Source organism: Parendozoicomonas sp. 209JJ7-1 (assembly GCF_058147085.1).
This window is the reverse complement of the sequence record NZ_JBYVJU010000021.1, coordinates 1-57671: the sequence shown is the minus strand read 5'-3', so window position 1 is coordinate 57671 and position 57671 is coordinate 1. Positions and strand designations below refer to the sequence as shown.

Below are 57671 nucleotides of genomic sequence, written 5' to 3'. Positions count from 1 at the left end.
GGGCGGGTTCTGCATTCATTGATATGTACTTCCCGCCTATCGGCATCATCAGTATCACTGATTCTCGGATCCAATAACGTTTTATGACTCTGTATCTGTATTGAGGAAATCACTTTACCGGCTCATTATGATGCATGTTTCAACCAATTATACTTTCAACCGGGCTTTATCGAACTAACCGGCTTGTTAGAGCCATTAGTTCATGACTTTTCGTGAAAAGCGAAAAGGTTAAAATTGTGAACAACCCTAACCCGGATATTTCATAAATTGCCCCGAAGATCCCGTCGAACCTTGTTGCTCTAAGGAACCGGGAAAGCTGTCAGGAATGCTGACAATCTTGTCAGGGCTTTGTTCTCCTCTTTTTGCCAGGTTCAATGTCTATAAAGAAACCTGTCAAAAAAGGGAGATAGAGAGGATGAACCAGGCCAGCCAGCCCCCTCATCCATACGCGAAAGACAGTGATCTTGCGTCGCTGGCGGCCTCCTACACCCCCAGGATTATTGAAGACGTTCTGACCACCAGCACCGCTTTTGGCCGAAGATTAACTTCCCGCCTTGCTACAGAAATGAAAGCTTTACCCCGTACAGGTCTCCGTGCGTTTCACAGAATCGGTTGCCTTTCTCAACGCTGTATCAAAGGAACAGGTTGGGGAATATCCCTGCTGAAATGGACAAACCCTCTCTACCTGGGCATGCGTTATGGACCTCCGGTTATCAGCACGCCCTGTGGCTATATATTTGATGAGTTGAAATACCTCGGGCATTTTATCCTGCATCCGGTGCAGTCACTGAGCGGGGTTATTGACTTCTGCGCCCAAAGCCCCTCCCGTTCAGTCCGCCTTCTACAAGGCTGTGGTTTCTCTATAGACCCAGCGACGATGTTCATTCTTGCCCTGGAAAGGGATTTGGACACATTCAATGAAGACTTTGGGCTGCTGATGGAAAAAGGGGCATGCCCGGTTTATTCCTGTACCTTTACCATGAAACTGATCCGGGGAAAGATGCTGGCCAGTCTGTTAAAAGGATTCTTCTGCGACTACAACACTCTTTTGCCAGATCTGGCAAAAGAGTGTACGCAATTATTTATCAGCTCATGCCAGCGGGTAGTTTCCAGGGTTGCTGTTGATTCTCTTAATTTTGGGGAGAAGAAGCTGCTGCAGATCATTGAGCCTGATTCCGGACACAATAAATGTTTGTCACAGAGGGTACTTTCCCGTAAATCTGTAAAGCGTTTAAGGAATCGCTCAGGCAGGTAAAAAAACCGCCCCATCCAACAGAATGCAGCGGTTTAGAAAAGAACGGCTTATCTACAAGGAACAGCCTTAGAAGGAATAGCTGACATCTATGCCATAACTTCTTTTCGCGTTCCGTTCAGAGACGGGGGAATTAAACTGCTTGGCTAAACCTCCAATACCGTATATCACTTTTTCATTGGTCAGGTTCTTGATGTAAGCAGACACTTTCCAGTCTTCTTTTGGCGCGTTCCAGGTCAGACGGGTATTAATGTTTGTATAGGCATCATTGACTTCATTTTGCCATCTCGCTTCAAGAGCGTCACCTGGCTTACCTGAGTCCGGATTCACCTTGGGGGCATTTCTCTTGCCAACGTAGGTATAGGTCAGATTGAAATCAAGATTACCCATCTCATCCAGCGGCCAGAAATAATTGGCTCCCAGATTAACCTTGTGGTTGGGCACATGGGACTGGGGCTTGCCTTTCAGATTATCTTCAGGTCCTTCAGTACTAAAGGTCTGGTACTTTGTATACTTGGTTTTGAGATAACTGTAATTGGCAAACACTGTCAGGGCGTCAGTCACTTTAAACAGGGCTTCCAATTCCAGTCCCTTACCATCAGCGTCAACGCTTCGGTTCTGATAAAGAGTCGCGCCCCCAGGTTGCTCAACTTCAGCCAATTCCTGCAGGTCGGCGTAATTATAGGTAAACAAAGCCGCATTTAAACGGAACTGGTCATCCATAAAGCTGCCTTTGTAGCCAATCTCATAGTTCACCACGTCTTCGGGAGCAAACGGTTTGCTTAACGGCCTGAAGGCTTCAAAACCACCGGCTTTATATCCTTCAGAATAGCTGGCATAGAACATGTCATTACCCGTTAAGTGGTAATCAACAACCAGTCGCTTGGTCAGTTTTTTCCAGTTTTTCTTATTCTTTACATCTTTATATTCCTGATCGAAAGCGCCACCAAAGCCAACGCCACCACTTACCGCTTTTGAAAGCGCATTGAACTGACTGTTGGTCTTCAGTCTTTTATTATCCTTGTTGTACCGTAATCCTGCTGTCAGGTTCAGATCATCCGTCAGCGGATAGGTGACCTCGCCATAAACAGCCTGGCTGGTACTGACCAGATCATTAGTCAGTTTTTCATCAAAGCTGCGTCCACCAAAAGGCCCGCCAGTACCCAGGGCTGCTGACAGCGAATTCAACTGCCCCTGAAGAACAGGATCAGTTGTACGGCTTGCCCGCACTGCGAGAACACTGCTAATAAGGTTTGTTGATGTATTCACATTATGATCCTGCCTGGCACGCTCTCTGGAGTAAATAGCCCCCGCCGTCCACTGAATCTCACTGTCATTGGACGTTAACCGCAACTCCTGGCTGAAAGTATGATTCTTCTCATCATTCGCCGTAGAAAGTCGAACATCAATCAGGTCAGTACCATCATCATCACTGCGGTTAAAACTGTTGAATTTCTTACTGGAGGTAATAGAGGTCAGGGTCGCGGGACCAAGATCAGACTCAACGGTGATAGAACCGCCCCAAAGTGTCAGATTTTCCTTTGCCCTGGCATCATTACGGAAATTGCCATAGGGTTTTGCCGGAGCAAACGCAGGATTCAGGGATTTACGGGCAATGGCATCCTGGTCAAGGTCAACATACTCCACCCTGAAGGTCACATCCGTGGCATCTGTTGGCATCCACAAAAGGGTTCCTCTGGCCGCGCCATTATTCTCATTGCCGTACTTCTTGCCAGTGGTCAGGTTTTTGGTATCACCATCACGCCTGTTATCCAGCGCATTCACCCTGAAGACCAGGGAATCACTGAGTGGCTGGTTAAACATGGCAGTCACTTTCCGCTTGCCATAATTACCACCGGTCACAGTAATATTCCCTTCCTGTATATCTGATGGAACATTACTTATAACGTGAACCGCACCCGCTGCAGCATTGCGGCCAAACAGCGTGCCCTGAGGGCCTTTAAGAATTTCCACCCGGTTGACATCATTGAAGGCAGTCATGGACGCGCCACTACGGGCCGAATATACGCCATCTACATAAACCGCAATCGCCGGGTCTACGGATACGTCAAAACTGCCTTTGCCAATTCCCCGAATCGACATACCGGGCTGGGTCGGCTGGGTGTTATTGGTTTCAATTCCGGTCACATAAAGCCCCAGATCATTTACGCTCTGGGCTCCTACCTGCTCAATAAACTCTTCTGAGGTAGCGGAAATAGAAATGGGAACATCCTGGAGGTTCTGTTCCCGTTTCTGGGCCGTGACGATGACTTCTTCAAGCCCCAGATTTTCTCCGCTTGCCGGCACGGCCAGAACAGCCGCGGTAACTGCCAGTGCCAGAGCACTTTTTACTCCGGGTGCTCCGTTCTTTCTGTGTGTGATCTTCATGACCTGTTATCCATTTTTTTATTTTTATTGGCGGTACAGCATGATCCGTTTTTTTACTTCTTTTGTTTCTTCAGTTTTCTACTCTGAAAAGCCTTTCCTTCTTACCTCCATATAAAATTTAACCTTTTATTACCAGAAAAATAGAACCCAAATGACTGATAAAACAGGAAATTCAGCCAGTCCCTTCTGAAGACCGGCTAATTCTGTTAACACTCACCCGGCATTGAGCGAATCCACTCACTGATCAGACTGACACCCTCCGCATGGTGCAATGAACGACCAAGTTCAGGCATCAGCTCACCGGGATCAGTGGATTTCATGCGATAGACAATAATCGACTTCTCCGGATGGCCGGGTTCAATGGAATACTTCAGGTCACCGGAACCTTTACCCGCCGCAACCGGCACTTTGCAGATACCCAGACGAATGGGAATACTGGACTCCCGGGTCAGCCATAAACCGCTGTTCCTGGCCGCACCTTTCTGGCTGTGACAGTGGCTGCAGTTAATATCCAGATAACTGCGGGCCCGCTCTTCAAGGCTTTCTGACTTCCGGCCATGGGGCCAGAGAGCATTTTGAGGAGCCTGTTCTTTTGTGACGCCGGAGAGAAGCCCGGCTTGCAGCCAATAATCAATCTGGTTTTGGACACCTGAGGCATAGTCAAAGTCACGGTTCAGATGCCGCAGCCTTGGACCGATAGGGCGCACCTCTTTGCGACTGTCATTATCTGCATGACAACCGGCACACTGGTTGGCATCGGGAACCACATAGGCAAAAGGCGTCTCTTTACCCTCCTTTATCAACGTCAGCGGTTGAATATCTCCGGCCACATCAAGAAATGCCTCGGTCTGCTCCTGATTCCAAACGTAGGGCAGAGCCACCCAACCATTGCCCTGGTGCAAAAGCACCCGTGTTTCAACCAGTCGCACCTTATCAAGAGGTAAACCCTGTTGAGGATCATAGAGAAGGGCTTCTCCCGCAGACGCAAGAACCTGGCTGCGGTCACCGCCTTCAGCCAGCGGATAGTAAAAGGTTTTACTGATCAGTGTGCCTTTTGGGAAATTCATGGCACTGTTCAGGTCACCGCTATTCAGATCACCGTTTCCTGCCGGAGTAATGGTTTCACCTTCCGGCACCCAAACGGTTCTCAGCTTACTGGCATAGTCCGTAAACAGCGGTGTATTCAGGTCATAGGGAACAACTTTATGATTTAACGACAGCGACTCCTTGCCTATCGAGAGAATACCCCACTCACTCAGGCGAACAGGGTAATCCTCACCTTCAGTCATCAGTTTTGGCGGTGCTTCGGAGCATCCGTAAACAACCGCCAGCAGCAACAGGGAAAAACAGCGGAAACCCAGGCGACCCACCGCCTGCAATACAGCATTTACAACCATAAAATCTCAGCCTCCCAGACCGTTCAGATCAATAGCCGCAAGCTTTTCTACGGAGCAGGTAACCGGAGCCTTGTCCGTGGATACATTGCTGAGGTCATTGGGACCATCAATATTAAGAAAAGTGGCTGTTTCATCCTGAATACAGAGAGCTGCGGGGCGATTATCTTCAGCTGGCCCCACAAAACCATCCCAGAGAATATCCGGCAGGCGCCCGGTTATACCAAACTTGGCGACCTTCAGAGCGGTTAACTCCAAACGCCCGGGGGATTCACCGCCACCGGAATAGGTATTGTTATAAATAAAAATACCTTCAGGGTATGGGTCAAAATTGCCGTCTACCTTGTAATCCTTCTGGTAATTGGCAGAGAACAGGCTGCTCACCAGAATATGGGCTGTGTCATTATCTTTCAGGCGGTTGTCGAAAATCTCTACATTGTCGTTGGAATTAATCAGAATGCCGGAGCCAGCAGGAACGCTGGAAACGAAATTACCTTCCGGGGCAAAATTGTCGGTGTTATTACTGAAAATATCGTTATTGTAAATGCGGGTGGTATGACCAGACTGGGTCAAATAGGGCATATTGAAAATCAGAATGCCACCGGTATTATTGGTGGCTACATTCTCATAAACATCCGCCCCGATAGTATTTTCAATCTCATAGCCAGCCACATTGTATTCCGCACGGTTCCGGCGAATAACCACATTCCGGGACTGCCCCACATAAATACCTGCATCGGAAGCACCAATCACCACGGAGTCTTCAATCAGGGTGTTTTTGGTCAGTACGGGGTAGAAGCCGTAAGCGCCGTTATCGGTATCCGGGCCATTGGTCCACTCCGCCCGCACCCGGCGAATAATAATATTTTCGCCATCGCTGATTTTGATGGCGTCCCCTTTGGTATCTTCAATAGCCAGGTCTTCAATGGTGAAGTTACTGCCATGGACCAGAACACCTTCTGCGCCAGCTACCTGGTTTTTGAACGACAACGTGGTTTTATCAATACCGGCTCCGCGAAGGGTAATACCATCCTTGTTCAGGGTCAGGCTGCGATCCAGCTGATAGGTGCCTTCAGGAATCGTAACCACATCACCGGCTTTGGCATGAATCAGCCGAGCCTGCAGTTTTTTGGCAAAGCTTATGGAGGATGGTGAAGGAGGTGGAGTTTCTTCGGAGCAACCGGCCAGTAAAAAACTGAATATCAGAGCCGCTGCACCTGTACGGCACAAAGACCCCTTTGGCAGAGAACGGGGGACTGTCATCGAGGCATCCTTGTTGATTGTTATTATCAGACAAGAATTGACTCTACTGGAAGAGCACCCGCCAAGCTGTGCATTTTTAAAAAAAAGCTGACTGATTTTGAAATCAGTCAGCTTTTTTCAGATGCAGTTACAGTTGCTTTCTCTAGTCGAAAAAACCGCTCGCGGTACTGGCTGGGGGTGCATTCCATTCTCTGTTTAAAGGCTCTGTTAAAGGCACTCAGGGACCGGAAGCCTGTATCCAGGGCGATGGTTAGTATCGGTACATGGTCATTGCTGTCTTCCAGACGACGGCTTATATCCTGAATACGAAAACTGTTCAGGTAATCATTAAAATTCCGAAACCCCAACTGCTGGTTAATCAGCTGGCGAAGACGGTACTCCTGAATATCAGTGATCTCAGCGACCCTGCCGATAGTCAAACCTTCTTCCCGATAAAGCCTCTGTTGACTCATCACATCATTCAGAGCTTTCAACAGACCAGCACTCTTTTCATCTCCATTAGTATCCGTAACAGCACTAGTATTCACAACAGCACTATCAGGCACACTCTGCTTACTAACTACAGATATCACAGGAGAATTTTCAGGAAATAACACAGGCCGGGCCTGAAGGGTCATAACACTGAACACCATCAGATAGAACGCCAGCATCACGGCATTACCGGTTTCCAGCATGCCACTGAAACCAATTGTCTGGTCAACAGCAACAAACAACCCTAAATAAAGGCCCACGCTTCCCAAAACCCAGACCCGAAGACTGCGCCGTTCCTCCACCAGATCAGCACGCATAGTTCTTCCGACAGTAAATAAAGCATAAAAAATCAGGCAGAACTCGACTATCTGGGAAGGCCAGCGAAAGGCTATATCCACCCACAGGGGAACCGACAAATCAAAAATATCCCTTACCAGGTTAAATACCGCTGGCACTAGCACCACAAAACCGCTGATGCACCAGACGGAGGTGGAGAAGCTGAAATCATCATCAAAGACTTTCAGACACAACAGCCAGAACAGCACAGGAATCACAGCGGGCAAACTTGCCAAAAGCCACGCCAGTAAAAGGCCATCAGGTTGTACCATGGGATTTAACAGATAGGCCGCCAGACACACCAGTAATCCGGAAAACAACCGCGCTTCTACAGACCGGGAGAACTGCCGGGAAAACAGAAGAATATTCAGGCACACAAGAGCCAGACTGAACGCGCTCCCGGCAACGTATAAGGAAAACACCATAGCTAACCTTTTTATTATTATTTCTCATCATATTATCAGGAATGTCCGGCCCATGGGCAGGAGCATCCGGGCAGAACATACAAATGGGGAATAGTCTTTTTCCACTACAGCCTATATGATTCACCCGATTCTGTTATCAGGGAACAAAACACCGGTGACAGGCTCAAGTATTCAAGTAATCACCAGGAGCTGTGTGCCATGGCCAGACAGAAGCAACGAAACCTTCATGCCATTGCCCCGATTATGAAAAAAGGCGGTGTCCACGAAAAAAGCACCAAAGCCAAACGGGCGAAAGACAAACAATCCATGAAGAGAATGATCAGAGAGCGGCTTGACCGCTCTTTTTTTTGCCCGCTGTTTTCATACCCGTAACCTTCTCTTCCAGGCACCGCTGTTCTTTCCCCGAGAACTCCTTATAATTCTGCGTTCTTCAGCCCCCGGCTATGGATTTATAGTGTGGGATACTCATAAGCATATTTCCAAATACGATTAAAGCTTGAATTGAGTAAGGTTGTATGGAATATCGAGCTGCTGAATAATAATCCGCCATCGAAAGATACGTACAAGTCATATCACGCTCTCACATTGAACGTGATGCTGGAGCCCTGAGCGGCTCTGTTACTGTGGTGAATCACTCTATGGAAACCATGACCGAGCTGTCTCTTATCCTGGTCAGCGCCATACTGGTCAATAATTTTGTCCTGGTACAATTTCTCGGGCTGTGCCCGTTTATGGGGGTCTCCAACCGGCTGGAGACGGCGGTGGGCATGTCTCTGGCCACCACTTTCGTGCTGACCCTGGCCTCTATCTGCAGCTATATCACCTACCAGTACATCCTTGTCCCCCTCGGGCTGGAATTTCTGAAAACACTCTCGTTTATCTTGGTGATTGCCGTTGTCGTACAGTTCACCGAGATGGTGGTGAAAAAAACCAGCCCCCTGCTCTACCGGGTGCTAGGTGTGTTCCTTCCTCTTATTACCAGTAACTGCGCGGTGCTGGGTGTGGCCCTGCTGAACAGTAACCGTCTGAATTCCACCTTTATCGATTCCGCCATGTACGGCTTTGGCGCAGCCGCCGGTTTCTCCCTGGTGCTGGTGCTGTTCGCCGCCATGCGTGAACGTATTGCTGCCGCCGATGTGCCTTCCCCCTTTAAGGGTTCAGCCATCGGCATGATTACCGCCGGGCTTATGTCCCTGGCATTTATGGGCTTTACCGGCCTGATCAAGTTGTAAGGAGCGCCAGACACTCTTTATGGATATTGTTGTTTACGCTCTTCTGGCCCTGCTGGCCCTGGCCCTGCTGTTCGGCGCATTGCTCGGATTCGCTTCCGAACGCTTTAAAGTGGAAGGCAACCCGATTGTTGACCAGATCAACGACCTCCTGCCCCAGACCCAGTGCGGCCAGTGTGGCCATCCTGGCTGCAAGCCCTATGCGGAAGCCATTGCCAGCGGCGAAGATATTAACAAGTGTCCCCCCGGCGGACAGGCCACCATCAATGCCCTTGCCGATCTTCTGGATGTGGAACCCATGGAGCTGGATGACGAACATGGCGAGGAAAAGCCTCCCATGGTGGCGGTTATCCGGGAAGATGAGTGTATCGGCTGCACCAAGTGCATCCAGGCCTGCCCGGTGGACGCCATCCTCGGCGCTGCCAAACAGATGCATACCGTGATAGGCAGTGAGTGCACCGGCTGTGACCTGTGCGTAGAGCCCTGCCCGGTGGACTGCATTGATATGGTTCCCGTTGCCACCACAACCCGTAACTGGCAATGGAATCTGCCCTCAACAAAAGACAATATGCAACTGATTGCCACAGACAAACAGGGGGATATTGCATGATTCCCCTGCGCACTATTCCTACAAAAAGCACCCATGATTTTCCCGGTGGCGTTCATCCGGAACAGAGCAAGCAGCAGTCTACCCAGACTCCGATTGCCATACCTCCCCTGCCGGAAAAGCTGGTACTGCCCCTGAACCAGCACTCAGGGGCACCCGCCGATGTTCTGGTGAAACCCGGTGAGAAAGTTTTGAAAGGCCAGGTGCTGGCCAAAGCCAGTGGTTTTGTCAGCGCCCCAGTCCATGCCCCGACCTCAGGCACCGTTGTTGCCATTGAACCGCACCCGGTGCCCCACTGGTCGGGGCTGGACGAAACCTGTCTTATAGTGGAACCGGATGGTCAGGAGACGTGGTGTGAACTCTCCCCACTCCCGGAGTACACCAATACCGAAAGGGAAGAACTGGTTCAGCGTATACACGACGCAGGTGTTGTTGGCCTTGGTGGTGCCGGTTTTCCCTCTGCGGTCAAAATGGCATCCCGCAAGGCCAGCAAAATTCACACCCTGATCGTCAATGGTGCCGAGTGTGAACCTTATATTACCGCTGACGATATGCTGATGCGGGAAAGGGCTGACAAACTGCTCGGCGGTATTGAGATTCTTCAGCATATGCTGGAACCGGAACAGGTACTGATCGGCATTGAAGATAATAAACCCGAAGCTATCGCAACCCTTGAACTCTCTATAAAAGAACGGGCCTGTGCCGAAAAGAAGGGTATTGAAGTGGTCACCGTACCCACCAAATACCCGTCCGGTGACGCACAGCGCCTGATCTGGCTGCTAACCGGTAAGGAAGTTCCCAGTGACGCACGTTCCGTGGATGTAGGCATTCTCTGCTACAACGTAGGCACCATTGCCGCCGTTCACGATGCCATTATTGAAGGCAAACCCCTGATCTCCCGTATCACCACACTCACCGGTGATGCGTTAACCAAGCCGGGTAATGTGGAAGTGTTAATCGGCACGCCGGCGGAACACCTGCTGACCTTTGCCGGGGTTCAGGATCACCGTTTCCACTCCCTGATCGTCGGTGGTCCCATGATGGGTCATACCCTGGACACAACAACGGTTCCGGTGATTAAAACCACCAACTGTTTTATTGCCGGAACACCGGAAGAGTTTCCACCAGCGCCACCGGCCCAGGCCTGTATCCGCTGCGGTATGTGCGCCGATGCCTGCCCGGTCTCCCTGCTGCCCCAGCAGTTGCACTGGTATGCGCAATCCCAGAACCATGACCAGCTTCAGCACCACAACCTGTTTGACTGTATTGAGTGCGGTGCCTGCGCTTATGTCTGCCCCAGTTCCATTCCCCTGGTGCAGTTTTACCGTGCCGCCAAGGATGAAATTCGCACCCAGAAAGCGAAAAATGATAAGGCGGAACACTCCCGTCAGCGCTTTGAGAACCGCCAGGCCCGTCTGGAAGCTGCAGCTGCGGAAAAAGAAGCCAAGCGCAAAGCCAATGCGGAAAAAGCCCGTCTGCTGAAAGAAGCCAAAGCAAAAGCTGTAGCAGAAGGTTCCGAGGCTCCGGCTGCATCCGCTGCCGAACCTCTTGATCCGGTAAAAGCCGCCCTGGAACGGGCCAAAGCCAAAAAGGCCGCCCGTGCCGCTGGCGATACCGCCAAAGAGAAACCGGCCAAAGCCCAGCTCTCTCCCAAGCAGAAAGAATTGAAAATCCAGCTGGCCATGGCCAAAGCCCAGCTGAAAAAATCTGAAAAGGCTTTTGAGCAGGCCGAAGCCGGTTCACCGGAAGCGGACAAGCTCAAAGAGAATATTGCCATGCTGCAGAAGCAGCAGGAGCAACTGCAGAAAGAGCTTGATACAGCTTCAACACCTGCGCCGGAATCCGGCCCTGAACTTGCCGCTCCAAAAGCTGATAAATCCAATAAACCGGCTCTGAGCGAAAACGAGAAAAAGCGCAAAATTGCCCTAGCTATGGCAAAGGCTGCCGTGAAAAAGGCGGAGCGGGTACTGGCCTCTGCTCAGGACTCCGGCGGCGACGATATTCCCGCCCTGACCACCCAGCTGGAAGACAAACGTCGTGAGCTGGCGGAACTGGAAAGCCAAGGGGGCTGACAGGTACTACCTGACATAAAAGATTATGGCACTTATACGACAGACATCCCCCCATACTCTGGGGAAAAACAATACCGGCCATATTATGCGGCTGGTAATGCTGGCCCTGCTGCCAGCCCTGGTGGCCCAGACCTGGTTCTTTGGCTGGAGCGCGCTGATAAATCTGCTCTGGTGTTCTCTGGTGGCTCTGGCCACGGAAGCGCTGGTGTTAAAGGCACGTAAACGACCAATGTCTTTCTACCTGAAAGACGGCAGTGCCCTGGTCACCGCCTGCCTGCTGGCCCTTGCCCTGCCCCCCGGTTCTCCCTGGTGGCTGACATTGATTGGCGTCAGCTTTGCCATTGTCTTTGGCAAGCAGCTCTATGGAGGCATGGGCCATAACCCCTTTAACCCGGCCATGCTGGGTTATGTATTGCTGCTGGTTTCTTTCCCCCTGGAAATGACCAGCTGGTTTGCACCCCAGGGTGCGGGGCTGAACGCCGCAGGCTTTAACGACAGCCTGCAAGTGATTTTTGCCGGACACGGTATCGATGCCTGGACCATGGCGACACCTCTGGATGTGGTCAGGGAAAACAGCTCCCTGACCATGGCGGAACTCTGGCAGGACAGACCCCAACTCTCCGGTATGACCGGCATGGGCTGGGTATGGGTTAACCTGGCATTTCTGGCCGGTGGCCTGTTCCTGCTGAAAGAAAAAGTTATCAGCTGGCAGGCGCCGGTGGGTATGCTGGCGGGTCTGGCGGTAATGTCTCTGGTGTTCTGGAACGGCACCGGCTCCTCTTCTAACGGCTCACCCCTATTCCATTTGCTGTCCGGTGCCACGATGATGGGCGCATTCTTTATTGTGACCGACCCGGTCAGCGGCGCTACTTCCAATAAAGGCCGACTGCTGTTTGGCCTGGGCGTAGGCATTCTGACGTATATTATCCGCGCCTGGGGCGGCTATCCTGACGGTGTCGCCTTCGCCACACTGCTGATGAACATGGCGGCTCCGGCTATCGATTACTGGACCCAGCCCCGCACCTATGGTCACCGCAAACCGAAACGGGGGCTGGCAAAATCGGAATGAGTACACCAAACGACCAAACCCCAAAAAACAAGGGCGCTGATAAGAACATGTCCGTCAATGGCGTTATCAGCAAGGCCATCAGCCGTAACAGCCTGAGCCTGGGCCTGTTTGCCCTGTTTACCGTTGGCCTTGTCTCCCTGACCTGGCTGCTGACCAAAGACCGTATTGCTGAGCAGGTGCGTATCAGCGAAGAGAAAGCACTCTACGAGGTTCTGCCCCCGGGCAGCTTTGATAACTCCCTGCTGGATACCACGGTTTCCCTGACGGAGCCTGAGCTGTTGGGCCCGATTCCGGATAAAGCAAGAGGCTGGGTAGCCATACAGGGTGGCCAGCCAACTGGGGTGATTCTGCCTGTTGTGGCTCCCGATGGCTATAACGGTCGTATCCAGTTACTGGTGGGTATTGATGCTCACGGTATAATTACCGGCGTACGTACCATTTCCAGCAAGGAGACCCCCGGACTGGGGGATGGTATTGAAACCCGGGTGTCCGACTGGATTCTGGAATTTACCGGAAAGTCCCTGCTCAACCCCGATGCCCGGGGCTGGGCAGTGAAAAAGAATGGCGGTGACTTTGACCAGTTTACCGGTGCGACCATTACCCCACGGGCAGTGGTAAACGCCGTGCATCGATCCCTGGAATACTTTGCCCAGCACCGTACAGCCTTATTTGAGCAGGCCACTAATCCCTCCAGAGAAAAGTCCATCAGAGAAAAGCCTACCGGAGCAAGCAACAGCGAGGAGAGCGACCATGGCCAGCCTTGATACCCGTGATATCACTCTTCAGGGGCTCTGGAAAAACAATCCGGCTCTGGTGCAGCTGCTGGGCCTGTGCCCATTGCTGGGCGTATCCAGCAGCGTAGTGAACGCTCTTGGCCTGGGGCTGGCCACCATGACCGTACTGGTGTGCTCTAACCTGCTGGTATCCCTGTTCCGTCGTCTGGTACCGGACGCTATCCGCCTGCCGGTGTTTGTGATGATTATCGCGTCACTGACCACCTGCGTAGAACTGGTAATGCAGGCTTACACCTATGAGCTGTACAAAATCCTCGGCATATTTATTCCGCTGATTGTGACCAACTGCATTATTCTCGGCCGGGCCGATGCCTTTGCCTCCCGCAACGCCCCTGGCCCTGCGGTGCTGGACGGCCTGATGATGGGTCTGGGCTTCGGAATTGTGCTGCTGCTTCTCGGCACACTGCGGGAACTGATTGGCCAGGGCACCCTGATGGCCAATATGGACTTTCTGCTGGGGCCTGTGGCCGCCGACTGGCAGATGACCGTAATCGCTGATTACAGGAAGTTCCTGTTTGCCATCCTGCCCCCCGGTGCCTTTGTATTTATGGGGCTGCTGGTAGCGGTGAAAAATATTGTTGATAACCGTATGGCGCAGGCCCGCCTGTCCCAGAAAGAGAAACCTGCCGGAGGTGCCAAACGGGTGCGGGTCACCGGGCAAATCAGCTGACAGACTTATTACACCTGCCCTGGCTGCTAGATTAATGAGAAACCTCTCAGCCAGGGACAGGTACTATGAGTGTTATTTCTTCTGCCAGAGCCAGTGTGGCAAGTTTTATCCGCAGCCATTTTGCCGCGGCCCGGAAAAACAACACCTTTCTCAATCGATTGGTGGAGTGGATAAGCCCCCGCCAACAGCTCTGGCCACAGCCAAGCCTAAACCTTCCTGATACTTCACTGTCCGCCCGGTCTGCAACCCTTATCAAGCCACAGAAGTCCATAGAGTCAAGCGCCCACAGGCAAGCCTCAGAGTGGGCTGAAAAGTATCTGAAGGAACAGCCTGACCTTCGGAACCAGTCCTCCCGACTGGCGAGTGTCGTTCTGGATCTGATGGGCAAAGAGCAGCCCCTGCGTGCCCTGATGCTGCTGGAAGTAGTGCTGGAACAGAAACAGGGCGAGTATCTTGAGGAAGCCCAAGAAAAATTTGACTCAGGTCGTTATAGAGACATACAGCAAGCAGCCCATAGCAATCTGAAAGAGTATAAGAATGGCATCAGTGGCCTTCTGGGCAGCAACGACAAATTCGCAGTGATTCCCGCAGATGTTATAGATGACAGCCAATATGCCCTTGATTTTATCTTTCAGAAATTATCCGGTGAGCAAACAGGCTATCCCGATTTTCATCGCCGGAAGTAGATTCCTTCCTGTCAGTTCACTGACACTTCCAGCCACCTCGCCCTGGCCCTGGATCTGCTGACGCTGCCCTTCTCGGCAAAAAAAACCCGGAAATGGTGCCCTGCCCTGAGCTCACCTAGAGTAATTTCAAAGCCATCCGGGATGGGACTGTCTTATGAACATCACTGACAATTCACGATCAGCCCTGGCCAGTCTGCTGAGCTGGACATTTCGCTCCAGCAAACGCGCCGGCACCATGATGAACCGGCTGGTCAGATGGATAGACCCCACCCCCCGTATGCGCACCCTGGAACAGGGCGGCATTCCATTCAAGAAACTCCATGAACGATTCACGGCCCTGCGCAACTCCGAACAGGCCGTGAACTCGCTGATCTCCCATAACAAAAGCCTGATGAACCAGAAAAATCGCCTTGCCACCCAGGTATTTCATCTGCTGAAAACCGGTCAGCGTTTTGAAGCCCGCTTGTTGATGGAGAAATTCCTGGAACAAAACGTCGACACCGAAGCTGTTGGTGAAGCACGCTACAGGGCACCTATTGACGACAAGGAAATCCTGGAAAAAGTTCTGGACACTCCTCAAACCAATGCCAGATACGGTCGAGACCTTGTAGACCTGGCCACGCTTGAGCTGGAACGGGCATTCGATGACCTGTCCACGGATGAAAGCCATTACGAGGCATCTGACGACGTCCTGTTTGATGGCTGGACTGACCTTTACCAGCAGGCGGAACAGGAAGCGGCACAAATGGTCACTGTGGGCATCAATGACCTATGTCCAGTGGTTATCCAGCTTTCCGGTGAAGGCAAGCATTTGCAGGCCCGTAAGCTGACAGAAAAGGTTCTCAGGCATATGGAAGGCAATAACCCGGATCAGATCCATACATTTCTGATGGGTAAACTCAGGGATCCAAGAACCCAGAGATACAGCGCCGATGATGCCCTGCAAAAGGCGACAGATAATATAACCCTTGCCTTCCAGCACTGGAAAGATGGTACACCCTACCCGGAACTGGATCCTGACAATTATGACTCTGCCCCCTGAATGACAGCCTCTGAACATGTATACTCGGCTCTGAAATTCCCTTACCAGAAATATAACCGGGCCTGATGCCGAGCAGAGAATGAACAGGGACAAACGCCAGCAAATTTTTGAACGCCTCCGTGAAGATAACCCCAATCCACAGACAGAACTGGAATACAGCACCCCTTTTGAGCTGCTGATAGCGGTACTGCTGTCCGCTCAGGCTACGGATGTTGGTGTGAATAAAGCCACTCGCAAACTCTACCCTGTAGCCAACACTCCCCAAGCCATCCTTGATCTCGGGATTGACGGGCTGAAGTCGTATATTAAAACCATCGGCCTGTTTAATACCAAGGCCGAGAATGTAATGAAGACCTGCTCCATTCTGGAGGAGAAATATAATGGCGAAATCCCGGAAACCCGGGAAGAACTGGAAGCTCTCCCCGGCGTTGGCCGCAAGACAGCCAACGTGGTTTTAAATACCGCATTCCGGAAAGTGGCCATGGCTGTAGACACTCATATTTTCCGTGTATCCAACCGCACAGGCATTGCCCCGGGAAAGAATGTTCTGGAGGTGGAGAAACGGCTGATCCGGCTGGTGCCGCAAGAGTTTCTGCTGGATGCCCACCACTGGCTGATTCTGCACGGACGCTATGTGTGCAAAGCCCGCAAGCCCCTGTGTGGTTCCTGCCGTATTGAAGATCTTTGTGAATTTAAAGAGAAGGACAAATACTGCTGAAAAATATAATCCGGCAGGGCACATCGTGAATGAATCCGAAATAAAGAAGGATACGTATCTTCACGAAAAACCGGGGTATTCCATATTTACCATGACCATGCTGATAAAAGCCTTCTTTACCAGAACAAACTTGAGGAAAAATCTACCGTTCATATTGGTGGCATGTTTGCTCTCTCTGGCTTCATCCCTGAGAGCCGCACCCTCCGCCGATCTCTGGTCGTTCTGGGAACCCCATAGTGCCTCCAGCACACTGATTATTGATCACAACGCCTGGAACAGTTTTTTAAAAGAGCATGTTAAAGAAGACGACAAAACCGGCATGTTTCTAGTGAATTACCAGGCCGTCTCCCCAGCAGCCCGGAAAAATCTAGATAACTATATTCAAACACTTGCCAGCAAAGATCCCAGACGCTTCAATAGAAACGAGCAGTTTGCCTACTGGGTCAACCTCTATAACGCCCTGACCGTGCAACTGATTCTGGAGAACTATCCCACCGATTCCATCCGCTCCATCGGCAGTTTCTTTGGTTTTGGTCCCTGGGATAACGAAATTATCACTATCGCAGGTCAGGAACTCAGTCTGAATGATATTGAACATCGGATTCTGCGCCCCATCTGGAAAGATGCCCGTATTCACTACGCGGTCAATTGTGCCAGCCTGGGTTGCCCAGACCTTCTGCCCCAGGCCTGGACGGGGGACAATCACCAGCAACTGCTTGAACAGGCCTCTAGCCGTTATATCAACCAGAAAAAAGGCATAGAGCTGAAAGGCGACACTCTGCATCTGTCAAAAATATACAGCTGGTATAGGGAAGATTTTGGCAATCAGCAGCAACTGATTGCCCATCTGGCAAAATATGCCGAAACCTCTTTGGCCAACCAATTAAAAGAGTTTCAACGCAACTCCCAGAGTTCTGTCAGCTATCAATATGACTGGGGGTTAAACGATTCCCGGCAGGAAGGATTCTAAGAAGACAGGAACAAGGTTACCAGGGACACAGGGTATTCTGCTCTATTGCCATTCCTGTCCTCTTGGTTATCATTTGCGCAGATAAATACCTGAACAAAATATGATAACTATATGAGGTCGGAGTCTTGTCTCTGCAGTCCCGTGTGTTACAGCTGAAAGCCAGCCGTACCTTTGAATTTTTTGTCGTCTCCATCATTGTGCTTTCGGCAGTACTGATCGGTGCACGTACCTTTTCCCTTGACCCTGTCTGGCTGGAAGTCCTGAAAAGCCTGGATTTTATCGTTACAATTTTCTTTGTGATTGAACTGGGCTTCCGGTTCTGGGGGGAAGAAAACAAGAAACGCTTTTTCCATGATCCCTGGAACCTGTTTGACACAATTATTGTTGTTGTCAGCCTGGTGCCCATTGAAAACTCGGAAGTGGCCATACTTGGTCGCCTGATCCGGATTTTCCGGGTATTGAGGATGGTTTCCATTATTCCCGAACTCCGGATTCTGCTGAACTCCCTGATCAAAGCCTTGCCCCAGCTAGGCTATGTGCTGATGCTGATGTTTATCATCTTCTATATCTATGCAGCTATCGGCAGTACCTTCTTCGCGTCTATCAATCCCGATCTCTGGGGGGATATCGCCATTTCCCTGCTGACCCTGTTCCGGGTGATGACCTTTGAGGACTGGACCGATGTCATGTACGAAACCATGGCCGTTTACCCCATGAGCTGGGTTTTCTATCTCACCTTTATTTTCTTCACAGCCTTTGCTTTTCTTAATATGGTGATCGGTATTGTTGTCAATGTGTTGGAAGCGGAAACCAAAAAGGCAGAAAAGCTGGTCAAGAGCGATGAAATGCTGGCCGTAGAACGCCTTGAAGGTGAAATCCGCTTACTCAGGGAAGCCCTTATACACAGGCCGCCATATACTGAACATAATGTTCAGACGCAGCCAGAAAGCAGTACAGGTAATACAGATAACATAAGAAGAAAAAGCAGGGATTCTTTGAAGGACGTACAGGCAGAAGCGTAAAGTTTCTTCATAAAAACTACGTCATAAAAACTTCACACACTTGTCATAGTTGAGCCTTTCTTTTTGATTCAGAGCTTTCTGATTCAGGGCAAGTCAGCGTAGCCGATACATTCTGATGCACTACAGCATCATGACCTGGTATTGGAGATTTTATGCGCTGGCTAATGCTCTCTTTCCCCCACCGGATTTTCCATTCCCTGGCGCGATACTTCCCACTCCTGTTAACAGCTCTTTTCTTTGTACAGATTTCCGACATCTCCCTGGCGGTTACCAGCGCATCACCCGAATCTGTGCAGACCTACCGGGTCGCTATACTGGACCGCTTCTTTCCTCCCGCCGAAGGTTTTGTCACAGAAGAACAGCGAACCCATCATCTGGCCCTGTACGGCATGGTGGATATTGATGACGATGACCAGGAAGAACCTTTCTACCACGGTGACCTTGTGCGTATGCTGGCGGCCCACCGGAATATTAATTTTATTAATTACCCCATCCGGGATAACCGGGCACCTATGGCTGAAATCCTCAGCAATCTGCGCAAAATCAATACCCGTATGGAACTGCAGAAACTGGATGCCCTGGTACTGTCCTGGGAGTCCTCAACCCTGATCAGCATATTTGAACAACCTTTGCGCAAAGAGAATGCTGAACGCTACAAAGAGCAGATCAGGGAAATGGGTAAACAGTCTCCGGTGTGGCGGGATACCTGGCATATTATCCAGGAACTGGAAGCACTGGCAGCCAAAGGCGTAACGGTTTACACCATTGCCGGCAATGGTGGCCGGGGCATGATCAATACCTTTTCCTTTGCTCTGGGAGTCACCACCGTTGGTGCCATAGAACAGGAACTGGAACACTTTGTGGCCAACAATGTTTTTGTCGATACCTATGCCCGCGCCGCCTACCAGCTAACGCGTATTGATAACAGCCAGGGCCAGCCCCTCGGTTATGATCTGGATGGAGACAAATGCGTGGATATTCCCTTGTACCAGCTGACCAGCCATCTGAACAACCAGAAGCAAGAGTATCCAGGTACTTTCTGGAAAGTTTTACGGGGTTCTTCTTTTGCGGCACCTGCGGCCCTGAAAATGGCGCTGTTTCAGGGCCGCCAGGAGCCCTGTCAGCTCTAAACAGGGTTAGTAGATTTACTACCCTCCGGGCCAGAAAGACTCCACAAAGTCACACTTTTACCCTTCCTGGTGCCCGGCTGCGGAGCAAATTGCGTCTGGGGCTTTATCAACACTGTCCGCAGCTGGGTATTCAACCAAACCATCTCCTGATTGTTTTGAAAATGCTTATATTTCTGAACAATAATACCTGCGATTTCCTGGCAGGTAAGAGGGTTGTCGGCTTCGGCCAGGGCCTGGAAAATCATGGTTGTCAGGGGTGTATGTGCAAGAAGCTGGTTCCGGTTATAAATACACTGGAGCTGCTTGGCGTAATGTTCCGCTAACTCCAGACCAATAGAACTGAATGTCCAGATACCCTGCGCCTGAATATATTGAAACCAGAGCGATTTGTTTAATTCTTGCTTAAGACTTTGCTTGTTCAATCTCTTCAATACAGTATTGCCATAATAGGGGAAATACAGACCCAGTCTGTAATAAATCCAGTCAAGGCTAGCCGTACAGTCAGATTCATTAACCAGAACCATGGTAATAATAAATGCCGCCCTGTATGGAGGTGGCGCAAAAATATTACCCCGATCAAGGATCATACGACCATGCTTTGTTGTCACAACCAGACCTTCCTTCTTTTGCTCAACAACAAATGAATTTTTCTTGACAGGGGTTTTCTCAGGAAAGGGAGCTGCCTGATGACCTGAAGGGGAATTCAGAAAAATATCAGGGTCTGCAAGGCAGTAAACGTTCTGCACCTGAAGCGAGTTCATATAATACTTCTCTTCTGAGGCGCTCAATCTTAACGTCGCCTGTTGAAGGTTCACTGAACCAGGGTCTGAAGATTTGAGCAAATCCTCAGATCCGACAGGAGACAGCGACCTTCCATTTAAAGTCACCGGATCATCTGCTTTCATTAGTTTTTCGGGAGGCAGATATATCTCTGAACGTTCAGATTGAGTACGACGCATAACACATCCATCCAGATTTCTTCTTGAAACCGTAGAACCCCGATACCAGATAAAATTCCGGAAGAACAATCAGTACAGCAAACCAGACGGTTACCGGTTTACGCTTTCTCCTTTTCCGTATCCGTGTCTTTAGTCTGCCCCGGCAGGGTTCTTCTGGCCTGCAGGCAGACCATATCAATAAGGCTGATAGCTTTTTCCACCCCTTGGGACGCAAGGTCAGACAAGCCGGGGAAATGGATATAACCATGGGGCAGCTTGGATTCGTGGTGGGCCACCACAGCCACACCAGCGGAACGGAGTAAACGGGCATAGGCGATACCCTGGTCCCTCAGAGGGTCATATTCCGCCGTAACAATAACCGCAGGCGGCATCTGGGCCAGAACATCTGCGGACGTGCGGGCCGGGGAAACCTCTGGCAATGCTCTCTGCTGCGGGTCAGGCACATAAGCGTCGATAAACTTTGCCATCATCGGACTGGTAAGAAGCAGACTATGGCAGTAGGTTACCCAGGAATCGCTGGTGTTGTCCGTAGTATCCACCACCGGATAGAGCAACCACTGCCAGGCAGGCATAACTGCAGGACGTACAGACAGCCCTGGGCGTACAGCCTGCTGACACAGCATGGTCGCCAGATAACCACCTGCGCTGTCACCGCCGACTCCCAGATGTCGCAGCTCTTTATTCAGGGCCTGCCACTGGCTGGCAACATGATTCCATGCCCGCACGGCATCGTCCGCGCCACAGGGATAGGTGTGTTCCGGTGCCCGCCGGTAGTGAACAGCCACCACAGTCATACAACGCTTTTTCGCGATCCGCTGGCAGAAACGGTCATGGGTGTAAAGATCACCAAGCATCATGCCGCCACCATGGAAGAACACCAGCCCCTGCTCGGCACCACTCACAGGCTGGTACCAGCGTAATGTCACATTCTCGTCTATCTGTTCTTCCCATACTGAGAGTCCCTGTTCCCGGGGAAGGTTCCACAATGATGTGCTTAAGCGGTAAGATCGTCGAAGTTTGACGTGAGTCTGCTGCTCAGGGCTGGGAAAACGCTCTAAAAAGCTCATCAGTTTGCGAATATCCCTGTCCATTCCCAGCCAGGCAGAATGAGGAGAGTGCAGACTTACAATGGCCCGTGCCAATCCTGATTTTAAAGCTTCAAACATGTATCCCCCCGCTGGACATCTGATGAAAAACGCCCAATATGTTTTATTTATAAGCTTTTACTATCTTTTATATCACTATAAAATTTGATCTCCAATCGCTACTTTTTTGCCTGGCAATCATCAACGTCCAGCTCAACCACTTTCCTCTTTTTTCTCCCGTTTTATCAAACACCATGCAATTAACTCTTACCACTCCCGCTCTGTTTTTCCCCGCCATTTCCCTGTTGTTTCTCTCCTACACCAATAAGTTTCTTGCTCTTGCGTCCTTAATTCGCAGCCTGCACCGGGAATTTCAGACCAACCCACATAACCCTCGCCTCCCTGATCAGATCAGCAACCTGAGGCGACGCCTGATGTTGATCAAGTCCATGCAGGGTATGGGCATTATCAGTTTCATTTTGTGCGTGCTTGATATGTTCCTGCTTTACCTGGAACTGGAATCGGCGGCTGTACTGATTTTCGGGGCCAGCCTGCTGTTTCTGCTGGTATCCCTGTTATTCTGCGCCCTGGAGATTCATATTTCCACCGCCGCGCTGGATATGCAGATGCATGATATGGAGTAGTTTTTAAGACTAAAAAAAGGGCTTTGGGGACAGGCTGACAGCCTGCCCCCAGGGACAGATTCAGTGACTGATAATCAGCTTATAGTTACAGGAGACATCATCATCCCCATAAATGGATGACAGGGCCTGGAACGCGTCAAGAACGGCGTTCAGTTCATCGGGAGAAAGAGACAGATCCTTCACATCCACCAGAGGCTTCTCCTCCGAAGCCACCGAGTGATCGGCATCATCAAACAGGTACATGGCCCACCCTATCTGGTACATGCCCTCCGTTTCCTTCTCCAGCACACCCACATAAATACGGGCATGGCTACATTGAACCGCCGCGAACATCTCCGGAAAATAAGTCAGCAGAAGCTGAGTGTTGTTCATGAGTGAAATCCCTTAAGCGCTTATCATTTCGTTATTACAACTCTAATAATTCCAAGATTTTGTACGAATTCCAAACAGTATGGAGCAGAAAAGTCACTGGAAGCAAACTCAGAACCCAGCCCCGCCTATTCTTCTGGTATCATTCCCGCAAAACAGAACCAGAAAAACAGCCCATGTCCGTACCGTCTTCTACCCTTTCTCCCACCCTTGAACTGGCCTGTGAGCTGATCTCCCGTCCGTCAGTTACGCCGGAAGATGCCGGCTGCCAGCAGCTGCTCGCTGATCGGCTCGGCAAATTTGGCTTTAAAGCTGAGCATATGCGCTACAGCGACCATCATGGCGATACCGACAACCTCTGGTTGCGTAGAGGGGACTCCGGCCCCCTGTTTGTCTTTGCCGGCCATACCGATGTAGTCCCTTCTGGACCGGAAGATGAGTGGCAGTTCCCCCCTTTTGAACCCACTCTCCATAAAGGCTTCCTCTGCGGTCGTGGCGCGGCAGATATGAAAGGCAGTATTGCCGCTATCATTACCGCTATTGAAGCCTTTATTGAAGCTAACCCGAACCACCCCGGCTCTATCGCCCTGCTGATTACCAGCGATGAAGAAGGCCCCGCCACCTGCGGCACCGTAAAAGTGGTTGAGGCCCTTGAATCCCGTTCAGAGAAAATTGACTGGTGCCTGGTGGGCGAACCCTCCAGTACCCACAAAGTGGGAGATGTCATTAAGAATGGTCGCCGTGGCTCCCTGGGGGCGAAACTGTCAATCAAAGGCATCCAGGGCCATGTTGCCTATCCCCATCTTGCCGAAAACCCGGTGTATACCTCGGCACCGGCCATCAGCGAACTGGCCACAACGGAGTGGGACAAAGGTAATGAGTTCTTTCCTCCCACCAGCTTCCAGATTTCCAATATCAATGCCGGTACCGGTGCCACTAACGTGATTCCCGGGGCCGTGGATATTGTCTGCAATTTCCGGTTCTCCACAGTACAGACCGATGCCGGCCTGCGCCAGAAATTCGAAGAGCTGCTGGACCGCCATGGCCTGAAATACTCAATAAAATGGAACCTGAGTGGCCAGCCCTTCCTCACAGCCAAAGGGGAACTGGTGGAAGCCACGGTCAAGGCCATTCGCACGGTATGTGGCTACGAAACCGAGCTGTCCACCGCCGGCGGCACCTCCGATGGCCGGTTTATCGCCCCAACCGGGGCCCAGGTTCTGGAACTCGGCCCCTGCAACGACACTATCCATAAGGTTAATGAACGGGTAAAAGCGGAAGAACTGGATACCCTGTCAGAGATTTACCAACAAATACTGGTGAACCTTCTGTGCCAGAGCAAAGCCTGACCTTTAAATAAACACCAGGTCGCCGATAGCTAAGGAAGACGTTATCGGAGTGACCTGTGAAAAAGTCCGCCGCCCTACTCGCCTCTCTTTGTCTGTTGGCTTCCAGCAGTTACCTGATATTTCAGAAAACAGATGAAGTTGACTTTGTCCTCCAGTTGCCGTCGCCAACAGCGGGCCGGTCTGACCCTGCGTTTAATGTGATTGCCACGCCAGAAATGGACCGGTTAGCCGTCGCCCTGCTCAGCGGACTGCCGGAAAATACCAGCCGGAATATGGAGAATGTGGGGTATCTGTATTGGGATGAAGAAACAGCCTCTATCAAGGCATCAGAACCCAAAGGCGTCAGAACCAGATCCCGCAACAATGTTGCCTACGCATCATTCACCGTTCCCCGAAACCTGGATGTAGCTGCGGTTTACCATGACCACTTTCGCAACACTGTGCCAGGACCCGGCCAGGGGGATGCCGGGCCGGTTTACCAGGGTATGGTGAGCTACCTGCGAGACAGCCGGGGCAATATTTTCAAGATTGAATATTCAGAACAGTGGAAAACTGAACAGAATAACCACAACGGCTGGAAACTGTTGACTCTTCTGGGCAACCAGCTCAAGCGTCAGAGCCAGTGGAAACCGGGCCTTATTCTTCCATTGTTTCCTGGACAGTCTCAGCCTTAGGCTCATCCACCGCCTGCAGAGCGTAAACATAACCGTAAAAATCCCGCTTATCCGCCAGTTCATGGAGATGATTCAGTCCCATATCCTCAAGAGTTATTACTTCCGCATCGTCATAAATCACTGGCTTCCCCTGCTCAAACCTGACCACAAGATAATGCGCCCTTTCTCTTCCTGTTCTTCCGGTCGGCCTGTGGCAGATGACACTGGCGACCCTGTATTTTCGGCATACAGGCTGACAATCGATATTCAGTGAAACACTGTCGTCTTCAAGCGGGCAGGAAGGAATAACAACCCCATCTTCCACGCTGTGGAACAGACTCTTTCCATCCTCTGCCCGGGGTATGGTTTTTCCTGAAGTGTAATCCACGGAAAACAGTTTCATATGCAGCAGCAGTTTCCCAGGCATCTGCTGCCCCCGGTGCAGAAAGAGCAGCTGTTTCTCATCCACCGTACCCAGCAGAGCCTGTTGCCTTATAACATCCAGCCTTTTCCTTTTGCGGGTGCTGCCTTCCGGCCATAACCCCGCCTGTTTCAGTTCTTCATCACTCCAGCCATACCTGTTGTGCTCACTGAGCTGCTCGCTGCGAAGAAAACTGTCGATACAACTTTGCAGTGTCTGCCCCGGCCCTTCCGGCACAGCCAGGGAAATAATAGCGGTACATTCATTCTGCCCGACAGGTTTACACAGCCGTTCTCTACCACCTTTTTTCAGCCTGACTACACTGGCCTGAATCAGAGTACGCTCCCTGTCATTTTCTAATACGAGAGTGTCACAGATATCAGCGACAAACTCATGGGCATCCTGATCCTCTTTTGGCCTGGATATCTGCTCCGGATCAGGCGAGGGTTTGCTTTTAAAAATTTTCCTGGGTATAGCTCTGCCGGTGTCCCAGCCGAAACGGTGATAACTGGAGAAAAACGCTCGCTGTCGCAGAGTTATTACCCCTGCATCCGTTTCTCCAACTGACAGAGCGCGGCACAAAGCCCGGGTTCTGGCCTGTAATGTCTTAAGACTTCCCTCATATTCACCCTCACATGAATCCTGCTCGTCGCCGGAACAGCCGCTATAAAGATGCCCCCCCAGCAGCTGCAAACCACTGTTGATAAAGCAGGTATGAAGACCTTTATTTTCCAGTCCCGATGCTTTGGGTTTACGTTTAGCTTTGGGTTTCTTTTCCTGAACAGACCTTTGCCTTAAAACCCTGGGCTCCGGCTTATCATCACAAGACTTGTTTACCTCCGGCTCTTCTTCTGCTCCTTTAGTAGCAGAGACAGTAGCAGGGATATTTTTGTCTGAAATTGGGACTGTTCCACACCCGATATCAAGTCGCAGTCGTTTACTTTCAGGTGGAGAGAACCAACTATCTTTTTTCCTCGCTGCAGACCAGGTGGTTTCAGAAGAGCAAACATCAATACAGGGCGATTCACTTTTCCAGGCCATGACTGTAACTCTGGAAATAACAGGCACTAACAACTTCCCTCCGAAATAAAACTCTGGCGGACAGGAGCAGGCCCTTGCCTCAGAAACTGGCTTCCCTTTCCCCCCAGTGGGTGGAGTCATTGACCTGGAAGGGGTCGCAGGCATAATCGGAAACCGGTAATCCATTATGATCTGAAGCCATTCTGGTTATGTCAGTGTTATCTCGCTCAGACAACAGCCGGGAAGAACTGTGAAGAAAACAGTCATTATCCATAACAGCTGCGTCAAAATCAGAGAATGTCCCATATTCAGCCACGACATCAAAGTCCTCACTCCGCACACGGATAATAACTTATCGCCCGACCATACATATCCCAAGTGGGAGCAGGATAAACAATCCTGATAGGAAAAATGCCCTTTATCTGTGAAAACCAAAGAGGCTTTGTCCGCTTCATCCTTCTTATCAATAAGAACAAGCCACCTCTACCCCGGAAAAGGATTTCCCCTTGATATCAAATACTCTTTGCCGGATATTCTCCCTCACCATGCGGCATGAGGCTAAACTTGTTAACGCTGTAATGCGAAATATTCGGGTTAAAGGCATGTCTCTAAAGTCTTAAAGACCTGAGCAACCACAGGCGCTAAAAAAGGAGCCGGGAGATGCTCTGCGGTTACCACTCCTTATACAGACTTACCATTCTCGTTCTATTGTCCTCCCAACCTGCCTCTGCCGGTATACGTATGCTGGATTATCTGGGCAATGAAATTGCTTTTGATGATCGCCCCCTCCTTATCTCGACATGGCAACAGGTACAGTTTCTTTATACAGACAGAATGATGCAAAAGCCGGAATTTGCCATCGGCTTTATTGATTATGCCGCCCTTGACTCCACACTGGCGGGAAAGCCTTTTCTGAGCGTGGCAGAAAATGAGTCTATTGCACGATCTCAAAGGTTTTTAGCGCTACTGAGAAGAAGTGGCGAAGGGCTGAATTTTAATGGAAGGATCATTATCGATGCTCATGGTTCACCTTCAGGCAACATATCTTTTGAAATGGGCCCCCCCTCAATGGTGCATACCGAGCTGGGAGGACGCCCTTTGAATCCCGGTACCGTTGATGCCGATACTGCAAATGATGTGGGATTGACAATATCCAGCTTTCTTTCAGGCAGTAAAGTGAAAGCCAGCCAGGTTGATCTTTTCATCTGCTGCAGACAAAGCACAGAAGTCATTCAAGGTTTCTATGAGGCGTTGACAGAGGAGGTTAGCAATATAGAAGTGATCGGTTTCAGTTCGGTTGTCTATATGGACAAACCTTTCGGCCGTTTGAGAAGGAAACTTGACTTCTCTATAAAAGGAAAAGACGGCAAAGACTACAGCATACCCATCGAAGATTTTTTTGTTCAAGGAAAACTCCCTGAGGCACCACAGGCAAAGGAACAGATTATAAAAAAAACCTCTGGAACCCCCGCGGAGATCCCTCCCGTTTTAATCCCGGAACCACAAACAGGCAAATGTACAATCCAGTAATAAATCCTGTTGTCTTATGGAAAGTTTGAGGTTCGCCCCTGTCCCTGTAAACTAGCGGGTTTCCCCTAGCTGTAACTGTTTCGATAATGCCATCCCTCTTACGCTGCCCAAATTGCCGACAGCCCCTAACAGCCCTTGAAAAAGGTGCCGAATGCGCCAGTGGCCACGGGTTTGACCGTGCCAGACAGGGCTATCTCAACCTGCTCCCCGGCCACAAGAAGCGCAGCGCCAACCCCGGCGATAACCCAGAGATGGTACGGGCCCGCAGCCGGTTTCTGGATACCGGGCTTTACCAGGCACCCGTGACAGCGCTAGAACAAGCGGCTCAGGAATGCCTTGAAGGTATAGAGACCCCCTGTATCGTGGACGCGGGCTGCGGGGAAGGTTATTACACCCACAGACTGGCCCGGCTACTGCCACAGGCAGACATAACCGGTTTTGATATTTCCCGCCCGGCGATTCAGGCCTGCTGCCGTCGTACCAAGGACATTCAGTGGCTGGTAGCCAGTGTCGCGGACATTCCCCTGCTGGATAACAACACAGACCTGATTATCAGTATTTTTTCCCGTATCGACTGGCAGGAGTTCGCCCGGCTGCTGAAACCCGGCGGCCATGTCCTGGTTCTGGGGCCGGGGCCAGACCATCTGCTGGAACTGCGCCAGAAAATTTACGACAATATACGCCCTTATCCGGAAGATAAACTGCTGGCACAGTTACCGTACGACTTTCGCCTGGCCGAACAAAAAACGGTATCTGATGTTTTATCTGTCGAAGGCTCGCAAACCATTATGGATCTTCTGGCGATGACCCCGCACTTCTGGCACATTAACCCCGGACAACAGGGCCGGCTGGAGCAACTTAACAGCCTGAGCTGCCGGCTAGATATACGCCTGTACTCGTTTACCTATATTCCCTCCCACAAAACCAAGGATCTATGAGGTTTTCCATGGATACAGAGCACAATTCCCACACAGACATCGAAATTTATGTCAAAGGGCAGACTCTGGAGACGCTTCTGGAATGGCTGGATTCCTGCTTCGACAGCTGCACTGAACCGGACACCCATGGCCGCAGTCACTCCCTGGAAGTCAACCTGGAAAACGCCTCTATTCCGGTGAATATCGTTGAGAATGCCTCCGGTAAAGCCTGGACCAGTCTCTGGTTCAACTCCCCAGCCACTCCCTGGAGTACAGACGCGGAATGCGCCCGGAATGCCCACGGTTACCTGAAATGTCAGATTCGCTGCAACGCATCCCTGTGGCTCGAAGGAGCGGGTAATATGGATGAGTGGCTGCAGGTGGCCGAAGATGGTTCCGAGAAGCTGATCGACTGGCCTTCCTGAACGACCTGCCAGAGTGCTCTTCCTAGAGTAATGGCAGATTTATGCCCCTGAATTCTACACACTGGGTCAATTCCCGGTGCCCAGGAAGGTGTTAGAATGCCTGACTGTTTTTATAATCCTGTTACATAACTTTAATGACGCGTGATGCGTCAGACCTGAATCAATAAGCATGGACAATACCGTCAGTATCAGCCGATATCTTTTTAACTTTCTGCGCCGCCTGATGTTCCTGTGGGTCAGGACATCCGTACAGGGGTCGCTGCCTCAACTGCCCGATAACGAAAAGGACGACCGCAAACCGCTGCTCTATGTTCTGCGCACCCGTTCGCTGTCCGACCTGCTGGTTCTGGACCGGGAGTGTCGTAAAGCCGGTCTGCCCAGTCCTTACCAACAGCTAAAGGGCAAGGACATTGATGAGCCACACGCCTATTTCTTTCTGGCCCGGCCGGAAGGGCTGATTATTCAGCGGGAAAGAATGTTTATCTCTCCCCGCCTGACCCGGGTGACCGAAGCCATCAGTAAAAACAAGGACACTGACGCACAGATTGTGCCGGTCAGTATTTTCTGGGGACGCCGGCCAGACAAGGAACAGTCAGCGTTCAAGCTGCTGTTCGCCTGGAACTACAATGTCGGCAGTCGCTTCAAGAAATTCCTGGCGGTGATTTTCCATGGCCGCCAGACCCTTGTTCACTTTAACCAGCCTATGTCCCTGCGGGAACTGGTCGACGAAGGCCAGGACGACGCCCGCACTCTACGCAAGATCAACCGCATCCTGCGGGTACACTTCCGTCAACTGCACACCACCGTTAACGGACCGGACCTTTCCCACCGGCGTACCCTGGTGGACAGTCTGGTGGATTCGGACGTGATCCGCCGGGCCATAGAAAAGGAGATGGCTGACCATAATATCAGCCAGGAGAAGGCCCACCAGCGGGCCCATAAGTACGCCAATGAGATAGCCTCTGACTACTCATACCCCGTCGTGAGGTTTATGGATATGCTGCTGTCCTGGTTCTGGAATAAAATATACGACGGAGTAGAGATCAATCACCTTGAGCAGGTACGGGACCTGGCTAAAGACCATGAGATTGTTTACCTGCCCTGCCACCGCAGCCATATCGATTATCTCCTGCTCTCCTATGTGCTCTATTACAAAGGGCTGCAGATTCCCCATATCGCTGCGGGCATTAACCTGAATATGCCGGTTGTCGGCTCTATTCTTCGCCGTAGTGGCGCGTTCTTTATCCGCCGCAGTTTTAAGGGCAACCCCCTGTATACCTCGGTGTTCCATGAGTACCTGCATATCCTGTTTACCCGGGGTGTCCATACAAAGTTTTTTGTGGAAGGCGGACGCTCCCGCACCGGCCGGACCCTGAAACCAAAAACCGGCATGCTCTCCATTATGCTGCGCAGCTATCTCCGCAGCCACAACAAGCCCATCGCCCTGGTTCCGGTGTATGTGGGCTATGAAAAGGTTCTGGAATCCAGCACCTATATGGGCGAACTGCGGGGCAAGCAGAAGAAGAAAGAGTCTCCCCTGGATATATTCCGCACGGTCTCGGCCCTGAAAGAGAACTTTGGACACGCCTATGTTAACTTCGGTGAGCCCATTCGCCTGAATGACTTCCTGAATCAGCTCCAGCCCGACTGGCAGGAACAGAAATACGACCAGGACTTCCGTCCGGAGTGGCTCCGAGACGTAACCGACCAGCTCAGCACTCGGGTGGCCACCCATATCAACAACGCTTCGGCCATTAACTCCGTCAATATGGTAGCGATGGTGTTGTTGAATACGCCACGTCAGGCGTTGGGGGAAGAAGAACTGGTACTGCTGCTGAATGCCATCAACACCCTGATGGCCCGTGTACCCTACGGCAGCTATATCACCCGTTCCGATGTCGACGGCCAGGCCATGGTGCAACAGGTTGAAGCTCTGAAGATGGTTGAACGGAAGTCCGACAGCCTGGGTGACATCATCTGCCTGGATGAACGCAACTCCGTACTGATGACCTACTACCGGAACAACATTCTGCACCTGCTGGCGATTCCGTCACTCATCTGCCGCCTGTTCTCCCTGACCCACCAGCTGACCCACCGGGAAATCCTGGCATGCTGCACTACTTTCTATCCCTATATCAAGGCGGAATTATTCCTGCGCTGGGAGGAAAAGGAGCTGGAAGGTATCGTTGACCAGTGGCTGAAAGCCCTGACCGAAACCGGCCTGCTGGCCCATCACAATGATGAATTTACCCGCCCTGATTCGGGCAGCACCGAATTTATCACCCTGACCATTCTTTCCCGGGCTATCCAGCAACCCCTGGAACGCTTCTTTGTGGTGATCAGCCTGCTGCTGCGTAACGGTTCCGGCACCGTTGATGCCGAAGAGCTGGAGAAGCAGAGCCGGGATATGGCTCAGCGCCTGTCTGTACTGCACGGTTTGAATTCTCCGGAATTCTTTGACAAAACCCTGTTCCGACACTTTATTGGAGAATTGCAGGATCACTCTCTGCTGGAAATTGATCAGGAAGGCCGACTGACGTTTGGTGATAAAGTCTCCCGCATGGCGGAAGATTCACGCCGTTTGCTTCCCAGCGAAATACGCCACAGTATTCGCCAGGTCACCTGGAACAAGGCACCGGATTCAAACGCCGATAACCGGGCTGCAGAACAAGGGACACAATAAAAGACTGTGGGAATCAGAAGTTACAGAAAACCTCTGATTCCCGGGAACAATAACGGACAGAGACAGTCAATGCCGCAGTAGCCTTTGAAACAAGGAGACTGTAAAGCATGACACAACGAATCATCTGCAAAGCCTGTTGATATTTTGTAATTGACTCAGTGGCCTCAGCAGGAGTTTTCATGACGGTTTCTGTTCATTGCTGTTCCAACCCACTGATACATCTGTTCTTCCGCATAGCATCAGGCTCACAGATGCTGGTTATTATTATCCTGCTCTCTTTCAGCTCAGCCACTTTGTGGTCCAGAGATACCCTGTCCGCAGACAGCGAAGTTCTGTCCCGGTCGGAACAGCTGCGCCCCCTTCATAACCTTCATCAGCTGAACCTGCAGCTCTTTGCCGAGCTGAGATTTATCCAGAACGGGTATCAATACCTGTCTGCACAAACCCCTGCCAGCGAGACAAAACGCTATAACGAAAACCTCAGGCAACTGCAACAGCTTCAGGAATTTGCCCAGGGGCTGAACCATATCATCACGGAAGATATGGAAAATAGCCTCAATGAAATCCAGGCCCGTCATGAAATATTGAAACAACAATACATTGAGGAAAACAGTTATGGACTCCCCATCAGCACTTACGGAGCAATAGCTGTTGCTGCTTACGGACTCTGGAAGCTGTTTACCTGGCATCCGGTCAAAGGCTCCTTAACCCTGGTGGCAGCTACCGCCATAGTCCAGCTTGCCAGCACCCTGCAAAGCCATACAAAGGAACGCCTGCGGGCAGATATGCGAATGGCGAATGTCCAAATGGGTGATCTGAAAAATCAGATAAAAGTCCATGTCCTCTACCAGTCACGCCTGCGGGAAGCTCTGGAACTGGGCCACAGACGCATTATGGACAACCTGGCCATAGAGCAGGAAGCGACCCTGGTCGAACCGGAACACCCGGAATGCACAACCAGGGCTTGCCCCACTGATGTCAGCTTTGTTATTCCCTTATACAATATCCGCCATAATGTGCAGATGATGACCGAGCAGATCACGCCTTTGCTGGAACAATTAAACGATGGCAGTGTATTCCAGATCAGCTTCTCTCCCTATGCTTTGCCAGACATCCAGCACAGAACCTACCAGCTAAGCCGCAGTGGGGAGGAATTTCATCTTTATCTTCCCGGAACCAGGGAAGAAGACAGAAACATGCCCTGCTACATCGCTCTGAACAGCATCCGGGCCACCCTCAGATACCTGAACAAACTGGCAAGCTTTACCAATGCCCAGGCATTTGGTGTTATGAGTTTCACACTGGGCACATGACACAAGTCAGAACACCTTTCTGTAAAACTGCCCATGCTGCCAGGGTCACTAACCCCAGTGTCAGCCCATATCCCCACGTGAAAGGTATGATTGCCGTCTTTCGGACGAAATTATTGAGAAAGCTTATGATAAGTAAATCAGTACCTGCATTTCCTGATACAGGATTATTTACAGCACTATTCTCCTGCATAAACCCTTGTCGGGGAACCGTGACAGCATTTTTCAAAAATGCACCCCCTCCACCCAGCCTGTATATTGTTCATACAGAGACAAACCACCAGCCTTCAATGGCTGTTGCCAAAAGAAAAACAAAGGTAATAACTGCATCACCGAGGTACTTTGCGCCCCTTGGGGGTGGGGATGAGTTCCAAAGAATTGATAATTGAAGAATCGAACCAGGTGCATCATAAACGTCACCTGGTTTAAACACACTCAACAGTGAGAACGAGAACTCAGGACTCTTTATCGTTTACCTCTTCAGCTACCACCTGTGCCTGTGCCTGTTTTCTCCGGAAAGCTTCATTCTGGGAAGGAATCTCTGACTTTCCAACCCCAAAAAAACCAACAGCAAACAAAAACAGACCCGCAGCGGCGTAACCAATCGACGCCTTTAGCGAAGTATCATCCCACTCTTCTATTTTAGAAGCCGCAGAGAAAAAGCACATGATTCCTGTGATCACTATCACCATAGAGACCAGTGCAGACTTTTCTGGATACTTCCGCATTGTCTTGACAACAGGCCCCTCATCACCAAGAAGCTGCTTAGTTACATTTGTACAGACTCGAACAGCTTTCCTAAGGAAGCAAGCCATCACCGGGCCATCATTTTCCGGGACACTACAATTTTTTACATAGTCAGGGACTATTGAAGAAGAGGGAGCACCTACAGCCATAACATATCTCCTTGCTAAATCTGGTTTCTTAATAATTACCTTATTAACAGAGATACTTTTAATAAATAAATTCACCAATTGTCAGAGAGGCTGACCCTGTTGTTTTTACACTCTCAACTCTCTCTATCTGCTATCTGCCTCACATCAACAGTCATAGCCCTGTCAGTAGCACTCATTACTCATGCAGTGGCCATCAGCACAGACACCCGACATGTATGGATGAGCATATGGTGAAACCAGTCACCATTCTCTGAAAAAGCATGAAGGATCAACTAAATACTTGCGAAAGAATACTAACTGGCCACTTTATGCCCCTGGATATCCCCATACAACCGGGCATACACACCATTGCGGCTCAACAGGTGCGCATGGTCGCCTTCTTCAGTAATCCGCCCACCTTCAAACACATATACCCGCTCGGCCTGTTTTACCGCGCTCAAACGGTGGGCAATAATCACTGTTGTCCGCCGGGCCAGGAAGTTTTCCAGGGCCTCATGGAGCCTGGATTCAGTCTCCGTATCCAAGGCTGATGTAGCTTCATCGAGAATCACCACCTTGGGATCACTGACAATCATCCGGGCAATGGCCAGGCGCTGCCTCTGCCCCCCAGACAGCCTGACACCCTGGTTACCCAGCCGGGTTTCCAGACCATCCTTTAACTCACTGACAAATGCCGAAAGCTGGGCCACTTCCAGGGCCTGCCACAAAGCCCGTTCATTCACTTCACGACCCAGGGTCAGGTTCTCCCGCACGGAGGTATCAAACAACGCAGGATTCTGGAGCACAACTGCCACATGCTCGCGGGCGCAGTCAAAACCAATATCCTCAAGGGACTCGCCACCGTAAAACACCTGCCCCCTGCTCTGCGGGTACAACCCCAGCAACACTTTCACCAGGGTGGACTTGCCTCCCCCGCTGCCCCCCACAAGTGCTATTTTTTCTCCTGGCTTTACCGAGAGACTGATACCTTTTAATACCTCAACATCGTCGTAGGAAAAATGAATATCCTGAATCTCCAGGCCTACTGTTTCTTTTCCGGCAAAGGGGTTGCTCTTGCCGGGGTAACATGTCTCTTCGGAAAGCTCCAGCAGGCTGTTGATACGTTTCAGCGCGGCCTTGGCAGAATAAAGACCATACTGCATGGCCAGCAGCTCATGAACAGGTGTCAGCATAAACCAGAGATAGCCAAATACCGCCAGCATCTGCCCGATAGACAGGTCAGAGAACAACACCACAACCATCGTTGTGGCCCGGAAAATATCCACACCGGCCACAAATACCATAAAGCTCAAACGCCCTGCCGCATCATTGCGCCATGAGAATTCGGTACTGGTATCACGAACATTCCGGGCACGGTCCAGCAGCCTGTGCAGGTAATGTTTTTCCCGGTTAGCGGCCCGAATTTGCTGAATACCTTCCAGAGTTTCCGTCAGGGCCTGCTGAAATACGTCCATGGCCTTGTTTTCCCGGGTCTTCAGGGTTTTGATCTTCTTACCCATAGAAGCGGTGATAAAAATCACCAAAGGATTCAAACAGAGAATCACCAGGGCCAGCTGCCAGTGCAGCCAGAGCAGCACAATAGCGGTACCGATTATCGTCAACACCGCCACCAGCAGGCGGCTCACCGTTGAACCGATAAACTGGTCCAGTGTATTGAGGTCGGTAACAAACCGGGAAGAAATAGAGCCGGAGCCCAGGGTTTCATACTCCGACAGGGACACTCGGCCAAGCTTATGGAGCAGACTCTGCCGAATACGGTAAACGACCTCCTTGGAGATCAGGGTAAACTGCCGACTCTGCCAAACATTAAATACCAGCGCCAGAAGCCGGAGAGTTACCGTTAACAGCAGAACAAGCCCGATATATATATGAGGCGTGGCCCAGGAATCCGGCAGAACAGAGGATAAAAAGTTAACAATCGGCCCTGGCTTGTCCAACAGGACTTCATCCACCAGAAGCGGTAACAAAAGAGGAGTAGGGACACTGGCCAGCGTTGCCAGCACGGCCACAATATTGGCAATAATCAGCTCTCGGCGGAACCCCAGAGCTATCCTCCAGATTCGGGACCAGCTGAACACCTGCCCGGACACTAAAACATCAGTCAAAACTGCTCCCTGATTAATTTTTTTATGTCGTGTAGTTGTAAATAATTTCTGGTATTAGAGCATATCCTCCCCATAACGCCCAGCACCCCTGCGCTAGACAGCTCGTAACGCTGGCCTTATAGTGAGCGCCTCCTGCACACCAAGACAACAATGATATGACCAAGGATCTTCAGGCACAGAGCGCCGCACTGAAAGACGTCCCCGCACAAGACATTATCTGCAAGCTGCTGGCCACCGCTAAAAAGCCTATTATCACCACCAACTTCGGCCCCCATGAAGCTGCTATTCTACACCTTGCAGTTCAGGTCATGCCCGATATTCCCGTGGTCTGGATTGATTCCGGTTATGGTACTCCGGCCACCTATCAGTTCGCCGAAAAGCTGATCCGCGACCTTAACCTGAACATCCACGTTTACCATCCCCAGTACAGCCGGGCTTACCGTGAAGCGACCCTGGGGAATATTCCTGAAGTGGATACTCCCGAACACGATACATTTACCCAGGAAGTGAAACTTGAACCCTTTACCCGGGCCATGAAAGAGCATGCCCCGGATGTATGGCTGACGGCCATTCGCCAGGAACAGACCGCCTTCCGCCAGAACCTGGATATCCTGACAGAAACCCAGGATGGCCTGTTGCGTGTCGCGCCTCTTTTCTACTGGACAGAACTTGAACTGGAAGAATATCTGGTGGGCAATGATCTGCCCATTGAAGAAGATTACTTTGATCCCACCAAAGTGATCGGAAACCGGGAGTGCGGGCTGCATACCACCCGTTAATATTGAGATAGCAAAAAGGCTCCAATAAAAATCCCCGGGCGAGCCGGGGATTTCTCTATCTATAAGACTAAAGAGCCTTTAGACACATTCCTCTGGAATACTCGATGGCATTTTTGTGCCAGTAATCGAACAGAGTTTGTTTCTGATCCAGCTGGAGGCTGATAGCAGCCCAGTTGGATACTGTTTCCGACTCCCCGTAACCAGACAATAAGTATGCGAACCAGTCGTAATCCCTCATAACTTCTATTGCAAGAACATAATCCAGAAAACTTCTGACAATCTGTGTGTTACCGTACTTACCTTTGTAAAGATCATCCAGCTGAGATGCGCTTTCATTCATCGCGGTCTGAAAAGCACCTCTCAGAGCCTTAACAGTACTGCTCAACTGGCAAAACCCATTTTGCAAACAACTGTTGCTATTGTTGCCATCTGTGTCCCGGATAATCTTTTGCCAGTTACTCAGATGTTGCCAGGCCTCTGTTCCCAACCGCAGTTTGAGATAGTAAGAAGCTTCTGTTTCAAGACGAACAGCCTCATCGGGATCAGCGCTGATAGGGAAAGGGGAAGGTCCAGTTATGAACATCGTACTGCAAGCGCCTTCTATTATTGAATTTTCTGCATTATTCGCCAGAGCCTCTTCTGTACAGGTTGCCAACGACAGTGCCAACGCTATAAATCTGTAGTACTTTTCCATTAAATCCTGCCTTATATTTCCTGTTTCTATACAGCCAATGATGACTCCCATTTACAGATGCTTGGACTGTATTTCAGTGGGTAAGTTCGTGCACAGGGGGAAACCCAACATAACAAGATTGTCAGACGGGCTGTCTTACTGGTACACAGGATCAAGGACTCGGAATAAGGTAATTATTATCTGGATGACACAGGTCAACAAACCTGAGGTCGGAGAGGGTGACAAAGCACAACAAAAAGGAATAGAGCATCCCGCGAAAGCTCTGCCCTGACCCCACATCTGCAGGAGGAGAGAACAGAACCCACGAGGATTGATATAACGCTGTATGAAGCCGTAGTCAGTAAATAGCGTTTATCCGTGAGTGCCGCCACCCAGGCAGTTGGGACTCTCGGGAGCCTGCCGGAGCACCCGCTCCCATTCCTCCGGGGTATAAGTATGCAGAGCCAGGGCATGGACGCCCTGCTCCAGTTCTTCAGCCAGTACCTGGTAAACCTGCTGGTGCCGCTTCACAGGCATCTGCCCGGTGAAATCCGGGCTGACCAGCACCACCCTGAAATGGGTCTCGGAGCCCTCCGGAACATTATGCATGTAGCTTTCATTATCAAGCTGCAGATGTTCTGCCCGAAACGCCTCTTTCAGCTTTTTCTGAATCCTGTTCTGAACTTCCATCTCTGCCTGCAACCCTACTAATCTAACAGTTTACACTGTTATGCTAACACGAACACATGGCAGCGGCGTTGAGATAAGTAAAATTCACCAGGAGACTACCCACACTTAAATACGCCAGCGCAGGCCAATACCCAGACTGTTAATGCGGTTAATAACCGTACCCTGGGCATGGGCAGCAACATATCCCTGAAGGTTTTCAATGGGCTGAACCACATAACGCCGGGTGGTCCAGGTGTGCTGGGCAGCAAAGTCCAGGGAGAACGAAGGACTGGCCTGCCAGGTAGCACCAATAGAAACAGAGCGGTAGTCATTCAGGGCAAAATCGACAGTTGCCGTATGGTTCGGAGTGGGAGAATCATCATAGGCAATACCGCCACGGATGGACCAGCAGCAGTTCAGCTGATACTCAGTACCCAGGGCAAAACGCCAGATATCATGCCAGTCCATCACCTGGGTCTGGGTGGTGACCAGCTCCCCTTCCTGCTTTGGCTTAAAAGTCAGGGCGTCGAACCGGCTCCAGCGGGTCCAGGTGGCATCCGCCTTCAACGACCAGGCCGGTGTTACATAATGAATAGTACTGAGTGCGACGCTTTCCGGGAAGTGCAGTTTCAGCTTACTGTTCCGTTTCTCATAGATGGCCGGAAGCATTTTTCTCATCACTTCATTATCCGGGAACTCAACGCTCATCTTGCCTTTCATGGTTTGGAAAATAGCGCCACGGTACATAATCCCCAGTTCCCAGTCATCGGTCGGCTGGTAATAAATACCTGCCACAGGACCAAAGCTCAGGCCATTTCCGGTACTCTTGAAATAGCCGTCGTCTTCCGGCTCACCATTCACCAGCACGTTTTGGGCAATTTCCCCATCACCGTACTGACTCATAAAACCACCACCCACGGCCAGGTCAGGGGTCATCTGCCAGCTGATAACCGTACTGATATTGATGGTTTTCAGTTCGCTTTTTACAGACTGATACCGGCCTATCCACTCCCTGTCGAACTTCGTGGCATTGCCCCAGGGAGAGTTCAGACCAAAACCCAGACGAAAACGTTCCGACAGCGGAAGTACCAGATAAAAATCGGGAATAAAATCCGCCCCCTTCCATACCTTGTTATGGCCAACCATAGGATCTCCGTCCCAATTGATAACGGTGCCATCAAACTTGATCTGGTGAGGAACAGAAACAACCCCGCCGGCCAACTCCATCTTATCCAGACGCATCATGGCAGCCGGGTTATACCAGACAACACTGGCATCAGAACTCTGGGCCGCTCCTCCGGAAAAGCCATCCCCTAGCCGACGTATAGACATTTCATCAACAGCAATTCCTGATGCCTGCGTCTGCTGGTAGCTCCCTGCTCCAAATGCAACCCCCATAAGCAACACAATCGCTCTGCCTAACTGATTCGTCTTTTTTTGCACGAACGTACTCCCTTCTGTGAAATAAACACAGGAACCAAGAATGCGGCAGAGGGTATAGATGGCATATGAGCCTTTCTCAAGGAAGGGTCTACACTTGCGGCCCAGAAAACCATGCAAAGAGGACGAATCTGTGACCAGAGTCCGTAGTAACTTTCTGAAATATAACTTTCTGACATACATGGCCAAGCAGCGTTTGACAAAGCGCTTCCCGAACCCGTTTCCGGCATTCACTTCTGCGTTAAAGCCTGTGCTGGCCAGCACTGCGGCCACCTTTGCCGGCATACTTATTACTCCTGCCCTCCTTTACGCAGCCACACCGGCAGATGCCCTGACGGGCCTATGGGACATCTATGACAAGCAGAAGAATCTGGACACAACCATTCATATCCAGGCTTCAGATGACCCTGATACTCTTGAGGCCCGGATCGTGATTCACCATAAGCCCGAGGATCAGGGCATACTCTGCACAGCCTGTAGTGGAGAACGGCATAATCAGCCGATACTGGGCATGCGGGTGATGCACAGCCTGAAATGGAACCCGAAGAAAAAAGCCTGGTATGGCCATGGGCTGGACCCAGATCGGGGGTGGGAACCAGAAGTACGTTTGAAAAGGCTGGCCAACAGCACTCTGGAGATTTGCGCGTTTTATAAAACGGACTTTGTCTGCCTGGATAAGGATTACTGGCAGCCAAGCGCCCATAAACGCCTATAAACTGCCTGAAGCTGCTGATGAATGATGAGATGAATAGTTCAACCAGCAGACCGACCGGGAGCCGTAATACTTATCATCCTTCTGGCTTCAACCATAACCAACGCCGCCTGGCTTTTATAAAACACGAAAAATGGCCGAGAATACCCTTGATAAGGCTGCAGCTGGTTTGTCGAAGGATTTCGCCATAATCCCTGGTGGCTTAACCTGTACACACCTTCCTGCTGGTCCAGGGGAGTCACCCATTCCACACAGGCGGTTCCCGCCGTCTCCAGCTCACTTCCTTTCCGTCTTTCCCGCCAGTGAAACCGGGTATCCCAGTGATCATCAGTAGCCACGACTATCCACGTCCGGGTTTCCGGCTGGTAACGCTCTACAGTCATAAAAGTTGCCAACTGACGCACAGCCAGTCTGGGGTGTGAAGCGGTAAAGCAGGCAGATACCGTCTGCCCGGCCCACACCTGCCCTGGAACAGGGGAAAGAGGCTTACCATGATCCGCCCTTGTACCCGGACATGGAATAAACGGTACCTTCTGCTGTTCGTAATAGTCATCCAGCCTGTATGGATAAGCCTTGTTCTCAACGGTTTCTGACTCCACCTCTTCCGGAAACAGCAACTGTCCTGTCAGCCTGGAAAAGGTCTGCTGATAAGCTGGCAGAGTTAATGGGCCAAACAGTGTCGCGCTGCCTTCATAAAGCTGTGCCTGATACTCTTCCGGTGTCGTTACATAAAGGCTGTAATCATTGGCGTAACCGGCCAGTATAAGATGGGAGAACCGATCACCGGCCACGTCAGCAACAACCTTTTTCAAACGCTTACCGGCAATAAAAGTAAACTCAGCGGGAACGCTCACCAGACCCAGTGTTCCCATTTTCAACAGGGAAACCGGCAGAACCCTGGGCATCCAGGGGAAACGAAGTATCGGGCGGGGTACTCCGTAACCAATCACGCTTTTTAAAATCGTCTCAAACCAGGGACTTGGTTGAACCGCATTAAGGGACACCAGTACCGACTTGGGAAACTGGCAGGCATCAATCTCGGCATCCGCGCCGGACAACCAGCGCAGTATATCACTGGCCGGCCAGCCTCCGGTATTCTGCCCTTCTTTGAAAAGCCAGCGCCAGGGGGTTGGCCGACCATCCGGTGTTCCTGCGATAAAACCCCGCCCAGTACCCGCATCACAGGTCTGCCTGATGTAGTCCAGGCCGGAAAAAATCGGCTCTACAGAGACTCGAGAGAAATCCACATAATCATGAATAGATAAAAGTTCTCCGGTTAATTCTTCCACTGCAGTTTCAAACAAAGCCCGGCCTGTGCGGTATTGGCGCTCTCCGATAATTCGGGCACTCTCCTCAGGGGTACGCCCCGGGCCTGTACCATCCAGGTTAAGGTTTGGAGTCATATCCCCCGCGTTGGTCTGGGGGAAAGCTGCTACAAAGCCGGGGGACTGAGTCTGCTCCATACGCCAGGCAGCATAGCCTTTGTTATCACCGGACAGCAGTGTGTTCTCCATCGGGAAAGAGACACCATGGGTGGCAAACCAGCCCAGCATACCCACGGCCTGCCCCTGCTGTTCAAAGCGAAGCACCACCATTTCCGTATCATGGCTATGGGCCAGGAAACGGGATTCCGGATTACGGGAAAATGCTGCCCCGGCCCGGTTGGCGCTGGCATCAATCAGCTCTCCACGATTCATCAGCACCCGTCCGGGCCTCAGACTTCTGTGGGCCTGACGGACAGCATCAATAATGCCATTCACCTGGGCATCATAGGCATCCCGATGAAAATCACCCGCCCCAAGATTCAATAACAAGTGATGACTCTGACCGCCATTAGCACTGTGGGTATGGTCTGCGACAATCAACAGATTTTCTTCCCGGTATTTGGGGCCAAACAGTGTCTGCAGTTGCCTGGCCACCTCACGGGTCACCTCCCCAAACACCATACCTGCATTCAAGGCCACCAGCACCAGTCGCTGGCCACTCCGGGCATCTGCAACAATAAATGCCCTGGCCCACAGACGGTCATGAATGCCTGAAGAAACCTGGGCAGCACAGCCATAACCCACCATACCAACCCCGACGGCAGGGCCGGTGGTATCGGACTTTCCAACCCCAACCAGCCACTCAGCCTTACCCACCAAAGGCATAAAAAGCACCAGCCAACCAGCGAGAATAGCGCGTATCAGGGTCATACCTGAGTCCGATATAACAGGAGGTCGAATATCCTGCTTTTCCATCCTTATTCCTTAAACGCAGGTGAATAGAGGGGATGAGTATAGTTGGGCATGAAAAACATGCTCAGTGTTCAAATTCAGGAAAGTCGTACGTTTGAACAACATCAGGGCCACTATTTTTCACAGTGATTAACAGAATGGATGACTTGCTGAAAGGTCAGGGGCTATCTTCTACATCAGCTCACTGGATCGAGCAGATTACCGGAACACCGTCGGATATTCCGGAGCCAGTGGTCACGGCTCCTAAAGCCTGTGAACCCAGGCGATACTGGGAGACTAAAGTTGGTTGAGATTTTCCCTCTCTTTCTGCTTGGCTGCCAAACGCAGCTTCTGCAACTCTTGAACATCAGCCCAAAGCTTCCCCTGATGGGCCGGTGACCAACCCACGGGGCAAAATCTGACGGAATTATTCCCAGGAGAAGAAACAGCTGATGGCAAGGACCGCCCAGCCCCCCAGAACAGTCCAGTACATGGTCGGATCCTGATCCTTGTATATCACATCCATCAGGTAGGTGTATCCGTAATACAGATCCCAGGCAACCCAGCCCAGCAAAAGGACTCCAACAACTTTCCAAAAGACTCCCATTGACAGCTCCTTTTTATAATTCAGTGTTAATGTGGCTGATGCATTATAAAAGGCAAATACAGTAAACGGTAAACGTTATCTGAAATTACAACCAGTAAACAGGATGGCTCTTTATGGATGGACACAGAACTTAATATTTCACCGCACGAAATGTCAGGTTGATTCTTGGCCCCACCTGTTTTGCGGTTTTGGCCAGCTGATGATGCCAGACTTCCTGCACTCCAGGCCCCATCACCAGAAGTGAGCCGTGGGCCAGATCAAGAAAGAGAGTTCTCTTTTTATCATCCCGGTTACGCAGACGGAAGCGACGAACTGCCCCCAGGCTGACAGAGGCAATCACCGGCTCTGACCCAAGTTCAGGCTCATCATCCCCATGCCAGCCATTGCTGTCGCGGCCATCCCGGTAAAGATTGACCAGTACCGAATTAAAGGGTTGCCCCGCAGCTTTCTCTACTGCCCCTTTCAACGCAAGCAGTTCCGGCAACCAGGGTCTCGGAGCCAGAGTTAAGCCACTGTAGCTATAGGTCGCATTGGAGTCGCCATACCATGCCTGCAACCGGGGAAGAGCGTGAGTCTGGCCAAACAGGGTGATGGTATCCTGCCCCCAGGAAACGCTATCCAAAAGTATCGAGAAGAGTTCATCCGCCCTGCCCGCTTCGAGCCATTGGGACCAGTAAAACAATTGTCCGGGATGAAGGTTTATAATTTCCGGTTTCATCGCCCCGTTTCCATCGGATAACATACAAACGACAATTGCCACCTACAATGGCAACCCTATTCCCTTATTTACCTTGAGGATTCGCCTGTGGCCGTCATCCCCATGTGGCAATATGACCGGGATGGAAGCATGTTGAACCTCTGAGCCGTGCCTTCAAAGACAAGCCGGAAATGCTTCTTGAATGAATGGAAGAAGCGGGGCAGAACAAAAAAGAGGTTTCTGCCCAGAAAGAAGAGACCGTATCATGACATAAGTCAAAAAATCCGAGACTCCACCTCAACCTGTTACTTATTACTCAATCTGTTACTTATTAACAGCGGGATAATTTAAAATGAGCGGCGCAGTCGGCAAAACCATTTCCGAATCGAGATGACCTCTGTACACCACTGGCTGAACATGCGTTCCTCCGGGTGAAGGTCCGAGTATGCCTTTTGGAAAAAGCATCCGGTCCCCACCGTGATCTTCACTGCCGGCAAATGGGCTCAGAGCATTGGAGTAAGTTTTCAAGAATCCCCCCTGGGAGATCTCAGGCAACACTCTCATGCTTAGCAACGAATAATGCTCGCCAAGCATTGCTGTAACATCTTTATGATTCATCCAGTGGATATGGTGAATAACCGGTATGCCCGCCTGCTTGTATGCTTTAACATCCCATTCCGAATCTCCGTAGGCCTCCTGAATATCAAAGAACGCGGCCACCTGCTGAAGGTGTGTGAGCTTTTCCTCACCGGCCACATTCATCTGCACTGTAGTGGCATCCGTCTCCATCGAACGGGAACGCATCTGGGCGCTGCTTAATACAGGGCCAGCCGGCATCCCATAACCAAACAACCATTGTCGACTGAAAATATTAAAGCTTCGGGGGCGTGAGGTGACATAAAACACCGCATATCCAGCCCGTGCATACTCTCTGACTTTTTTAATCATAGGGATCAGTGGCATCATCTGCGGTGTGCGACTGATGGTGAGCGTCTCATCAATATCAAATACAACTGCTCTGGGCTTTGATCCTGTTTCTCTTCCTGCTTCCAAACCCTGTGGAGGAGTCAAAGCCCGGGCAATATGGCTGACAGATTCCCAGACAACATTATGGGGTTCTTTCTCTTCTTTTATCTGCACCCGTACCGGAACAATATCAAAAGGCCTGTCTCTGTTAGCGGGAAGAGGCAATTGTAACTGAACCTGACGTCCCATCTGGCCAGGGACTACATAGCCGGGCTGTGGATATTCAAGCCATATTTTCTGCGACAGGTCATAAACGGCAACAGAAAGACTATAACTGTTTTCTTTTGTCCCCCCCTCGCTCGTCAGCAACATATCACCTTTATCTTTCTGCACGAATTCTCCACCCCAGAGGTGCAGTGCCACTTTAGAAATATCACCAACGGCCATATCTGGTGCCTGGACAAATACAGCCCCTTCCCTGACCTGATCAATCTCCTTTGTGAGTTTCCCCATGGTTACAACCTCAGCCTTCTTCAACTCTCCGTATACTGTCTCCTGGGTTCTGCCTGTCACTGCCCAGCCAGTGGCCATCACAGCCAACATGTATAAAGGGACAGAAAAAAACACTCGCCTTAAGAATCCCAACCCTCTCCAGCCTGCTGACATCATCCCCCCCTATTCCGCTCTTGCCGGGCAGAGCTGCCCGCTAATTTCTATCAATCGCCAAGAGACTATAAATTGAAGAGTCTATAAAATAGGCATCAGTACCAGAAAAGGGGGGCTGAACACGTTCTTTTTTATGTATTTTCCCGGCTCCATCGTTTTATACGCTCTTTTTACGGGGTCACCTATATTGTCCTTTCAGAATTTTTCGATAACATACCGGCCTTTTTGATTGATGGAACAGGCACTACTAATGGCATCTTTCGTCCCGGGGCAACGCTGGATCAGTGATACAGAGATCGAACAGGGACTGGGCACCATCCTCACCTTCGATACTCGCACTATTACCCTTCTCTATCCGGCCACAGGTGAAACCCGGGTCTACCGCATGGAAAACAGTCCGCTGACACGGGTACAGTTTGAGCCAGGTGATTCTGTTGCCAGTCATGATGGCTGGATTCTGACCGTAACCGACGTCCAGGAGAAAAACGGCCTGCTGATATACCACGGCACCGATGAAAACGGTGAACCCCGTGAACTGCCGGAAGCCGGGCTGGACAACCTTATTGAATTTAATAAACCCCAGGATCGTCTGCTGGCGGGCCAGATCGACCTGAACAGCAACTTCTCCCTGCGTTACCAGACCCTGGATCACTACAGCCGTCTGTGCCAGTCTCCCTGGCTGGGCCTGGCCGGTGCCCGCGCCAGCCTGATTCCCCACCAGCTGCATATTGCCCATGAAGTGGCCGACCGCTACGCTCCCCGGGTACTGCTGGCGGATGAAGTGGGCCTGGGCAAAACCATTGAGGCCGGCCTGATTATTAACCGCCAGCTGCTGACCGGCCGCGCCTCACGGGTGCTGATTCTGCTGCCGGAACCCCTGGTACACCAGTGGCTGGTCGAGATGCTGCGCCGCTTTAACCTGCACTTCAGCGTATTTGATGAGGAGCGCTGCCGTAACGCCGATGGGGACAACCCCTTTGCCAGCGAACAGCTGGTACTGGCCAGCATCGACTTTCTGCGCAACAGCCCGGAACACCAGGAGCAGGCTCTCGCGGCAGGCTGGGACCTGCTGATAGTCGATGAAGCCCACCACCTGGAGTGGACCGTCGAAAACGGCCCCGGCCCCGACTACGCTCTGGTGGAAAAACTGGCGGAAGATACCCCCGGTATCCTGCTGCTTACGGCCACGCCGGAACAGCTGGGCCAGGCCGGACACTTTGCCCGCCTGCGCCTGCTGGACCCGGACCGTTTCCACAGCCTGGAAGCCTTTCAGGAAGAGGAAAACCGCTACGAGCCTGTAGCCGAAGCCACCCGGGAACTGCTGGACACCGGACGTATCTCCGACCAGGCCGCCGCCAACCTTCGCAGCCTGCTGGGCACAGAGGCGGATGGCCTGATCGCCATTATTAATGACGACAGCCAGCCGGAAACCGCCCAGGGTTCCCCCCAGGAGCGGGCCCGTGAACAGCTGATTCGCACCCTGCTGGATCGCCACGGCACAGGCCGTATCCTGTTCCGTAATACCCGTACCGCTGTTCCCGGTTTCCCCGGCCGCGCGGTACAGAGCTACCCCCAGGCCCTGCCTGAGCTCTACCAGATCGCCCTGGAAGAGAGCCTGAAAGAAGACAGAGGTCTTAAGCTCCAGCTGTTTCCGGAGCTGGCTTACCAGCAGCAGATCACCATTGATGACGCTGACCCCTGGTGGAAGGTTGATCCCCGGGTAGACTGGCTGATCAACCTGCTAAAACTGCTGCGGAAAGACAAGGTTCTGGTGATCTGCGCCAACAGCAGCACCGCCATGGACCTGGAAAATGCCATGCGAATTATTGCTGGTACCCAGGCTTCGGTGTTCCATGAAGGCATGAGCATTGTGGAGCGTGACCGGGCCGCCGCCTGGTTTGCTGATGAAGATTACGGTGCTCAGGTGCTGATCTGCTCCGAAATTGGCAGTGAGGGCCGCAACTTCCAGTTCGCCCACCATCTGGTGCTATTTGATATGCCGGGCAACCCTGACCTGCTGGAACAGCGCATCGGTCGTCTCGACCGTATCGGCCAGGAGCAGACTATCCGTATCCATGTACCCTATATCGAAGGCACAGCACAGGAGCGCCTGTTTACCTGGTATAACGATGGTCTCAACGCCTTTGCCGACACCTGTCCCGCAGGCAGTGTCGTCTACTCCCGCCTGAATGATGAGCTGACCGCCTGGCTCAGGGGAGATCTTCCGAAAAAAGCAGACACCCCGGAAACCTCAGATAAGAACGCAGAGCAAACAGAAACACCGGCATGGGATTTCGACACCCTGGTGGAACGCTCCCGAGCCATGCACGACGAAGTCACCCAGCACCTGCGCCTGGGCCGTGACCGTCTGCTGGAGCTGAACTCCCGGGGCGCTGGCAGCAAACGAGATCTGGTGGGGGAAATCCGCAGCGAGGACACCCCCAAAGCACTGTCCGGTTATGTTGAAAAACTGTTTGAAAGCTTCGGCCTGGATACAGAAGAACACTCCAAACGTGCCCTGGTGGTTCGTCCCGGCAACCATATGACAGTAACCAGCTATCCCGGCCTGCCGGCGGATGGCACTACCATCACCTTTGACCGGGATAATGCCCTGTCACGGGAAGATATGCAGTTTGTCACCTGGGAGCACCCCATGGTGCGGGAAGGCATGGATATGCTGCTTACCAGCGAAACCGGCAATACCGCCTGCTCCATTCTGAAGAGCAAGGGCATTAAAGCCGGTTTGATACTGATGGAAGCAATCTTTGTAGTGGAAGCCAGTGGTGAGAAGGAACTCCAACTGGAGCGTTTTCTGCCACCAACAGTGCTGCGTACCCTGATTGATCCAACCATGAACGATCTCAACGCCAAGGTGCCCTTTAAAACCCTGGATGCCCAGCTGCAGAAGCTGAAAACCACCACTGCCCGCAAAGTGGTCAAAAGCCAGCGGGAAGTGGTGCTAAAAATGGCCAAGGCCGCAGAGCACCATGCCCGTACCAAGGTGGATAACATCGTTAACGACGCCTGCCAGAAGCTGATGAACAATGTGACTCAGGAGATTCGTCGCCTGGCCGCACTAAAAGCTGTAAACCCGAATATTCGGGATGAAGAAATTGAATTCCTCAAACAGCAGGCTGCCCTGGGTTATCAGCAATTGCAGAAAGCCCAGATGCGCCTTGATGCTATTCGAGTGATTTTTACAACCTGAAATTCAATACCTTCTTTCTGAAAGTGTTTTCTTTTTAACTGCCCGAAGCCTGACCAGGCTTCGGGCAAACTTTTTCAATCATTCAATAAAACAGCAATAACTACAAAATCAATCCCATGAACAGATACAGAAATAACAACAAACCTCTCAGGGCATTTTTTGCCCTTTTTTTAATTAAAAAGAGGCATTTTTTGTCACCTCGCTCACCTTAATCAAACATTTCCACCTGATTTAGCTGGCTTCTCTTGCTTCCTGTCAGTCATAACCCTAATCTAGCCCGACGCTGAGCAAGATGTATGCAGTCCGGCTATGACAAATACAGTAATGCCCCATACCGCCAATCCCTGCTTCCAGCTCAAGGGAACAACGGTAACCATGATGACGCTGAATCTGTACCGTTTCAGTGAAAGTGAGCTGAGGCAGCAGTTTCAAAGCCTGTTAGCCAATGCCCCCCGTTTCTTTGAAAATACGCCTATTGTCGTCGACCTTGACAATCTGACTCATCCGGATCGCCCTATTGATATGGTTCGGCTATGCACCTTGTGCTCAGCCTTTGGCATTAACCTGATTGCCATCCGCGGTGGTAATGCCGTCCACCAGCGCCAGGCATCACAAGCCGGCCTGGCCTGCATGCCGGCCAGGCCTCTTAGTCCTGCCCGCAAGATACCTAACCTTCATCGTCTATCAAGTATTAAGTCGGCAACGGTTACACCGATTCATCAAAACGAGCTGAATTTGGCAGATTCATCACCGGATTCCATTTCAAGGGGTGAGTTCAGCGTTAAACCGGTTTATGCTCAACCTAAAATTATCAGCAAACCAATCCGTTCCGGACAGCAGGTTTACCACGAAGGTGATCTGATTCTGACCGGACCCGTCAGCACCGGCGCTGAAGTACTGTGCACAGGCAACCTTTATGCATACGGGGCATTCCGGGGGCGGGCACTCGCTGGTGTTAACGGAAATGACACGGCCCGGGTGTACTGTACGCAGTTTGAGGCTGAACTTGTATCAATTAACGGCCACTACAAACTGGCTTCAGCCATGGACAAAACCCTGTGGAAACAGGCAGTACACATTTGGTATGACGAAGACTCACTGCATCTGCAGTTACTCTGAATGTAGTTTTTAAGGGGAAGACAGTGGCAAAAATTATAGTGGTGACCTCCGGTAAAGGCGGGGTCGGCAAAACCACAACCAGCGCTGCTCTGTCCACCGGTCTCGCCCTGCAGGGGCACAAAACCGTAGTGATCGATTTTGATATCGGCCTGCGTAACCTTGACCTGGTTATGGGCTGCGAACGTCGTGTTGTCTACGACTTTATTAATGTTATTAACGGTGAAGCCGCCCTTCATCAGGCTCTGATTAAAGACAAACACACGGACAATCTTTATATTCTTCCGGCCTCCCAGACCCGGGACAAAGACGCCCTCACCTCTGAAGGGGTGGCTGAGGTACTGGATGCCCTCAAAGCCGAATTCGATTACATCATCTGTGATTCACCGGCAGGTATCGAACGGGGCGCACTGATGGCCCTGTACCATGCCGACGAAGCCATTATCACCACCAACCCGGAAGTCTCCTCAGTACGCGACTCTGACCGCATACTCGGCATTCTCCAAAGCAAATCCCGCCGGGCCGAACTGAACCTTGAACCGGTTAAGGAACATCTGCTACTGACCCGCTATGATGCTTCACGGGTTCAGCGTGGCGATATGCTGTCGGTAGAAGATGTGTGTGACATTCTCGCTATACCCCTGTTGGGAGTAGCGCCTGAAGACCCGGCGGTATTGAAAGCCTCTAATCAGGGGCTTCCCGTTATTCACTTGTCAGAGAGCCATGCTGGTCAGGCTTACAATGACGCCATTCAACGCTTTCTTGGCAAGGAGTGCCCCATGCGTTTTCTTGAACCACCCCGCCAGGGCCTGCTGAAAAGACTGTTTGGAGCGCAGGCATGAGCATCCTGGAAATTTTTCGTCATAAGCAGGAAAAGAGTTCAGCGAGCATCGCCCGGGAGAGGCTGCAGATTATTGTAGCCCATGAACGCAGTGATAAAAAAACACCGGACTACCTGCCAGCGATGAAGCAGGATATCCTTGCGGTGGTCAGCAAATATGTGACCGTTGACCCGGGTCACATCAATATCACTTTTGAAAATTTAAAAGATGTGTCCATCCTTGAACTCAATGTGACCCTGCCGGAATAAGCGGTGCCACACAAAACACGGGACACAGCCCTATGTCAGGGGCAAACGACGGAGTAACCGCAGGGATGTACCTGGAACTCAGCGATATCGCCCTTTTTGCCCTGATTGCTACTATCGTTCTGACCTGGTGGAACGCCCAGGCTATTCGCCAGCAGGCCATTGACCATGCGACCCGGCGCTGCAAAGAGCTGGACCTGCAACTCCTTGATGGCAGCATTTCTCTGAACTTCGCTGGCCTGCGCCGTGACAGCCGGGGTCGCCTGCACATCCTGCGCCACTGCCGGTTTGAGTTTTCCGCAACCGGAGAAGATCGCTACCAGGGCGAAGTGCATATGCTGGGCCGCACCCTGCTGGAGGTTCGACTGCCCCCCCACCGTATCTGAACCAGTTTCCAACGGCCATTACCTTCCTGGTGAAAGTCTTTATTACCGCCCTGCGAATGTTTGATATAAACATCATTAAAAACGGATTCAAACATGAGTCAAAACACCCAGTACATTCTCTCCCTGGACCAGGGCACAACCAGCAGCCGCGCCATTATCTTTAATCGTAATGGCGAAATCGTCGGCATCGCTCAGCAGGAATTAAACCAGTACTACCCTCATACCGGCTGGGTTGAGCACGACCCCATGGAGATCTGGGCCACCCAGCGCGGCGTAATGACCGAAGTACTGGCCAAAACCAATATTAAATCGAAACAGATTGCCGCAATTGGTATTACCAACCAACGTGAAACCACCGTCGTCTGGGATAAGAACACCGGTCAGCCGATTTACAATGCCATTGTCTGGCAGTGCCGTCGTACCGCCAGCACCTGCGAACAACTCAGGCACGATAAACTGGAAGATTATGTACAGGAAAAAACCGGACTGGTTATCGACGCCTATTTCTCAGGCACCAAAGTGGCCTGGATTCTCGACAATGTTGAAGGTGCACGGGAAAAGGCAGAAAAAGGCGAACTGCTGTTTGGTAATATCGACACCTGGCTGACCTGGAAACTCACTGAAGGCCGTGTTCACGTAACGGATTACACCAACGCCTCCCGCACCATGATGTTTAACATCAGGACTCTGGAGTGGGATGAGACGATGCTCAAAGCCCTGAGCGTTCCCCGCAGCATGCTGCCAGAAGTGAAATCCAGTTCCGAAGTCTATGGTGAAACCACCGTCGGCACCACACAGATACCTATCGCAGGTATTGCCGGCGACCAGCAGGCCGCCCTGTTCGGCCAGCTGGCCCTGGAAAAAGGCATGGCCAAAAACACCTACGGCACAGGCTGCTTCCTGCTGATGAACATCGGTGAAAAACCAATAAAATCCAACAACGGCCTGGTTACCACCATCGCTTACGGCCTCGACGGTAAGGTTACCTACGCTCTGGAAGGCTCAGTATTCGCAGCAGGTGCAAGCATCCAGTGGCTGCGGGATGAAATAGGCTTGATTCGTGACGCAGCCGACTCCGAATACCTTGCCAGAGAAATAAAAGACACTAACGGTGTATACGTTGTACCAGCTTTCGTCGGCCTTGGTGCCCCCTACTGGGATCCCTACGCACGGGGAACCATCGTCGGCCTGACACGGAGCGCGAACCGCAACCATATTGTCCGGGCCACACTGGAATCCATCGCTTATCAATCAAGGGATGTTCTGAGTGCCATGCAAAAAGATGTCGGCGTTAAATTGCACCAGCTTAGCGTTGATGGCGGCGCAGCTTCCAATAATTTCCTGATGCAGTTCCAGGCCGACATCCTGGACGCAAATGTAGTACGCCCCAAAGTGATCGAAACCACTGCAGTCGGCGCAGCCTACCTGGCCGGTCTCGCAATAGGCTACTGGAAAAGCACAGAGGACCTACGCAAAAACATCACAGTTGAACACACATTCAAAGCCTCTATGGAGAAAAAGACCCGGGATAAACTTTACTCCGGATGGGAAAAAGCGGTTGAGCGTTCACGGCGCTGGGAAGAAAAGTAATCAATAAACAATCAACGGGGCAGGATATCCCACCCTGTTGATTCCAGCTGCAGAAGTTCAACTCTGCCCCCATTCCCCCTCCTCTTAAAACAGCAGCCACTGTGAAAGCAATAAAAATAATACAGATAGCCATTATCATCTGACAAACTGTCGTGCATAATAGGCTAATAAATATAAGGATACACTTTATTGATCCTGACGGGCGGTAGCGTGGTCTTCCCGACCTGGGAAAAGGGATCAGGGAAACGCATGAAAACCCTTAGTATCAAAGCCCCCACGCACAATTGACGAAGACCAACGCATTGATTTTTTAACTGTGTTTCCATTCCCCTAACAAAATGGAAACACGCCAATGAATGCTTTCAGTTTGATAGAACAACTCTCCATTCTTCACGATCCTCGCCAAAGCTGGAAAGTCACTCACAAGCTTTCTGATATCCTGCTACTGACAACCTGCACTGTTATTGCTGGCTGTGAAGGCTGAGAGGAAATCGCTGATTTCTGTCAGGATCGGCTCGATTGGTTGAAAAAGTATGGTGATTTTGAGAAAAGTATTCCTTCTGACGAAACTATTGTCAGAACCGTCAGTACTGTGAATCCTCAGAAGTTTCAAAAGTGCTTCATCGCTTGGATGAAAGCTTGTCATGAAGCGACTGAAGATGAAGTGGTGGCCATTGATGGGAAAACAGTTCGCAGTTCTTATGACAAAAGCAAAAGACGCAGCCAATCCACATGGTCAGTGCAGGGAAAACGCATCAGGGAAAACGCATGAAACCCCGCGCCACCACTGGGTTAAAACTGATTTTCATGGCTTTGAATCCTGCAAGCCCTGAGCTGTTTAAATTTTACTCAAAACTCTCTCTATCCCTTGTATAGCAAGGGATAGGCGGGTACTACTCACCTGCGCAATACCAGCACACGCTCATGAGATATTTCTCCAAAACAGGTTTCAAACCTGATCAATGCGAAATCACTGTTCTTTTCAGCGTTTAAATGTCCCTCAATTCCAGTGATACCAAGGGCTTTCATGCGTTTTCCCTGGAAAACGCATGAAAGCCCTTGGTATGACTGGCTTCAATGCCTGCTTTTGAATGACTCTTTCTATGGAATTGTGCTCTCATACGTCAGTGGATGGATAATGAGACACAAGCAACGTGAATGCATTTAGCTTAATAGAACACCTTTCTTTGGTTACTGACTTTCGCCAGCCTTGGAAAACCGAGCACAAACTCACAGACACTCTCTTTTTGATGAACTGTGGGATTATTTCCGGTGCGGATAGTTGAGCTGAAATTGAAGATTTCGGTCTTCTGCGTCAAGACTGGCTCAAACAGTATGGTGATTTCGATGCGGGGGTTCCCTCCCATGACACTATTGAGCGCGTTGTTAGCAAGATTAGCCCCAAACAGTTTCAGAAGAGCTTTGCCGAATGGATGAAAGATTGCCATACCGCAACGGATGGATCCGTGATAGCGATTGATGGAAAAACCCTTCGTAGCTCTTATTATAAGGGACGTAAACGAGACCCAATCCATATGGTGAGTGCTTTTTGCATAGCCAGGTGTGGTTCTCGGCCAAATCAAAACGGACGATAAGAGCAATGAAATCACAGCAATTCCTGACCTCTTAACCTTTCTGGAACTCAAGGGATGCCTTGTCAGCATTGATGCCATGGGCTGCCAGCGGACCATTGCCGAAAATATTGTGGGGAAAGACGCTGACTATCTTCTGGCAGTGAAAGGCAATCAGCCGAAGCTTCATCAGCAGGGAAAACGCATGAAACCCCTTGATATCACTGGGATTGCAGGAAATTTCACGCGGAAAAGAGCAGTAATTTTGAAGTTATCTGATTCAAAACCTTTATTGGTGAAATATCTCATGAGCATGTGTTTGCACTGTGCAAGTAAATAATTTCTCTCTACCCCTTGTTATATAAGGGATAGAGAGAAATAAGAGCAAAATTTAAACAGTTCCGGGGTTGCAAGATTCTGCACCATGGAAATCAGTTTGAGCCCAGTAGTGGCGCGGGGTTTCATGCGTTTTCCCTGCTGTTTGACCTGGTCAAGAGCCTCCTGTTCCCGTTTGCGGGTGCGTTGCCACTGGGTGCGCCATCGTTTGGCCTGAGATTTCAGTTCGATGTAATCCACTTTACTGAGTGTGACCTGGGCGTAGGCAAAGGGGACTTTGACCGGATCTGGCGCAACCTCTGTCGTGTAAGAGGTATCAGAGAAAAACATGAGAAGACTATAGCCCCTTGGAAAGAAAAAAGGGGGGGGGGCTTGGAGCATGGGTTCACGGAATACTTACCGGAAAAGAGCAGTAATTTTGAAGTTATCTGATTCAAAACCTTTATTGGTGAAATATCTCATGAGCATGTGTTTGCACTGTGCAAGTAAATAATTTCTCTCTACCCCTTGTTATATAAGGGATAGAGAGAAATAAGAGCAAAATTTAAACAGTTCCGGGTTTGCAAGATTCTGCACCATGGAAATTAGTTTGAGCCTAGTAGCGGCGCGGGGTTTCACTGGAATTGAGGGACATTTAAACGCTGAAAAGAACAGTGATTTCACATTGATCAGGTTTGAAACCTGTTTTGGAGAATATCTCATGAACGTGTGCTGGCATTTCGCAGGTGCGTAGTAACCGCCTATCCCTTACTATGCAACAGCAATTCCCCATGAATAAACGACAACGCTCACTGGTTGTCACGAAAAATCCATAATTGCCATGGAGCAGACAACCCCTTTCCAGAAAAATACTGGATAATCAGTCACCGAATTTTACGCTGAACCCCCAAGGCTTTGCCTTTTACGATGTATCAGGTATCAAACTGCGAATGTGGGTGACGATTCTGACTTTATCCTTCGATCGCATATAGGCGATCACCTTAAGAAATTGACTCCATGAGTCAATGGCAAAAATGATAAAATGGTTGCGTATCACTTCCCACAGCTTGATTTTGGAGTGGCGGCTTTTCAAAGCCCTGTCAAACAGCGGGCATGACAGCTGTTCAATTTGGTCAACAAGGAAGGCAAGGAACATCAGACAGGCGAGATTGCTGGCAAGATGTGCTTCTCCATGACCGTAGTTGTGTTCCAGGGAAAACGCATGAAACCCCTTGGTATCACTGGGATTGCAGAAAATTTCACGCGGAAAAGAGCAGTAATTTTGAAGTTATCTGATTCAAAACCTCTATTGGTGAAATATCTCATGAGCATGTGTTTACACTGTGCAAGTAAATAATTTCTCTCTATCCCTTATATAACAAGGGGTAGAGAGAAATAAGAGCAAAATTTAAACAGTTCCGGGTTTGCAAGATTCTGCACCATGGAAATCAGTTTGAGCCCAGTAGTGGCGCGGGGTTTCATGCGTTTTCCCTGTAGCCTTGGGTTTTCAGCGTATTAAAGGTTTCGTTCTCAATCTTCCACTTCGCGCGTCCTCCCCGCATGATGTTCATGCAGTTTTTACGTCCTAGGCGTAAGCTGGTGATCCAGCTGTTGCTATAGCATTTTTTACCTTCCTCGTTGTACTCAACGTACTCCAGAAAGTTAACCATTAAATCGTCGTATGTTTTGTTCAGCGGAACCTTGTTAACGAACCGGAACCAGTGGCGATGCCCTTTACCGTCAACAGTCTCATACCGAATGACCTTCCCCTGTTTGTCCAGTTCGTCCACAGTTTCAAACAGGGCTGGGTGGTCACTGTCCTTGGCGACCATGATGTAGTGATGGTTGAAGGAGCGCACCAGAGTGACAGTGGGCCCCTTGGAGAATAGATCATCCAGATTCAGTACCAGTTTTAGCTTGGGGTGATCCTCATGAATGTGCTCCAGTGCCCGCCTGAGGGCATTGACCTCACAGTCATTTTTTGAAGCGTCTACCTGCTGGATAATAGGCTCAGGCATCAATGGCAGCACTTCTTTCGTACCGGGTTTGACGATACAGATACCCAGCATCTGGTGATAAAACCGGGGGGTCTTGCTATCTGGTTTCTTAACACAGCACTCGTTGCAATGAATTTTTCCGGAAGCAAAATGTCCGGTTCCATCAATAGGAGTAAGGTAACCTTGCTTGAAGTACTGGAATGCCTTCAGACGGCCACTGCGTTGGACGAAATTGAACAAGGCTTTGAAAAGCGGGGCCAGCTCGCGAGTGGGTAGTGGGTAGTGGGTAGTGGGTAGTGGGTCAAGCATGACTCGCATATGAGTATCACAGGGAGCCTTGTTGACGTGGTATAGACTTTTTAGATTGTATTCAATCTCCGCCTCAAGTCTTTCTTTGTCGAACTGAAGCAGGGATGGGAACTTCAGGTGCAACATGGCAAAAGCGGACATTAGAGCGTCATGCAGAGAGATTTTACCATTGAGCTGATTGGGACGATGGTCAGCTATTTTGGCGGCAAGATCGGAGATGATCTTGATCATGGTATCTGCCAAGGCTTGTTTATGAGAAGCAGGCATTGAAATAACTTCAGTAAAAAACTCGTCAAAACTTCACGAGTATGGAGAATAGCAGCTGCTCTGTATCGCTTGCGGCATCAGGTTGAAAATATTCTTTGGGGAATTGCTGACTATGCAAGGGATAAAGAGAATCTTGAGTAAAATTTAAACAGTTCAGGGCTTGCAGGATTCAAAGCCATGAAAATCAGTTTGAGCCCAGTGGTGGTGGGGAGTTTCATGCGTTTTCCCTGCCCCACAATGATCAGACAAAACAGTTCACATAAAACAATTTGTCAGTTCGTATATCCATATTCTCCAAGAATGACTGAAAGAGAGGCATAATGTGGACACTGGAAAAGCCTTGCGTTTATGCGAAAAATATATTTTTGAGTAAATATGACAGGCTTATATTAGTAATAATGTTGGATATCAGCAGATCACTCGGTTGAGAAGGGGCTTGGAATACCTCTACTGAAACCTATAGAATGTTATGGAAATTTACTACGGATAAATGGCT

53 protein-coding genes and 2 pseudogenes are annotated in these 57671 nt (G+C 50.7%); 33 read left to right on the top strand and 22 right to left on the bottom strand.

The genetic code is table 11. The features are described from left to right. Positions 1-415: 415 nt before the first annotated feature. Entirely contained in the window at positions 416-1255 is an 840-nt protein-coding gene (locus ACY2RQ_RS17705; protein ID WP_490114327.1) for a hypothetical protein, read from the top strand. A 66-nt stretch (positions 1256-1321) separates the two neighbouring features. Here ACY2RQ_RS17705 and ACY2RQ_RS17700 read toward each other — a convergent pair whose 3' ends face one another. The 4 genes from ACY2RQ_RS17700 to ACY2RQ_RS17685 form a co-directional block, all read right to left on the bottom strand. Then, positions 1322-3640 (bottom strand): TonB-dependent receptor, encoded by a 2319-nt coding sequence (locus ACY2RQ_RS17700; protein ID WP_490114326.1) that lies wholly within the window; start codon positions 3638-3640, stop codon positions 1322-1324. A gap of 206 nt (positions 3641-3846) precedes the next feature. After that, positions 3847-5037 (bottom strand): SO2930 family diheme c-type cytochrome, encoded by a 1191-nt coding sequence (locus ACY2RQ_RS17695; RefSeq protein WP_490114325.1) that lies wholly within the window; start codon positions 5035-5037, stop codon positions 3847-3849. A gap of 6 nt (positions 5038-5043) precedes the next feature. Next, positions 5044-6297 carry a parallel beta-helix domain-containing protein gene (locus ACY2RQ_RS17690; protein WP_490114324.1) on the bottom strand — a complete coding sequence of 418 codons (1254 nt, stop codon included), beginning with the start codon at positions 6295-6297 and terminating at the stop codon, positions 5044-5046. A gap of 107 nt (positions 6298-6404) precedes the next feature. Continuing rightward, positions 6405-7529, bottom strand: a complete 1125-nt coding sequence (locus tag ACY2RQ_RS17685; protein WP_490114323.1) for a helix-turn-helix transcriptional regulator — start codon at positions 7527-7529, stop codon at positions 6405-6407. Between the two features lie 198 nt (positions 7530-7727). Here ACY2RQ_RS17685 and ACY2RQ_RS17680 point away from each other — a divergent pair, with 198 nt between their 5' ends. The 13 genes from ACY2RQ_RS17680 (at position 7728) to ACY2RQ_RS17620 (ending at position 19538) form a co-directional block, all read left to right on the top strand. After that, complete coding sequence (locus tag ACY2RQ_RS17680; protein WP_490114322.1) at positions 7728-7901, top strand: hypothetical protein; 174 nt, start codon at positions 7728-7730, stop codon at positions 7899-7901. A gap of 275 nt (positions 7902-8176) precedes the next feature. Continuing rightward, on the top strand, positions 8177-8761 hold the full coding sequence (rsxA, locus tag ACY2RQ_RS17675) for an electron transport complex subunit RsxA (RefSeq protein ID WP_490114333.1): 585 nt from the start codon (positions 8177-8179) through the stop codon (positions 8759-8761). A gap of 19 nt (positions 8762-8780) precedes the next feature. Then, on the top strand, positions 8781-9368 hold the full coding sequence (rsxB, locus tag ACY2RQ_RS17670; protein ID WP_490114321.1) for an electron transport complex subunit RsxB: 588 nt from the start codon (positions 8781-8783) through the stop codon (positions 9366-9368). Further along, positions 9365-11437: an electron transport complex subunit RsxC gene (gene rsxC / locus ACY2RQ_RS17665; RefSeq protein WP_490114320.1), complete on the top strand. Its 2073-nt coding sequence runs from the start codon at positions 9365-9367 to the stop codon at positions 11435-11437. Before rsxB ends, rsxC begins: the two co-directional genes overlap by 4 nt. 25 nt (positions 11438-11462) lie before the next feature. Further along, positions 11463-12506, top strand: coding sequence for an electron transport complex subunit RsxD (rsxD, locus tag ACY2RQ_RS17660; protein ID WP_490114319.1), 1044 nt, complete (start codon positions 11463-11465; stop codon positions 12504-12506). Then, positions 12503-13270, top strand: a complete 768-nt coding sequence (gene rsxG / locus ACY2RQ_RS17655; protein WP_490114318.1) for an electron transport complex subunit RsxG — start codon at positions 12503-12505, stop codon at positions 13268-13270. The genes rsxD and rsxG overlap by 4 nt, the downstream gene beginning before the upstream one ends. Next, positions 13257-13970 (top strand): electron transport complex subunit E, encoded by a 714-nt coding sequence (locus ACY2RQ_RS17650; RefSeq protein ID WP_490114317.1) that lies wholly within the window; start codon positions 13257-13259, stop codon positions 13968-13970. Before rsxG ends, ACY2RQ_RS17650 begins: the two co-directional genes overlap by 14 nt. Before the next feature lie 65 nt (positions 13971-14035). Continuing rightward, the gene (locus ACY2RQ_RS17645; protein WP_490114316.1) at positions 14036-14656 is read left to right on the top strand and encodes a hypothetical protein; all 621 of its coding nucleotides are present in this window, start codon (positions 14036-14038) and stop codon (positions 14654-14656) included. Between the two features lie 154 nt (positions 14657-14810). Next, the gene (locus tag ACY2RQ_RS17640; protein WP_490114315.1) at positions 14811-15698 is read left to right on the top strand and encodes a hypothetical protein; all 888 of its coding nucleotides are present in this window, start codon (positions 14811-14813) and stop codon (positions 15696-15698) included. 79 nt (positions 15699-15777) lie between these two features. Then, the gene (nth, locus tag ACY2RQ_RS17635) at positions 15778-16416 is read left to right on the top strand and encodes an endonuclease III (protein ID WP_490114314.1); all 639 of its coding nucleotides are present in this window, start codon (positions 15778-15780) and stop codon (positions 16414-16416) included. 25 nt (positions 16417-16441) lie between these two features. Further along, positions 16442-17386 carry a DUF547 domain-containing protein gene (locus ACY2RQ_RS17630; RefSeq protein ID WP_490114313.1) on the top strand — a complete coding sequence of 315 codons (945 nt, stop codon included), beginning with the start codon at positions 16442-16444 and terminating at the stop codon, positions 17384-17386. Between the two features lie 125 nt (positions 17387-17511). Continuing rightward, positions 17512-18408, top strand: coding sequence for an ion transporter (locus tag ACY2RQ_RS17625; RefSeq protein ID WP_490114312.1), 897 nt, complete (start codon positions 17512-17514; stop codon positions 18406-18408). A gap of 152 nt (positions 18409-18560) precedes the next feature. After that, positions 18561-19538: a hypothetical protein gene (locus ACY2RQ_RS17620; RefSeq protein WP_490114311.1), complete on the top strand. Its 978-nt coding sequence runs from the start codon at positions 18561-18563 to the stop codon at positions 19536-19538. Here the strand turns inward: ACY2RQ_RS17620 and ACY2RQ_RS17615 are convergent. Both ACY2RQ_RS17615 and ACY2RQ_RS17610 read right to left on the bottom strand, forming a co-directional pair. Then, positions 19535-20497: a hypothetical protein gene (locus tag ACY2RQ_RS17615; protein WP_490114310.1), complete on the bottom strand. Its 963-nt coding sequence runs from the start codon at positions 20495-20497 to the stop codon at positions 19535-19537. The genes ACY2RQ_RS17620 and ACY2RQ_RS17615 overlap by 4 nt on opposite strands. 98 nt (positions 20498-20595) lie before the next feature. Continuing rightward, positions 20596-21663, bottom strand: coding sequence for an alpha/beta hydrolase (locus ACY2RQ_RS17610; protein WP_490114309.1), 1068 nt, complete (start codon positions 21661-21663; stop codon positions 20596-20598). Positions 21664-21836: 173 nt separating this feature from the next. Between ACY2RQ_RS17610 and ACY2RQ_RS17605 the strand changes: the two genes are divergently transcribed. After that, positions 21837-22226 (top strand): DUF2721 domain-containing protein, encoded by a 390-nt coding sequence (locus ACY2RQ_RS17605; RefSeq protein WP_490114308.1) that lies wholly within the window; start codon positions 21837-21839, stop codon positions 22224-22226. A gap of 60 nt (positions 22227-22286) precedes the next feature. Here the strand turns inward: ACY2RQ_RS17605 and ACY2RQ_RS17600 are convergent, their stop codons facing one another. Further along, entirely contained in the window at positions 22287-22598 is a 312-nt protein-coding gene (locus ACY2RQ_RS17600) for a hypothetical protein (protein WP_490114307.1), read from the bottom strand. A gap of 173 nt (positions 22599-22771) precedes the next feature. Here ACY2RQ_RS17600 and dapE point away from each other — a divergent pair, with 173 nt between their 5' ends. Then, positions 22772-23944, top strand: a complete 1173-nt coding sequence (dapE, locus tag ACY2RQ_RS17595; RefSeq protein ID WP_490114306.1) for a succinyl-diaminopimelate desuccinylase — start codon at positions 22772-22774, stop codon at positions 23942-23944. A 56-nt stretch (positions 23945-24000) separates the two neighbouring features. Then, positions 24001-24618 carry a hypothetical protein gene (locus ACY2RQ_RS17590; RefSeq protein ID WP_490114305.1) on the top strand — a complete coding sequence of 206 codons (618 nt, stop codon included), beginning with the start codon at positions 24001-24003 and terminating at the stop codon, positions 24616-24618. On the opposite strand, the gene ACY2RQ_RS17585 is transcribed toward ACY2RQ_RS17590, so the two are convergent. Both ACY2RQ_RS17585 and ACY2RQ_RS17580 read right to left on the bottom strand, forming a co-directional pair. Further along, entirely contained in the window at positions 24581-26059 is a 1479-nt protein-coding gene (locus tag ACY2RQ_RS17585) for a ubiquitin carboxyl-terminal hydrolase (RefSeq protein ID WP_490114304.1), read from the bottom strand. The two genes, ACY2RQ_RS17590 and ACY2RQ_RS17585, sit on opposite strands and share 38 nt — an antisense overlap. A 79-nt stretch (positions 26060-26138) precedes the next feature. Beyond that, a complete protein-coding gene (locus tag ACY2RQ_RS17580) occupies positions 26139-26354 on the bottom strand; it encodes a hypothetical protein (protein ID WP_490114303.1) in 216 nt (71 codons plus the stop codon). 425 nt (positions 26355-26779) lie between these two features. Between ACY2RQ_RS17580 and ACY2RQ_RS17575 the strand changes: the two genes are divergently transcribed. From ACY2RQ_RS17575 to ACY2RQ_RS17555, 5 genes are all read left to right on the top strand, one after another. After that, positions 26780-27568: a hypothetical protein gene (locus ACY2RQ_RS17575; protein ID WP_490114302.1), complete on the top strand. Its 789-nt coding sequence runs from the start codon at positions 26780-26782 to the stop codon at positions 27566-27568. Positions 27569-27654: 86 nt separating this feature from the next. After that, complete coding sequence (locus ACY2RQ_RS17570; RefSeq protein WP_490114301.1) at positions 27655-28506, top strand: putative RNA methyltransferase; 852 nt, start codon at positions 27655-27657, stop codon at positions 28504-28506. Positions 28507-28514: 8 nt separating this feature from the next. After that, the gene (locus tag ACY2RQ_RS17565; protein ID WP_490114300.1) at positions 28515-28910 is read left to right on the top strand and encodes a hypothetical protein; all 396 of its coding nucleotides are present in this window, start codon (positions 28515-28517) and stop codon (positions 28908-28910) included. A gap of 169 nt (positions 28911-29079) precedes the next feature. Beyond that, complete coding sequence (gene plsB, locus ACY2RQ_RS17560) at positions 29080-31593, top strand: glycerol-3-phosphate 1-O-acyltransferase PlsB (protein WP_490114299.1); 2514 nt, start codon at positions 29080-29082, stop codon at positions 31591-31593. Between the two features lie 179 nt (positions 31594-31772). Then, positions 31773-32906, top strand: coding sequence for a hypothetical protein (locus ACY2RQ_RS17555; RefSeq protein WP_490114298.1), 1134 nt, complete (start codon positions 31773-31775; stop codon positions 32904-32906). 222 nt (positions 32907-33128) lie between these two features. On the opposite strand, the gene ACY2RQ_RS17550 is transcribed toward ACY2RQ_RS17555, so the two are convergent. The 3 genes from ACY2RQ_RS17550 to ACY2RQ_RS17540 form a co-directional block, all read right to left on the bottom strand. Then, a complete protein-coding gene (locus ACY2RQ_RS17550) occupies positions 33129-33314 on the bottom strand; it encodes a hypothetical protein (protein WP_490114297.1) in 186 nt (61 codons plus the stop codon). Positions 33315-33358: 44 nt separating this feature from the next. Continuing rightward, a complete protein-coding gene (locus ACY2RQ_RS17545) occupies positions 33359-33799 on the bottom strand; it encodes a hypothetical protein (RefSeq protein WP_490114296.1) in 441 nt (146 codons plus the stop codon). A gap of 293 nt (positions 33800-34092) precedes the next feature. After that, complete coding sequence (locus ACY2RQ_RS17540; protein ID WP_490114295.1) at positions 34093-35904, bottom strand: ABC transporter ATP-binding protein; 1812 nt, start codon at positions 35902-35904, stop codon at positions 34093-34095. Positions 35905-36059: 155 nt separating this feature from the next. On the opposite strand from ACY2RQ_RS17540, the gene ACY2RQ_RS17535 reads away from it, so the two are divergent. Then, positions 36060-36683 (top strand): phosphoadenosine phosphosulfate reductase domain-containing protein, encoded by a 624-nt coding sequence (locus ACY2RQ_RS17535; protein ID WP_490114294.1) that lies wholly within the window; start codon positions 36060-36062, stop codon positions 36681-36683. A 67-nt stretch (positions 36684-36750) separates the two neighbouring features. Here ACY2RQ_RS17535 and ACY2RQ_RS17530 read toward each other — a convergent pair whose 3' ends face one another. The 3 genes from ACY2RQ_RS17530 to ACY2RQ_RS17520 form a co-directional block, all read right to left on the bottom strand. Continuing rightward, positions 36751-37266 (bottom strand): hypothetical protein, encoded by a 516-nt coding sequence (locus ACY2RQ_RS17530; protein WP_490114293.1) that lies wholly within the window; start codon positions 37264-37266, stop codon positions 36751-36753. A gap of 462 nt (positions 37267-37728) precedes the next feature. Beyond that, complete coding sequence (locus tag ACY2RQ_RS17525; RefSeq protein WP_490114292.1) at positions 37729-38046, bottom strand: BolA family protein; 318 nt, start codon at positions 38044-38046, stop codon at positions 37729-37731. A 105-nt stretch (positions 38047-38151) separates the two neighbouring features. After that, on the bottom strand, positions 38152-39468 hold the full coding sequence (locus tag ACY2RQ_RS17520) for an OmpP1/FadL family transporter (protein WP_490114291.1): 1317 nt from the start codon (positions 39466-39468) through the stop codon (positions 38152-38154). 130 nt (positions 39469-39598) lie between these two features. On the opposite strand from ACY2RQ_RS17520, the gene ACY2RQ_RS17515 reads away from it, so the two are divergent. After that, positions 39599-40180, top strand: a complete 582-nt coding sequence (locus tag ACY2RQ_RS17515; protein WP_490114290.1) for a DUF2147 domain-containing protein — start codon at positions 39599-39601, stop codon at positions 40178-40180. 38 nt (positions 40181-40218) lie between these two features. On the opposite strand, the gene ACY2RQ_RS17510 is transcribed toward ACY2RQ_RS17515, so the two are convergent. Then, entirely contained in the window at positions 40219-42417 is a 2199-nt protein-coding gene (locus ACY2RQ_RS17510; RefSeq protein ID WP_490114289.1) for a neutral/alkaline non-lysosomal ceramidase N-terminal domain-containing protein, read from the bottom strand. A 134-nt stretch (positions 42418-42551) separates the two neighbouring features. On the opposite strand from ACY2RQ_RS17510, the gene ACY2RQ_RS17505 reads away from it, so the two are divergent. After that, positions 42552-42704: a hypothetical protein gene (locus ACY2RQ_RS17505; RefSeq protein WP_490114288.1), complete on the top strand. Its 153-nt coding sequence runs from the start codon at positions 42552-42554 to the stop codon at positions 42702-42704. Positions 42705-42820: 116 nt separating this feature from the next. Here ACY2RQ_RS17505 and ACY2RQ_RS17500 read toward each other — a convergent pair whose 3' ends face one another. The 3 genes from ACY2RQ_RS17500 to ACY2RQ_RS17490 all read right to left on the bottom strand — a co-directional run bounded on the left by ACY2RQ_RS17500 (position 42821) and on the right by ACY2RQ_RS17490 (position 45176). Further along, positions 42821-43000, bottom strand: coding sequence for a hypothetical protein (locus ACY2RQ_RS17500; protein WP_490114287.1), 180 nt, complete (start codon positions 42998-43000; stop codon positions 42821-42823). 130 nt (positions 43001-43130) lie between these two features. After that, on the bottom strand, positions 43131-43718 hold the full coding sequence (locus ACY2RQ_RS17495) for an alpha-ketoglutarate-dependent dioxygenase AlkB family protein (protein WP_490114286.1): 588 nt from the start codon (positions 43716-43718) through the stop codon (positions 43131-43133). Positions 43719-44021: 303 nt separating this feature from the next. Further along, on the bottom strand, positions 44022-45176 hold the full coding sequence (locus tag ACY2RQ_RS17490) for an LNS2 domain-containing protein (protein WP_490114285.1): 1155 nt from the start codon (positions 45174-45176) through the stop codon (positions 44022-44024). Between the two features lie 403 nt (positions 45177-45579). On the opposite strand from ACY2RQ_RS17490, the gene rapA reads away from it, so the two are divergent. From rapA to ACY2RQ_RS17455, 7 genes and pseudogenes are all read left to right on the top strand, one after another. Beyond that, positions 45580-48537 (top strand): RNA polymerase-associated protein RapA, encoded by a 2958-nt coding sequence (gene rapA, locus ACY2RQ_RS17485; protein WP_490114284.1) that lies wholly within the window; start codon positions 45580-45582, stop codon positions 48535-48537. A gap of 309 nt (positions 48538-48846) precedes the next feature. Next, entirely contained in the window at positions 48847-49656 is an 810-nt protein-coding gene (gene minC / locus ACY2RQ_RS17480; protein WP_490114283.1) for a septum site-determining protein MinC, read from the top strand. A 23-nt stretch (positions 49657-49679) separates the two neighbouring features. Next, entirely contained in the window at positions 49680-50495 is an 816-nt protein-coding gene (gene minD / locus ACY2RQ_RS17475) for a septum site-determining protein MinD (RefSeq protein WP_490114282.1), read from the top strand. Continuing rightward, the gene (minE, locus tag ACY2RQ_RS17470; RefSeq protein WP_490114281.1) at positions 50492-50743 is read left to right on the top strand and encodes a cell division topological specificity factor MinE; all 252 of its coding nucleotides are present in this window, start codon (positions 50492-50494) and stop codon (positions 50741-50743) included. Before minD ends, minE begins: the two co-directional genes overlap by 4 nt. A gap of 32 nt (positions 50744-50775) precedes the next feature. Then, positions 50776-51126, top strand: a complete 351-nt coding sequence (locus tag ACY2RQ_RS17465; protein WP_490114280.1) for a DUF3301 domain-containing protein — start codon at positions 50776-50778, stop codon at positions 51124-51126. Between the two features lie 93 nt (positions 51127-51219). Next, positions 51220-52716 carry a glycerol kinase GlpK gene (gene glpK, locus ACY2RQ_RS17460; protein WP_490114279.1) on the top strand — a complete coding sequence of 499 codons (1497 nt, stop codon included), beginning with the start codon at positions 51220-51222 and terminating at the stop codon, positions 52714-52716. Between the two features lie 352 nt (positions 52717-53068). Continuing rightward, positions 53069-53488, top strand: a pseudogene (locus ACY2RQ_RS17455) (ISAs1 family transposase). A gap of 125 nt (positions 53489-53613) precedes the next feature. Here the strand turns inward: ACY2RQ_RS17455 and ACY2RQ_RS17450 are convergent. Beyond that, a complete protein-coding gene (locus ACY2RQ_RS17450; RefSeq protein WP_490114278.1) occupies positions 53614-53745 on the bottom strand; it encodes a hypothetical protein in 132 nt (43 codons plus the stop codon). 125 nt (positions 53746-53870) lie between these two features. On the opposite strand from ACY2RQ_RS17450, the pseudogene ACY2RQ_RS17445 reads away from it, so the two are divergent. Next, positions 53871-54480, top strand: a pseudogene (locus ACY2RQ_RS17445) (ISAs1 family transposase); the annotation flags it as partial. A 164-nt stretch (positions 54481-54644) separates the two neighbouring features. Here the strand turns inward: ACY2RQ_RS17445 and ACY2RQ_RS17440 are convergent. Both ACY2RQ_RS17440 and ACY2RQ_RS17435 read right to left on the bottom strand, forming a co-directional pair. Beyond that, positions 54645-54953 carry a hypothetical protein gene (locus ACY2RQ_RS17440; RefSeq protein ID WP_490114277.1) on the bottom strand — a complete coding sequence of 103 codons (309 nt, stop codon included), beginning with the start codon at positions 54951-54953 and terminating at the stop codon, positions 54645-54647. Between the two features lie 1127 nt (positions 54954-56080). After that, complete coding sequence (locus ACY2RQ_RS17435; RefSeq protein ID WP_490114276.1) at positions 56081-57175, bottom strand: hypothetical protein; 1095 nt, start codon at positions 57173-57175, stop codon at positions 56081-56083. Positions 57176-57671 lie beyond the last annotated feature (496 nt).

What these genes read in the sequence shown, in the direction of transcription:
- ACY2RQ_RS17705 (WP_490114327.1), top strand. Translation starts at nt 416, where the DNA reads ATGAACCAGGCCAGCCAGCCCCCTCATCCATACGCGAAAGACAGTGAT.
- ACY2RQ_RS17700 (WP_490114326.1), bottom strand. Translation starts at nt 3,640, where the DNA reads ATGAAGATCACACACAGAAAGAACGGAGCACCCGGAGTAAAAAGTGCT.
- ACY2RQ_RS17695 (WP_490114325.1), bottom strand. Translation starts at nt 5,037, where the DNA reads ATGGTTGTAAATGCTGTATTGCAGGCGGTGGGTCGCCTGGGTTTCCGC.
- ACY2RQ_RS17690 (WP_490114324.1), bottom strand. Translation starts at nt 6,297, where the DNA reads ATGACAGTCCCCCGTTCTCTGCCAAAGGGGTCTTTGTGCCGTACAGGT.
- ACY2RQ_RS17685 (WP_490114323.1), bottom strand. Translation starts at nt 7,529, where the DNA reads ATGGTGTTTTCCTTATACGTTGCCGGGAGCGCGTTCAGTCTGGCTCTT.
- ACY2RQ_RS17680 (WP_490114322.1), top strand. Translation starts at nt 7,728, where the DNA reads ATGGCCAGACAGAAGCAACGAAACCTTCATGCCATTGCCCCGATTATG.
- rsxA (WP_490114333.1), top strand. Translation starts at nt 8,177, where the DNA reads ATGACCGAGCTGTCTCTTATCCTGGTCAGCGCCATACTGGTCAATAAT.
- rsxB (WP_490114321.1), top strand. Translation starts at nt 8,781, where the DNA reads ATGGATATTGTTGTTTACGCTCTTCTGGCCCTGCTGGCCCTGGCCCTG.
- rsxC (WP_490114320.1), top strand. Translation starts at nt 9,365, where the DNA reads ATGATTCCCCTGCGCACTATTCCTACAAAAAGCACCCATGATTTTCCC.
- rsxD (WP_490114319.1), top strand. Translation starts at nt 11,463, where the DNA reads ATGGCACTTATACGACAGACATCCCCCCATACTCTGGGGAAAAACAAT.
- rsxG (WP_490114318.1), top strand. Translation starts at nt 12,503, where the DNA reads ATGAGTACACCAAACGACCAAACCCCAAAAAACAAGGGCGCTGATAAG.
- ACY2RQ_RS17650 (WP_490114317.1), top strand. Translation starts at nt 13,257, where the DNA reads ATGGCCAGCCTTGATACCCGTGATATCACTCTTCAGGGGCTCTGGAAA.
- ACY2RQ_RS17645 (WP_490114316.1), top strand. Translation starts at nt 14,036, where the DNA reads ATGAGTGTTATTTCTTCTGCCAGAGCCAGTGTGGCAAGTTTTATCCGC.
- ACY2RQ_RS17640 (WP_490114315.1), top strand. Translation starts at nt 14,811, where the DNA reads ATGAACATCACTGACAATTCACGATCAGCCCTGGCCAGTCTGCTGAGC.
- nth (WP_490114314.1), top strand. Translation starts at nt 15,778, where the DNA reads ATGAACAGGGACAAACGCCAGCAAATTTTTGAACGCCTCCGTGAAGAT.
- ACY2RQ_RS17620 (WP_490114311.1), top strand. Translation starts at nt 18,561, where the DNA reads ATGCGCTGGCTAATGCTCTCTTTCCCCCACCGGATTTTCCATTCCCTG.
- ACY2RQ_RS17615 (WP_490114310.1), bottom strand. Translation starts at nt 20,497, where the DNA reads ATGCGTCGTACTCAATCTGAACGTTCAGAGATATATCTGCCTCCCGAA.
- ACY2RQ_RS17610 (WP_490114309.1), bottom strand. Translation starts at nt 21,663, where the DNA reads ATGTTTGAAGCTTTAAAATCAGGATTGGCACGGGCCATTGTAAGTCTG.
- ACY2RQ_RS17605 (WP_490114308.1), top strand. Translation starts at nt 21,837, where the DNA reads ATGCAATTAACTCTTACCACTCCCGCTCTGTTTTTCCCCGCCATTTCC.
- ACY2RQ_RS17600 (WP_490114307.1), bottom strand. Translation starts at nt 22,598, where the DNA reads ATGAACAACACTCAGCTTCTGCTGACTTATTTTCCGGAGATGTTCGCG.
- dapE (WP_490114306.1), top strand. Translation starts at nt 22,772, where the DNA reads ATGTCCGTACCGTCTTCTACCCTTTCTCCCACCCTTGAACTGGCCTGT.
- ACY2RQ_RS17585 (WP_490114304.1), bottom strand. Translation starts at nt 26,059, where the DNA reads ATGGCCTGGAAAAGTGAATCGCCCTGTATTGATGTTTGCTCTTCTGAA.
- ACY2RQ_RS17575 (WP_490114302.1), top strand. Translation starts at nt 26,780, where the DNA reads ATGCTGGATTATCTGGGCAATGAAATTGCTTTTGATGATCGCCCCCTC.
- ACY2RQ_RS17570 (WP_490114301.1), top strand. Translation starts at nt 27,655, where the DNA reads ATGCCATCCCTCTTACGCTGCCCAAATTGCCGACAGCCCCTAACAGCC.
- ACY2RQ_RS17565 (WP_490114300.1), top strand. Translation starts at nt 28,515, where the DNA reads ATGGATACAGAGCACAATTCCCACACAGACATCGAAATTTATGTCAAA.
- plsB (WP_490114299.1), top strand. Translation starts at nt 29,080, where the DNA reads ATGGACAATACCGTCAGTATCAGCCGATATCTTTTTAACTTTCTGCGC.
- ACY2RQ_RS17555 (WP_490114298.1), top strand. Translation starts at nt 31,773, where the DNA reads ATGACGGTTTCTGTTCATTGCTGTTCCAACCCACTGATACATCTGTTC.
- ACY2RQ_RS17550 (WP_490114297.1), bottom strand. Translation starts at nt 33,314, where the DNA reads ATGATGCACCTGGTTCGATTCTTCAATTATCAATTCTTTGGAACTCAT.
- ACY2RQ_RS17545 (WP_490114296.1), bottom strand. Translation starts at nt 33,799, where the DNA reads ATGGCTGTAGGTGCTCCCTCTTCTTCAATAGTCCCTGACTATGTAAAA.
- ACY2RQ_RS17535 (WP_490114294.1), top strand. Translation starts at nt 36,060, where the DNA reads ATGACCAAGGATCTTCAGGCACAGAGCGCCGCACTGAAAGACGTCCCC.
- ACY2RQ_RS17530 (WP_490114293.1), bottom strand. Translation starts at nt 37,266, where the DNA reads ATGTTCATAACTGGACCTTCCCCTTTCCCTATCAGCGCTGATCCCGAT.
- ACY2RQ_RS17525 (WP_490114292.1), bottom strand. Translation starts at nt 38,046, where the DNA reads ATGGAAGTTCAGAACAGGATTCAGAAAAAGCTGAAAGAGGCGTTTCGG.
- ACY2RQ_RS17510 (WP_490114289.1), bottom strand. Translation starts at nt 42,417, where the DNA reads ATGGAAAAGCAGGATATTCGACCTCCTGTTATATCGGACTCAGGTATG.
- ACY2RQ_RS17505 (WP_490114288.1), top strand. Translation starts at nt 42,552, where the DNA reads ATGGATGACTTGCTGAAAGGTCAGGGGCTATCTTCTACATCAGCTCAC.
- ACY2RQ_RS17500 (WP_490114287.1), bottom strand. Translation starts at nt 43,000, where the DNA reads ATGGGAGTCTTTTGGAAAGTTGTTGGAGTCCTTTTGCTGGGCTGGGTT.
- ACY2RQ_RS17495 (WP_490114286.1), bottom strand. Translation starts at nt 43,718, where the DNA reads ATGAAACCGGAAATTATAAACCTTCATCCCGGACAATTGTTTTACTGG.
- ACY2RQ_RS17490 (WP_490114285.1), bottom strand. Translation starts at nt 45,176, where the DNA reads ATGGGGAAACTCACAAAGGAGATTGATCAGGTCAGGGAAGGGGCTGTA.
- rapA (WP_490114284.1), top strand. Translation starts at nt 45,580, where the DNA reads ATGGCATCTTTCGTCCCGGGGCAACGCTGGATCAGTGATACAGAGATC.
- minC (WP_490114283.1), top strand. Translation starts at nt 48,847, where the DNA reads ATGACAAATACAGTAATGCCCCATACCGCCAATCCCTGCTTCCAGCTC.
- minE (WP_490114281.1), top strand. Translation starts at nt 50,492, where the DNA reads ATGAGCATCCTGGAAATTTTTCGTCATAAGCAGGAAAAGAGTTCAGCG.
- ACY2RQ_RS17465 (WP_490114280.1), top strand. Translation starts at nt 50,776, where the DNA reads ATGTCAGGGGCAAACGACGGAGTAACCGCAGGGATGTACCTGGAACTC.
- glpK (WP_490114279.1), top strand. Translation starts at nt 51,220, where the DNA reads ATGAGTCAAAACACCCAGTACATTCTCTCCCTGGACCAGGGCACAACC.
- ACY2RQ_RS17450 (WP_490114278.1), bottom strand. Translation starts at nt 53,745, where the DNA reads ATGAAAGCCCTTGGTATCACTGGAATTGAGGGACATTTAAACGCTGAA.
- ACY2RQ_RS17440 (WP_490114277.1), bottom strand. Translation starts at nt 54,953, where the DNA reads ATGTTTTTCTCTGATACCTCTTACACGACAGAGGTTGCGCCAGATCCG.
- ACY2RQ_RS17435 (WP_490114276.1), bottom strand. Translation starts at nt 57,175, where the DNA reads ATGCCTGCTTCTCATAAACAAGCCTTGGCAGATACCATGATCAAGATC.